The 57196-nt window shown below is 61.3% G+C and carries 55 protein-coding genes (2 of these 55 running past the window's edge); 26 read left to right on the plus strand and 29 right to left on the minus strand.

What is annotated here, in order from left to right:
* The 4 genes in view from leuS to V8J81_RS16035 are tightly spaced (each overlapping or abutting the next) and all read left to right on the plus strand, a layout consistent with a single transcriptional unit that may run on beyond the window.
* On the plus strand, window positions 1–1840 hold the 3' portion of the coding sequence (gene leuS / locus V8J81_RS16020) for a leucine--tRNA ligase (protein ID WP_368476749.1). 734 nt of this gene lie to the left of the window's left edge; only the last 1840 of its 2574 coding nucleotides appear in the window; its start codon lies beyond the left edge, outside the window; the stop codon is at window positions 1838–1840.
* Entirely contained in the window at window positions 1827–2309 is a 483-nt protein-coding gene (gene lptE / locus V8J81_RS16025; RefSeq protein ID WP_368476750.1) for an LPS assembly lipoprotein LptE, read from the plus strand. The genes leuS and lptE overlap by 14 nt, the downstream gene beginning before the upstream one ends.
* The gene (holA, locus tag V8J81_RS16030) at window positions 2306–3340 is read left to right on the plus strand and encodes a DNA polymerase III subunit delta (RefSeq protein ID WP_368476751.1); all 1035 of its coding nucleotides are present in this window, start codon (window positions 2306–2308) and stop codon (window positions 3338–3340) included. Before lptE ends, holA begins: the two co-directional genes overlap by 4 nt.
* Window positions 3337–3936 (plus strand): glutathione S-transferase family protein, encoded by a 600-nt coding sequence (locus V8J81_RS16035; RefSeq protein ID WP_368476752.1) that lies wholly within the window; start codon window positions 3337–3339, stop codon window positions 3934–3936. The genes holA and V8J81_RS16035 overlap by 4 nt, the downstream gene beginning before the upstream one ends.
* 63 nt (window positions 3937–3999) lie before the next feature.
* Here V8J81_RS16035 and V8J81_RS16040 read toward each other — a convergent pair whose 3' ends face one another.
* Window positions 4000–5199 (minus strand): TIGR03862 family flavoprotein, encoded by a 1200-nt coding sequence (locus V8J81_RS16040; protein WP_368476753.1) that lies wholly within the window; start codon window positions 5197–5199, stop codon window positions 4000–4002.
* Between V8J81_RS16040 and V8J81_RS16045 the strand changes: the two genes are divergently transcribed.
* Window positions 5198–5503 (plus strand): HNH endonuclease, encoded by a 306-nt coding sequence (locus V8J81_RS16045; protein WP_368476754.1) that lies wholly within the window; start codon window positions 5198–5200, stop codon window positions 5501–5503. The genes V8J81_RS16040 and V8J81_RS16045 overlap by 2 nt on opposite strands.
* A 35-nt stretch (window positions 5504–5538) precedes the next feature.
* Here the strand turns inward: V8J81_RS16045 and V8J81_RS16050 are convergent, their stop codons facing one another.
* Window positions 5539–6147, minus strand: a complete 609-nt coding sequence (locus V8J81_RS16050) for an enoyl-CoA hydratase/isomerase family protein (RefSeq protein ID WP_368476755.1) — start codon at window positions 6145–6147, stop codon at window positions 5539–5541.
* Complete coding sequence (locus V8J81_RS16055; protein ID WP_368476756.1) at window positions 6144–6896, minus strand: SDR family oxidoreductase; 753 nt, start codon at window positions 6894–6896, stop codon at window positions 6144–6146. The genes V8J81_RS16050 and V8J81_RS16055 overlap by 4 nt, the downstream gene beginning before the upstream one ends.
* A 184-nt stretch (window positions 6897–7080) precedes the next feature.
* Here V8J81_RS16055 and V8J81_RS16060 point away from each other — a divergent pair, with 184 nt between their 5' ends.
* From V8J81_RS16060 to V8J81_RS16070, 3 genes are all read left to right on the plus strand, one after another.
* Complete coding sequence (locus tag V8J81_RS16060; RefSeq protein WP_368476757.1) at window positions 7081–8571, plus strand: DUF2125 domain-containing protein; 1491 nt, start codon at window positions 7081–7083, stop codon at window positions 8569–8571.
* Between the two features lie 112 nt (window positions 8572–8683).
* Window positions 8684–10033, plus strand: coding sequence for a TldD/PmbA family protein (locus V8J81_RS16065; RefSeq protein WP_368476758.1), 1350 nt, complete (start codon window positions 8684–8686; stop codon window positions 10031–10033).
* Window positions 10020–10796 carry an inositol monophosphatase family protein gene (locus tag V8J81_RS16070; RefSeq protein WP_368476759.1) on the plus strand — a complete coding sequence of 259 codons (777 nt, stop codon included), beginning with the start codon at window positions 10020–10022 and terminating at the stop codon, window positions 10794–10796. The genes V8J81_RS16065 and V8J81_RS16070 overlap by 14 nt, the downstream gene beginning before the upstream one ends.
* Here the strand turns inward: V8J81_RS16070 and V8J81_RS16075 are convergent.
* Window positions 10793–10975 carry a hypothetical protein gene (locus tag V8J81_RS16075; protein WP_368476760.1) on the minus strand — a complete coding sequence of 61 codons (183 nt, stop codon included), beginning with the start codon at window positions 10973–10975 and terminating at the stop codon, window positions 10793–10795. The two genes, V8J81_RS16070 and V8J81_RS16075, sit on opposite strands and share 4 nt — an antisense overlap.
* Before the next feature lie 474 nt (window positions 10976–11449).
* Between V8J81_RS16075 and V8J81_RS16080 the strand changes: the two genes are divergently transcribed.
* The 3 genes from V8J81_RS16080 to lpxK are packed head-to-tail and all read left to right on the plus strand — an operon-like array spanning window position 11450 to window position 14009.
* Window positions 11450–11695 (plus strand): DUF4170 domain-containing protein, encoded by a 246-nt coding sequence (locus V8J81_RS16080; protein ID WP_368476761.1) that lies wholly within the window; start codon window positions 11450–11452, stop codon window positions 11693–11695.
* A gap of 8 nt (window positions 11696–11703) precedes the next feature.
* A complete protein-coding gene (locus tag V8J81_RS16085) occupies window positions 11704–13017 on the plus strand; it encodes a 3-deoxy-D-manno-octulosonic acid transferase (protein ID WP_368476762.1) in 1314 nt (437 codons plus the stop codon).
* Window positions 13017–14009 (plus strand): tetraacyldisaccharide 4'-kinase, encoded by a 993-nt coding sequence (gene lpxK, locus V8J81_RS16090; RefSeq protein WP_368476763.1) that lies wholly within the window; start codon window positions 13017–13019, stop codon window positions 14007–14009. Before V8J81_RS16085 ends, lpxK begins: the two co-directional genes overlap by 1 nt.
* Window positions 14010–14012: 3 nt before the next feature.
* On the opposite strand, the gene V8J81_RS16095 is transcribed toward lpxK, so the two are convergent.
* Window positions 14013–14702 (minus strand): DsbA family protein, encoded by a 690-nt coding sequence (locus tag V8J81_RS16095; protein WP_368476764.1) that lies wholly within the window; start codon window positions 14700–14702, stop codon window positions 14013–14015.
* Between the two features lie 10 nt (window positions 14703–14712).
* A complete protein-coding gene (locus V8J81_RS16100; protein ID WP_368476765.1) occupies window positions 14713–15249 on the minus strand; it encodes a DUF721 domain-containing protein in 537 nt (178 codons plus the stop codon).
* An 82-nt stretch (window positions 15250–15331) separates the two neighbouring features.
* On the opposite strand from V8J81_RS16100, the gene mutY reads away from it, so the two are divergent.
* Entirely contained in the window at window positions 15332–16396 is a 1065-nt protein-coding gene (gene mutY / locus V8J81_RS16105) for an A/G-specific adenine glycosylase (protein ID WP_368476766.1), read from the plus strand.
* 29 nt (window positions 16397–16425) lie between these two features.
* A complete protein-coding gene (locus tag V8J81_RS16110) occupies window positions 16426–17559 on the plus strand; it encodes an alkane 1-monooxygenase (protein ID WP_368476767.1) in 1134 nt (377 codons plus the stop codon).
* A gap of 80 nt (window positions 17560–17639) precedes the next feature.
* Here the strand turns inward: V8J81_RS16110 and V8J81_RS16115 are convergent, their stop codons facing one another.
* The 6 genes from V8J81_RS16115 to V8J81_RS16140 form a co-directional block, all read right to left on the minus strand.
* Window positions 17640–18269, minus strand: coding sequence for an NAD(P)-dependent oxidoreductase (locus tag V8J81_RS16115; protein ID WP_368476768.1), 630 nt, complete (start codon window positions 18267–18269; stop codon window positions 17640–17642).
* A gap of 52 nt (window positions 18270–18321) precedes the next feature.
* Window positions 18322–18993 (minus strand): cupin domain-containing protein, encoded by a 672-nt coding sequence (locus tag V8J81_RS16120; protein WP_368476769.1) that lies wholly within the window; start codon window positions 18991–18993, stop codon window positions 18322–18324.
* A gap of 209 nt (window positions 18994–19202) precedes the next feature.
* Entirely contained in the window at window positions 19203–20306 is a 1104-nt protein-coding gene (locus tag V8J81_RS16125; RefSeq protein ID WP_368476770.1) for a site-specific DNA-methyltransferase, read from the minus strand.
* A 109-nt stretch (window positions 20307–20415) separates the two neighbouring features.
* Complete coding sequence (gene rnhB / locus V8J81_RS16130; protein WP_368476771.1) at window positions 20416–21015, minus strand: ribonuclease HII; 600 nt, start codon at window positions 21013–21015, stop codon at window positions 20416–20418.
* Window positions 21016–21144: 129 nt separating this feature from the next.
* Entirely contained in the window at window positions 21145–21597 is a 453-nt protein-coding gene (locus tag V8J81_RS16135; protein WP_368476772.1) for a hypothetical protein, read from the minus strand.
* A 144-nt stretch (window positions 21598–21741) separates the two neighbouring features.
* Entirely contained in the window at window positions 21742–22260 is a 519-nt protein-coding gene (locus V8J81_RS16140; protein ID WP_368476773.1) for a hypothetical protein, read from the minus strand.
* A 243-nt stretch (window positions 22261–22503) separates the two neighbouring features.
* On the opposite strand from V8J81_RS16140, the gene V8J81_RS16145 reads away from it, so the two are divergent.
* Genes V8J81_RS16145 through V8J81_RS16155 form a run of 3 tightly spaced genes read left to right on the plus strand, consistent with a single transcriptional unit; the run spans window position 22504 to window position 24406 of the window.
* Window positions 22504–22797 (plus strand): hypothetical protein, encoded by a 294-nt coding sequence (locus V8J81_RS16145; RefSeq protein WP_368476774.1) that lies wholly within the window; start codon window positions 22504–22506, stop codon window positions 22795–22797.
* Window positions 22769–23491, plus strand: coding sequence for a winged helix-turn-helix domain-containing protein (locus V8J81_RS16150; protein ID WP_368476775.1), 723 nt, complete (start codon window positions 22769–22771; stop codon window positions 23489–23491). Before V8J81_RS16145 ends, V8J81_RS16150 begins: the two co-directional genes overlap by 29 nt.
* 3 nt (window positions 23492–23494) lie before the next feature.
* Window positions 23495–24406, plus strand: coding sequence for an alpha/beta hydrolase (locus V8J81_RS16155; RefSeq protein ID WP_368476776.1), 912 nt, complete (start codon window positions 23495–23497; stop codon window positions 24404–24406).
* Window positions 24407–24496: 90 nt separating this feature from the next.
* On the opposite strand, the gene V8J81_RS16160 is transcribed toward V8J81_RS16155, so the two are convergent.
* Complete coding sequence (locus V8J81_RS16160; protein ID WP_368476777.1) at window positions 24497–24781, minus strand: hypothetical protein; 285 nt, start codon at window positions 24779–24781, stop codon at window positions 24497–24499.
* Between the two features lie 172 nt (window positions 24782–24953).
* On the opposite strand from V8J81_RS16160, the gene V8J81_RS16165 reads away from it, so the two are divergent.
* Window positions 24954–26132 (plus strand): cupin domain-containing protein, encoded by a 1179-nt coding sequence (locus V8J81_RS16165; protein ID WP_368476778.1) that lies wholly within the window; start codon window positions 24954–24956, stop codon window positions 26130–26132.
* Window positions 26133–26156: 24 nt separating this feature from the next.
* On the opposite strand, the gene V8J81_RS16170 is transcribed toward V8J81_RS16165, so the two are convergent.
* Genes V8J81_RS16170 through gpmI form a run of 6 tightly spaced genes read right to left on the minus strand, consistent with a single transcriptional unit; the run spans window position 26157 to window position 31619 of the window.
* Window positions 26157–26648 (minus strand): hypothetical protein, encoded by a 492-nt coding sequence (locus V8J81_RS16170; RefSeq protein ID WP_368476779.1) that lies wholly within the window; start codon window positions 26646–26648, stop codon window positions 26157–26159.
* Between the two features lie 33 nt (window positions 26649–26681).
* The gene (locus V8J81_RS16175; protein ID WP_368476780.1) at window positions 26682–27137 is read right to left on the minus strand and encodes a hypothetical protein; all 456 of its coding nucleotides are present in this window, start codon (window positions 27135–27137) and stop codon (window positions 26682–26684) included.
* Window positions 27134–27610: an RNA pyrophosphohydrolase gene (locus V8J81_RS16180; protein WP_368476781.1), complete on the minus strand. Its 477-nt coding sequence runs from the start codon at window positions 27608–27610 to the stop codon at window positions 27134–27136. Before V8J81_RS16180 ends, V8J81_RS16175 begins: the two co-directional genes overlap by 4 nt.
* Entirely contained in the window at window positions 27607–28929 is a 1323-nt protein-coding gene (locus V8J81_RS16185; protein WP_368476782.1) for a S41 family peptidase, read from the minus strand. The genes V8J81_RS16180 and V8J81_RS16185 overlap by 4 nt, the downstream gene beginning before the upstream one ends.
* Window positions 28930–28968: 39 nt before the next feature.
* Window positions 28969–30096, minus strand: a complete 1128-nt coding sequence (locus V8J81_RS16190) for a murein hydrolase activator EnvC family protein (RefSeq protein WP_368477664.1) — start codon at window positions 30094–30096, stop codon at window positions 28969–28971.
* A gap of 2 nt (window positions 30097–30098) precedes the next feature.
* A complete protein-coding gene (gene gpmI / locus V8J81_RS16195; protein WP_368476783.1) occupies window positions 30099–31619 on the minus strand; it encodes a 2,3-bisphosphoglycerate-independent phosphoglycerate mutase in 1521 nt (506 codons plus the stop codon).
* Between the two features lie 156 nt (window positions 31620–31775).
* Here gpmI and V8J81_RS16200 point away from each other — a divergent pair, with 156 nt between their 5' ends.
* From V8J81_RS16200 to V8J81_RS16215, 4 genes are all read left to right on the plus strand, one after another.
* Window positions 31776–34883 (plus strand): M10 family metallopeptidase C-terminal domain-containing protein, encoded by a 3108-nt coding sequence (locus V8J81_RS16200; protein WP_368476784.1) that lies wholly within the window; start codon window positions 31776–31778, stop codon window positions 34881–34883.
* 83 nt (window positions 34884–34966) lie between these two features.
* Window positions 34967–36976 carry a glycosyltransferase family protein gene (locus tag V8J81_RS16205; RefSeq protein WP_368476785.1) on the plus strand — a complete coding sequence of 670 codons (2010 nt, stop codon included), beginning with the start codon at window positions 34967–34969 and terminating at the stop codon, window positions 36974–36976.
* The gene (locus V8J81_RS16210; protein WP_368476786.1) at window positions 36973–38076 is read left to right on the plus strand and encodes a hypothetical protein; all 1104 of its coding nucleotides are present in this window, start codon (window positions 36973–36975) and stop codon (window positions 38074–38076) included. Before V8J81_RS16205 ends, V8J81_RS16210 begins: the two co-directional genes overlap by 4 nt.
* A complete protein-coding gene (locus V8J81_RS16215; RefSeq protein ID WP_368476787.1) occupies window positions 38073–38954 on the plus strand; it encodes a hypothetical protein in 882 nt (293 codons plus the stop codon). The genes V8J81_RS16210 and V8J81_RS16215 overlap by 4 nt, the downstream gene beginning before the upstream one ends.
* Before the next feature lie 9 nt (window positions 38955–38963).
* Here the strand turns inward: V8J81_RS16215 and V8J81_RS16220 are convergent, their stop codons facing one another.
* From V8J81_RS16220 to V8J81_RS16230, 3 genes are all read right to left on the minus strand, one after another.
* The gene (locus V8J81_RS16220) at window positions 38964–41801 is read right to left on the minus strand and encodes a calcium-binding protein (RefSeq protein WP_368476788.1); all 2838 of its coding nucleotides are present in this window, start codon (window positions 41799–41801) and stop codon (window positions 38964–38966) included.
* Between the two features lie 219 nt (window positions 41802–42020).
* Window positions 42021–42692 (minus strand): ABC transporter ATP-binding protein, encoded by a 672-nt coding sequence (locus V8J81_RS16225; RefSeq protein ID WP_368476789.1) that lies wholly within the window; start codon window positions 42690–42692, stop codon window positions 42021–42023.
* A 13-nt stretch (window positions 42693–42705) separates the two neighbouring features.
* Complete coding sequence (locus V8J81_RS16230; protein ID WP_368476790.1) at window positions 42706–43944, minus strand: KpsE/RkpR family capsule polysaccharide export protein; 1239 nt, start codon at window positions 43942–43944, stop codon at window positions 42706–42708.
* A 95-nt stretch (window positions 43945–44039) separates the two neighbouring features.
* On the opposite strand from V8J81_RS16230, the gene V8J81_RS16235 reads away from it, so the two are divergent.
* Window positions 44040–44849, plus strand: a complete 810-nt coding sequence (locus V8J81_RS16235) for an ABC transporter permease (protein ID WP_368476791.1) — start codon at window positions 44040–44042, stop codon at window positions 44847–44849.
* A gap of 3 nt (window positions 44850–44852) precedes the next feature.
* On the opposite strand, the gene rlmH is transcribed toward V8J81_RS16235, so the two are convergent.
* From rlmH to V8J81_RS16250, 3 genes are all read right to left on the minus strand, one after another.
* On the minus strand, window positions 44853–45320 hold the full coding sequence (rlmH, locus tag V8J81_RS16240) for a 23S rRNA (pseudouridine(1915)-N(3))-methyltransferase RlmH (RefSeq protein ID WP_368476792.1): 468 nt from the start codon (window positions 45318–45320) through the stop codon (window positions 44853–44855).
* 7 nt (window positions 45321–45327) lie between these two features.
* Window positions 45328–45744, minus strand: coding sequence for a ribosome silencing factor (rsfS, locus tag V8J81_RS16245; RefSeq protein ID WP_368476793.1), 417 nt, complete (start codon window positions 45742–45744; stop codon window positions 45328–45330).
* 149 nt (window positions 45745–45893) lie between these two features.
* Window positions 45894–46364, minus strand: a complete 471-nt coding sequence (locus V8J81_RS16250) for a hypothetical protein (RefSeq protein WP_368476794.1) — start codon at window positions 46362–46364, stop codon at window positions 45894–45896.
* 118 nt (window positions 46365–46482) lie between these two features.
* On the opposite strand from V8J81_RS16250, the gene V8J81_RS16255 reads away from it, so the two are divergent.
* The 4 genes from V8J81_RS16255 (at window position 46483) to V8J81_RS16270 (ending at window position 52783) form a co-directional block, all read left to right on the plus strand.
* Entirely contained in the window at window positions 46483–47022 is a 540-nt protein-coding gene (locus tag V8J81_RS16255; protein WP_368476795.1) for a hypothetical protein, read from the plus strand.
* Window positions 47022–47285 (plus strand): helix-turn-helix domain-containing protein, encoded by a 264-nt coding sequence (locus V8J81_RS16260; RefSeq protein WP_368476796.1) that lies wholly within the window; start codon window positions 47022–47024, stop codon window positions 47283–47285. The genes V8J81_RS16255 and V8J81_RS16260 overlap by 1 nt, the downstream gene beginning before the upstream one ends.
* Window positions 47286–47507: 222 nt before the next feature.
* Window positions 47508–50963: a chromosome segregation protein SMC gene (gene smc, locus V8J81_RS16265; protein ID WP_368476797.1), complete on the plus strand. Its 3456-nt coding sequence runs from the start codon at window positions 47508–47510 to the stop codon at window positions 50961–50963.
* A 209-nt stretch (window positions 50964–51172) separates the two neighbouring features.
* A complete protein-coding gene (locus tag V8J81_RS16270; RefSeq protein ID WP_368476798.1) occupies window positions 51173–52783 on the plus strand; it encodes a hypothetical protein in 1611 nt (536 codons plus the stop codon).
* A gap of 289 nt (window positions 52784–53072) precedes the next feature.
* On the opposite strand, the gene V8J81_RS16275 is transcribed toward V8J81_RS16270, so the two are convergent.
* From V8J81_RS16275 to cbiB, 4 genes are all read right to left on the minus strand, one after another.
* Complete coding sequence (locus tag V8J81_RS16275; RefSeq protein WP_368476799.1) at window positions 53073–53915, minus strand: ParB/RepB/Spo0J family partition protein; 843 nt, start codon at window positions 53913–53915, stop codon at window positions 53073–53075.
* 119 nt (window positions 53916–54034) lie between these two features.
* Window positions 54035–55213 carry a lytic murein transglycosylase gene (locus V8J81_RS16280; RefSeq protein WP_368476800.1) on the minus strand — a complete coding sequence of 393 codons (1179 nt, stop codon included), beginning with the start codon at window positions 55211–55213 and terminating at the stop codon, window positions 54035–54037.
* Between the two features lie 206 nt (window positions 55214–55419).
* Window positions 55420–57057, minus strand: coding sequence for a tetratricopeptide repeat protein (locus V8J81_RS16285; RefSeq protein WP_368476801.1), 1638 nt, complete (start codon window positions 57055–57057; stop codon window positions 55420–55422).
* 108 nt (window positions 57058–57165) lie between these two features.
* On the minus strand, window positions 57166–57196 hold the 3' end of the coding sequence (cbiB, locus tag V8J81_RS16290) for an adenosylcobinamide-phosphate synthase CbiB (protein WP_368476802.1). Its footprint extends 878 nt past the window's final position; 31 of the gene's 909 nt are visible here — the last part of the coding sequence; its start codon lies off the right edge, out of view; it ends in the stop codon at window positions 57166–57168.

Below are 57196 nucleotides of genomic sequence, written 5' to 3' on the forward strand. Positions count from 1 at the left end.
CGAAGTCTACACGACCCGCCCCGACACGCTGTTGGGCGCAAGTTTCGTGGGCATCTCGCCTGACCATCCCATCGCCAAGGAGTTGGAAGCCAAGGACGATGCCGTCGCGGCTTTCTGTGCCGACTGCCGCAAGGGTGGCACCACGGCGGAAGCCATCGAGAAGGCCGAGAAGATGGGCTACGACACCGGCCTGAAGGTGCGCCACCCGTTCGACACGGCGGCAGAGCTGCCCGTCTACATCGCCAACTTCATCCTGATGGACTACGGCACCGGCGCCATCTTCGGCTGCCCGGCCCATGATGAACGCGACCTCGAATTCGCGCGCAAGTACGACCTGCCCGTGGTGTCTACCTACGTGCCGGAAGCAGGTGAAGACGACTTCACGCGCCCCGAGGACGGCGGCGAAGCCTATGTGCCGCCAAAAACCGAGCCCGTCCGCTACGTGGCTGGTTTCGCAGGTGACGAAGTACAATCCGGCAACGCTGCCATCGACGCAGCTATCGCCTTTTGCGAAAGCGAAGGTGTGGGCCAGGGAGTCACCAAATTCCGCCTGCGCGATTGGGGTCTCAGCCGGCAGCGCTACTGGGGCGCGCCGATCCCCGTTGTCCACTGCAAAGCCTGCGGTGTCGTGCCCGAGAAGAAAGAGAACCTCCCCATTGAGCTGCCCAAGGACGTCAGCTTCGACATCCCCGGCAACCCGCTGGACCGTCACCCAACCTGGCGCGACGTGCCCTGCCCCTCTTGCGGTGCGCCCGCTCAGCGCGAGACGGACACGATGGACACGTTCGTCGACTCAAGCTGGTACTTCGCCCGCTTCACCTCCCCCCATGCCGACACACCCACGGCGCGCGAGGAAGCGGAATACTGGATGAATGTCGATCAATATATCGGCGGCATCGAACACGCGATTCTGCACCTGCTCTACAGCCGATTCTTCGCCCGCGCGATGCACCTGACCGGCCACCTGCCCCGCAAATCGCTGGAACCGTTCAACGCGCTCTTCACGCAAGGCATGGTCACCCACGCGATCTTCAAGACGACCGGCGATGATGGTCGCCCCGTCTACCACTACCCCGAGGCCGTGGACCTGCGGGACGGCAAAGGCTTCCTCGAGGATGGCACCGAGGTAGACATCGTCCCCTCCGCAAAGATGTCCAAGTCCAAGAACAACGTCGTCGACCCGGTCGCGATCATCGAGCAATACGGCGCCGATACCGCGCGCTGGTTCGTCCTGTCCGACTCACCACCCGAGCGTGACGTCGAATGGACCGCCGCCGGGGCCGAGGCCGCCTACAAGCACTTGGGCCGGGTTTGGTCCCTGTGCGACCGCATCGGCAACATGGACCGCAATGCGCCCGGCGACGGAGACGACGACCTGCTGCGCGCCATGCACAAGGCGATCCATGATGTGACAATGGGCGTGGAAAGCTTCGGCTTCAACGCCGCCATCGCCAAGCTTTACGGCTTCACCAATACGCTGCAGAAGTCGAAAGCCTCGTACGCCGCGCAACGCGAAGCGATGCTGACGCTGGCCCAACTGATGTCGCCCTTCACACCGCATCTGGCAGAAGACATCTGGGCCTATCAAGGCGGCAAGGGTCTGATCGCCAACGCCGATTGGCCCGAGGCGGACGAGGCGATGCTGGTCGAAGACACCGTCACCATGCCGATCCAGATCAACGGCAAACGCAAGTCCGAGATCAAGGTCGCCAAGGATGCCAGCAAGGAAGAGGTTGAAAAGATCGCGCTGGCGGACGACGCTGTGGTCAAAGCTTTGGATGGCAACCCGCCCAAGAAGCTGATCGTTGTGCCCGGACGGATCGTGAATGTCGTCGTTTAATCGCCGCCTTGCCCTGACCATGTTGCTGGCCCCACTGGCGGCCTGCAACTTCCAGCCGGTTTACGGACCGGGAGGATCAGGTACGGCTCTTCGCAATCAGATTCGCCTCACGAACCCCGATACACGGATCGAATTTGAAGTGCTGTCGCGCTTTGAAGATCGATTGGGCACCGGCTCTACCTACGACCTCGACTTCGCCATCGAAACGGGCCAGCGAGACCTTGCAATTGACGGGGCCGAAAATATTGGTCGGATCAACGTGGTCGGGTCGCTGGCCTTCACTTTGCGAGAGGCGGCAACCGGGCGGATCCTCCAACAAGGCGAAGTTGCGACCTTCACCGCCTATGCCACCACCGACTCCCCGGTTGCCACGGCGTCCGCCCGGCGCGACGCGGAAAATCGGCTCGCCGTGGCGCTTGCGGATCAGCTCGTCACCCGCTTGCTGGCTGGTGCACCCACCTGGTCATGAAGCTCAGCACCCGCGACGCAAATACCTATTTCAAGCGCCCCGACCAATCAGCGGCCGGCTGTCTGATCTTCGGCGAAGACGCCATGCGCGTTTCGCTCAAACGGCAGGATCTTCTTGCCGCCCTTCTCGGTCAGAATGCCGAAGAGGAAATGCGCCTTACCCGGCTGACAGGGGCCGACCTCCGCTCCGATGGCGCGGCCCTGCTCGATGCCGTTAAGGCCGTAGGATTCTTCCCCGGTCGGCGCGCGGTGCTTGTAGAGGGGGCAACTGATGGCCTCTCCAAGGTCTTTGCCGCCGCGATGGAGGATTGGGCCGAAGGCGACGCGCAGATCATCGCCACCGCCGGGCGGCTCACACCGAAATCGGCCCTGCGGAAGGTCTTCGAAGGTTCGAAAATGGCCTATGCCGCCGCGATTTACGATGATCCGCCTGACCGCGCCCAGATCGAGGACTGGGTGAAAGAAGCGGGCCTTTCCGCTCCCGACCGCGATGCCATGGCTGACCTGGAAGGGCTCGCCCGCACTGTCCCGCCCGGCGACTTCCGGCAAATGATCGACAAGCTTGGACTCTACAAGCGCGGCGACGCCACGCCCATCTCGTCCGCCGACATCGAAGCCGTCGCCCCCCTGACGCGCGAAGCCGAACTCGACGACATCCTGCACGCCACAGCGGAGGCTGAGACCGGCGCCATCGGCCCGATCCTCAACCGCCTTAAGCAGCAAGGCACCACGCCCGTCTCGCTGTGCATCGCGGCGCTTCGCCACTTCCGCGCATTGCATATGGCCGCCAGCCACCCAAATGGCCCCGCCGCCGGTTTGCAGGCCATGCGCCCGCCCATCTTCGGCCCGCGCCGTGATCGCATGGTCCGACAAGCCAGCCGCTGGGGCCGCGACGCGCTGGAATCCGCATTATCCATGTTGGTCGAAACCGACCTGACCCTGCGCTCGGCCAGCACTGCGCCGCAGATGGCTATCATGGAACGCACGTTAATCCGGCTGGCCATGCTGCCGGGTCGAGGAGGAAGACGATGAATATTCAAGTCTATGGACATGTCCGCAGCCGCGCGATCCGGGTCCTCTGGACACTCGAAGAACTGGGCGCGGAGTACGAATTTATCGAAGCCGCCCCCCGCTCGCCCGAAGCCAAGGCCGTAAACCCGTCCGGCAAGGTGCCCTACATGGTGGCGGACGGTCAGATGATCCCCGACTCGGTCGCTATCATGACGTTCCTCGCCGACAAACACGGCGCACTGACCGCGCCCACCGGAACCCTCGCCCGCGCCCAGCAGGACTCGTTCATCCAACTGGTGAACGATGAGATCGACTCGCTCTTGTGGACGGCCGCACGCCACAGCTTCATCCTCCCGGAAGACCACCGTGTGCCCGCGGTGAAGGAGTCGTTGAAGTGGGAATTTGCCACCACCCAAAACACTGTCGCAGATCGGATGAGCGCTGATGGCCCCTTCGTCGCCGGGGAAGAAATGTCGATCGCGGATATTCTTCTCAGCCACTGCGTGGGATGGGCGGGAAATGCGAAATTCGACGTGACGAATGACCGCCTGATCGAGCACAACGCCATGATGCGCGCGCGGCCTGCATTCAAGCGCGCACTGTCTCAGGGCGGTTAATGCCATCGGGCGAGTGTAGTTACAGAAAAACTACAAAAAAACTACAGGTTCACTACACCGGTTTCAGGGCCAATATCGGGCGGCATGCTCCCCAGCCCAGCGGCCCGTCGCAAGGCAGGCGCTGATCAGATAACCCCCCGTCGGCGCTTCCCAATCCAGCATCTCACCGGCCACGAAAACACCAGGCATCTCCCGAAGCATAAGGCCAGATGTAAGGGCCGATTGCATGACCCCGCCAGCGGTCGAAATCGCCTCATCTATCGGGAGCGGACCGTTGTGTTTAACTGGCAGCGACTTGATGAGAGCCGCCAAGTCAGCGGCGCTGTCCGGTAACGGTCGCGCGAATTCTTGTAGAAGAGCGCGCTTCGCATCATCCAACCCAAGTTTCGTGAGTGCCTTGGTCAAAGTCTGCTTCTTCGGGCGCCTCGACAAGCGCCGCGCAAGCTCCGCCACGTCCCGCCCAGGCAGCAAATCAATCGCCAACCCGGCCCCATCCCGGACGGCGGCGGCCACAGTGTAGATGCCGCCACCCTCCAACCCGCGTGCAGAAATTACAGCCTCGCCCTTCACGCTTTTTCCATTCACAATCAATGCGATGTTCTTGAGCGGTGCTCCAAAAAACGGCTCCATATGCGCAGACCACGAGACGACGAACCCCATATTGGCAGGCTTGAACGGGGCGATATCAACGCCTTTGTCCGCCAGCCAAGGGGCCCAGCTACCGTCACTACCCAACCGCGCCCAAGAGGCGCCGCCAAGCGCCAGAACCATGGTTTCGGGATACAAGGTTTGCACCCCATCCGGCGTTTCAAACCGCAATCTATCCCCGTCAAATCCGGTCCACTGCCACCGCAGCCGCAACTCCGCATCGATCCGCCGAAGCCACGCGCGCAACAAGGGCGAGGCCTTCATTGCACGCGGAAAGACCCGACCGGTCGAGCCCGTGAAGACGGGCTGTCCAAGGTCCTCGGCAAAGGCCATAACCTCCACCGGGTCAAGCTTTGCGATCATCGGATAGAGCCAATCCGCAGCCTCCCCATAGGCCCTAACGAACCGCCCTAAATCCTCATCCTTCGTTAGGTTCAGCCCCGACTTCCCCGCCATCAGGAACTTCCGCCCCGCCGAGGGTTTGCCTTCACAGATCAGCACCTTACGCCCGTTCCGCGCAAGCGTCTCCGCCGCCATCAACCCCGCCGGGCCCGCGCCCACAACCAGCGCGTCTACCTTGCCATCTGCGCTCAGCACACCATTCTCATCCGCCATGGACGACACCCCGATCTGCCCGCTCTGCGACCGCCCCATTCCGCCAGACGCTCCACAAAGTCTGCACTACCTCGTGCCCAAACTGCGGGGCGGCAAAGGCGGGCCAACGGTGCTGATCCATCAGATCTGCCATAACGAAATTCACGCCACGCTGTCCGAAGCCGAATTGGCCCGTGCTTTCAACACCCCCGAGGCCCTGCGCGCCCATCCGCGCCTCTCTAAATTCTTCAAATGGGTCGCCAAACGCTCGCCCGATTTCCATTCCAAGACTTCTGGCGGGCGCCGCGCCTGGAAAAACCGATAAGCTGTGAGGACGGCCCCAAGCCGGAGGAGAGAAACTCACCCAACCATCGCCTTGATCGTACGCACATTTGCAGTGTCGCCCGTCAAGGCAGGCGCACATAGAGCCTCGGCGTAAGCCATCAAATCAGCCCGCGCGACGACTCGGTCTACCAGCCCGAAGGCCAGCGCCTCCTCCGTGGTCAGCTTCGCGCCTGCCATCAGCAGCAATTTCGCCCGCGACGGCCCAACCAACGCCGCGAGCCTCCCGGGATCAGACGGCTGTGGTAGAAATCCCAGCTTTGCAACAGGGTAGAAGAAGGACGCGCCCGGCACGCACAGCCGTATGTCGCAGGCCAAAGCCATACCAAAGGCGCCACCCGCCAGCGTGCCGTTCAAGGCTGCAATCGTGGGGCACGTCAGCGCGGCCAAAGCGCCTGAGACACGCTCCCACAATGGTGACGTTGCCAACCCTGCACGCGCTTCCTCCAGATCCGCCCCGGCGGAGAACACCTTCTCCCCCGCACCGGTCAGGACCAGAGCCAACGGGTCAGCATTTTCAAACAGGTCTGCGAGCTCCGAAAGCATATCGCCGGTCAACGAATTTGCCTTGTCGGGTCGGTTCAGAGTGACGGTGAGCAATCCGTCCTTTTCGTACGCTTCGATCAAATCAAGCCCACCGCCTTGCGAATGCCCTCATCCCGCAGCGAGATGTCGCCGCCAAGGTATGCATCGGCGGCCTCCGTGCACATCCAGGCCAAGGTCTTTGCGGGCCATTCCGGAGGGATATGGTCTTCCCAATTCAACGCGCTGACGGGGTTCACGCCGGAGGCTTTGATCTCTTTCTGCATCTGGGTCGCAACGGTGCCAGGGCTCAAACCCAAAGCGCGAACACCTTTCTCGCCCATCTCCTTGTGAAGACACCGGGTCAACATCAGGGCAGCCGCTTTGGACGAGCAATAATGCGACCAGCCCTCAAGTGCATTGGTCGCCGCGCCGGAAGATATGCCAATGATCGTGCCGCCCTTCCCTGCCATGTGTGGCAGGGCCGCGCGCGCGCCGTTGAATGTGCCTTTCAGGTTGATGTCGATGACCTGCCCCCAAGCCTCTGGATCAACGTCTTCGATCCGCGCCACGGGTTCGATCACGCCTGCATTGTTGATCACGATGTCCAGCGACCCGAAGGTGTCAACCGCCGCGTTGTAGGCCGCCTCAACCTCCCAATACCGGGCCACGTCACACGGTACGGCAAGAGCGGCGTCCCCGATCTCGCCCGCAAGATCGACGATGGCATCCCGACTGCGCGCCATCAGCACGACCTTCGCACCGAGAGATGCGAATTCCCGCGCGGTGGCGGCCCCGATCCCACGGCTGGCCCCCGAAATTGCGACGACTTTTCCAGAAACAGCATGTGCCATCCGCCCGACCTTTCGCGTTTGAGTTTCCCTTGGTTCAGCCCTAGCGCCCCAGCCCTTCTTGGACCAGCCCTCACGCCTCAGGACACCGACAACCAGCAAGCTAGGGTGATCCCTACTTGACCGAATGCGCGCGGCGGCAGACCCTACATGTATACGCTTTCCCGCAGATGGAGCCGAAGATTTGATGACACGTTTCTGTATTTCCCTTTCAACTCTGGCACTTGTCGCCGCCAGCCCCGCATTTTCAGACACATTGGCCACCGAAGTATGGGCCGAGTGGCAGGCGCAAGCCACCATTTCGGGTCAAACTATCACTGCTACCGAGACGCCGACTGACAGCGGTTTGACCCTGACGAACTTCATCTCGTCCTTCGAGGATGATGACATCATGACCCGTGGCGTCATTGATGAAATCCAGATGACCGAGAACCCGGATGGGACGCTCTCAATCACGTTCTCGGAGCTTTACTCGCTCACCTTCACCTTTGAGGTCGACGAGGGCGATCCGCCCGGCAACATCGAATTGCAGTTGCGCTATGAAGGGCTTGATGTGCGTGTTTCGGGTGATGCGGGCAACCGGATCTATACCTATACCGCTGACCGCATCTTGATCACCGACGGTGCCATCTGGGGCGGCGGAAGTGAACCACCGACCATCGACCTCGATATGTTGATGACAGATGTCGCCAGCACCTATTCCGTGACCGGCGACAGCCCCGAGACGATGCGCTTTTCCAGCACTGGGTCTGCCGGTGGCATGCAAATGGCGTTGGAGGTTCTGCCCCCGCCCGACGAGACCGGTCGCCTGAAGGCCGGCATGGTCGTGGGGGCAATCGAAGGGTCGAGCAGTGGCACATTTTCATCCATCGCGGCGCTCAACCAGGTCAGCACCGAATTGCCCGAGGGCGTAGAGCTGAGCGGCACAACGGCCTACGAGTCCTTCGCCCTGGAATTCGAATTCGAGGATGTGGGTGAGCAGTTTGCCATCGCCTATTCCAACGAGGGTGGCAGCCTTGGCGTCGCCTTCAGTGAAGAGGAAGTGTCTTACGACATCAGTGGAACAGGCATGCAGACCCGCATCACTGCAATCGACTTGCCAGTTCCAGTCGATGTCTCGGTCGCATCGTCCGAGATTGCCTTTGCCGTGCCGCTATCTGCAGGCGACGACCCGCAGGATGTATCGGTTCGACTGGCTTACGAAGACCTCACCATGGGCGATGGGATTTGGGCGATGATGGACCCAACCAACTCCATCCCGCGTGATCCGGCCAACCTGATCCTTGATGCAACGGGTCAGATTCAGCTGTTCGTCGATCTCATGACCATTGACCCCGAAGAGATGACAGGCCCACCGGGTGAGTTGCGCGCGTTGAACGTCAGCGAATTGCGCATTGGTGCGGGTGGTGCGGAGCTTTCGGGCACCGCTGATGTGACCTTCGCGCCGGGCCAGTTGATGCCGATGCCTGTGGGCGCGGCAGAGCTGCAACTCTCTGGCGGCAACGCGCTTCTGGATGCGTTGATGGCGGGCGGACTTGTGCCGTCCGATCAGGGCGCATTCGTGCGCGGCATGGCCAATGTCTTCGCCCGGCCCGGTGCCGCGCCGGATACGCTAGAGACAACGGTGCAGTTCGGAGCCGATGGGTCGATCACGGCAAACGGAATTCCGCTGCAATAAACAATACCAAGAACGATTGTGGCGGCCCGGTCCCAATAGGATCGGGCCGTTTCGCTTGCATGGCTCGGGCCCGCGCCCTACGTCGAAGACAACACGAGCCGAAGGGGTATCCATGAGCCATTCCGAGATTGCACCGCTGACCGACGCCCTCCTGACGGCAGCCAAAACGGCCGGAGCCGATGCCGCCGATGCGATAGCGGTCGACGGCACCTCGATCCGCATCGAAGTGCTGAATGGCGCGTTGGAACTGGCGGAACGCTCGGAAGGGGTGGAGCTTGGGCTTCGGGTTTTGGTGGGTCAACGGCAGGCCTGCGTATCGGCCTCTGACGTCGAACCCAGTACGTTGACCGAGATGGCCGAACGCGCCGTCGCCATGGCGCGCCTTGCACCCGAGGATCCCAATATCGGTCTCGCCGATCCCGATGCCTTGTCCGATGTCCGGGATGGTGACGCGCTGGACCTGAATGATCCGGGCGAAAACCCCGACCCTGCCGGGCTGGAAGCGCGCGCGCTCGAGGCAGAGGCCGCAGCGCTTGGTGTTCAGGGGGTCAGCCAGGTCTCAACTGCTGGCGCCGCTTACAGCCGACGCCGCATCCACCTTGCGGCGTCCAACGGCTTTTCCGGCGGCTATGCCCGCAGCGATCACGGCGTTTTCTGCGTTGCCATCACTGGTGAAGGCACGGGGATGGAGCGTGATTATTTCGGCGACAGTCGCAATCATCTGGGCGATGTGATGTCCGCCGCCGAAATTGGCCGGATCGCCGGGGAACGCACGGTTGAGCGGGCCGGTGCGAAGAAGCCGCCGACTGGAGCTTATCCGGTGATCTACGATGAGCGCATCTCCTCCGGGCTGATCGGGCATCTTCTATCGGCCACCAACGGCACCTCGATCGCTCGCGGATCGTCCTGGGCACGCGACCTTTTGGGCGAACAGGTTCTGCCCGCGCATCTGTCGCTGATCGAGGAACCCCACCGTCCGCGCACCTCGGGCAGTCGCCCATTTGATGCGGAAGGGCTGCCGACACGCAACCGCGCCATCGTCGAAAATGGCGTGCTGACCGGTTGGACGCTGGACCTTGCCACGGGCCGGAAACTCGGGATGCCCTCCACCGGCAATGCCAGCCGCGGCACCGGCGGCCCGCCTTCACCGAGCGTCGGCAATGCGCGCCTGACTGCCGGTGATTTTAGCCGCGAGGACCTGCTAGCACAGATGGGAACAGGCCTTTTGATTACTTCGATGATCGGGTCGTCGATCAACGCCACCACCGGCGACTATTCACGCGGGGCCTCGGGCTTCTGGGTCGAGAATGGTGAGATTGCCTATCCCGTGAATGAATGCACCGTAGCAGGCAACCTCAAGGACATGCTGCGCAGCATCGTGCCTGCCAACGATGCGCGCCCACATCTGAGCCGCGTTGTCCCATCGCTCCTCGTTGAAGGATTGACGATTGCAGGGGCCTGATGACGACCTTGCCCTGCTGATCCAAGCCGCTGAAAGGGCGGGTGAGATTGCCGGGCAATTCTTCCAGCGTGATCCACAGATCTGGGACAAGGGCTCCGAGGGCCCCGTGACCGAGGCTGATCTGGCCATCGACACCATGCTGCGCGAAACGCTGCTTGGGGCGCGGCCCGACTATGGCTGGCTGTCGGAGGAAACCGAAGACGACGCAGCGCGACTTTCCACTGATACTGTCTTTATCTGTGACCCGATCGACGGAACGCGGGCGTTTATCGAAGGCGGGCGCAGCTTTGCACACTCTCTATCGGTGGTGCATCGCGGGCAGGTGACGGCGGGCGTCGTGTTTCTTCCGATGCGGGACAAGCTTTATGCTGCGGCAAAAGGCCAAGGCACCACGCTAAACGGGCAACCCGTTCGCGTGACCGGCGCCAAGGACCCGGCCCAATCCATATTTCTGACCACCAAGGCCAACCTTAAGCCCGAACATTGGCCGAATGGCATTCCTGCGGTGGAGCGCGCCTATCGGCCTTCTCTCGCCTATCGCATGTCATTGGTTGGGGAGGGTCGCTTCGACGGCATGATGACCTTCCGCCCGACATGGGAATGGGACATCGCCGCTGGGGCGCTGATCATCGAAGAAGCCGGCGGCCGGGCCACGACAAGCCGAGGTGCGCCATTGGTGTTCAATGGGCAAAGCGCGCAGGTCGACGGGATATTGGCGGGGGCGCCAGACGTGCATCAGGCATTGGTCGCGCAGCGCGCTTAACGCCCCGAAATCTCGAAAATGATAACGTTCAACGGGCCGGTGGACATCATCTGCGCCGACGACAACGTGCCTTCGGCCTCAGGGGCAATGGCATAAGCGTCGGCGGGCAGGGAAAGCGTTGCAAGCACGGTGACAAACAGAAGCGAGGCCAGGAGAACAAGGGATATGCGAAGGGTCATGGCAGCAATCTGTGGCTCAAAATGGGAGGGCGGCGAAATCTTCCGTTCGTCTACCGTGCTTACCCTTTGAACATACGCCTGCGCTTTGATTTGCACGAGTAAGGCTCTCCTTACCTCATTCAACAGAAGAAAAGCCCCCGGCGCGGAAGGGAGGACGCGCCAGGGGCCGGGGAGGGAGACGGACAAGTGTTTGGCGGAGCGGCCCCAGAGAGAGAGGGGAGAGGGACATGGGCCGCTCCGCAACGGCTGGTCAAAGGGACAAGTGACCGGGCCAGATTGGGCAAAGAAGGGTTTCGTTCTCAAAAGTCTTTGTCGTTTCAATAGGGTTGATATGCCTTTTGTCGTCGCATCCTGCGAGGCAGGGAAACCCGACCCTCACAATGCCGTCAGCGGCCTGAAACAGGCCCTTTGCTTGACGCCCCGGCTGAGCCGCTTAAGGGTTCACGCGCAATCCAGAACGACCGGAGACCTCCCATGCCCCAACGCCTGCACCTTGTTTTCGGCGGTGAACTCGTCGATCCGCAACGCACCGAATTTGAAAACGTCGATGACATCCATATCGTCGGTATGTTCAGCGACTATGACAGCGCCTATGACGCTTGGAAGTCGGAGGCGCAGCGCACCGTGGACAATGCCCATATGCGCTACTTTATCGCCCATATTCACCGTCTGCGGGATGAAGAGGCCGAAGCCTCCTCGACCGAAGAGCTGGGAAGCTAAAACGACCGATGGCGCGCTCAATCTTCCTTGGCCTCTACCTTGCGTGGTCCGCCCGTGGGGGGCGCGCTTTCGCCGAGCGCAAGCTCCGCGAGCGTGTGGCCGAAGGGAAGGAGGACGCCGCGCGCCTCAATGAACGGCGCGGGATTGCCAGCCAACCGCGCCCCGATGGCCCGCTGATCTGGTTTCATGCCGCGTCGGTGGGGGAGTCTGTTGCGATACTCGAACTGGTCCGCCGGGTCCTTGAGGAACGCGATGATGCCCATGTCCTTGTGACCACGGGCACCGTGACATCCGCCGAGGTTATGGCCGACCGTCTGCCCGCGCGGGCGATCCATCACTATGCCCCGCTTGATGCGAAAGCCTTTGTGACCGCATTCCTCGACCACTGGCGCCCCGATCTGGCGATTTGGACGGAGAGTGAGCTTTGGCCCACGTTGGTTGTGGAAACCGACGCCCGTGGCATTCCAATGCTGTTGCTCAACGCCCGCATGTCCAAGGCCAGCCATGACAAATGGCGCTTTGCGAAGGGCGTTGTGCGCAATTTGCTTGAGCGGTTTCACATGGCGCTCGTGCAAGATGAATTGACCCAAAGCTATCTGCGCCGTCTTGGAATGCCATCGGACCGGATGAAGGTGCTTGGCACACTGAAGGAAGGGGCCGCCGCCCTGCCCTGCGACGAAGATGAGCGTGCGGAACTGGCCAAGGTCCTCGCGGGCCGCCCCGTCTGGCTGGCGGCCTCAACCCATGACGGGGAAGAGAAGCTGGTTCTGAAGGCGCACCGCATGGCGATGCGGGCCTCCCCCCGTCTGCTCCTCATCCTGGTACCCCGCCACCCCGAACGCGGCGATGAGGTGGCGACGCTGCTGCAAAGCGACGGCTGGCGCTTTACGCGGCGCGCGGCGGACGAAGGGCTATCGGACGACGCTCAGGTCTACCTGGCCGACACGATGGGCGAGATGGGCCTGTGGTATAGGCTCGCCCCGATCAGTTTCGTGGGTGGATCGCTGGTCGCGATTGGCGGGCATAACCCGTTCGAGCCTGCGGCCCTTGGCTCTGCCATTCTGCACGGCCCCTATGTGACGAACTTCGTCGACATCTACCAGCGGCTGTCGGAGGCCAACGCGGCGCGACTTGCTCCGTCCCCCGAAAAGCTCGCTGACCATGTGGTCACGCTGCTGAGCCCGGAAGAGGCGGCGGGTATGGCGGCGTCAGCCTGGGGTGTAATCTCCGACGGGGCGGATGTGACGGACCGGGCGCTGGCACTGATCATGGATACGCTGGACGAGGCTGAGATGCGCACCCTGCGGGAAGGCGCGGCCTGATGCGGGCGCCCCTGTTCTGGCATCAACCGGCCGGGCTGACCTCGACCCTGCTGTCACCCCTTGGGGCGCTTTACGCAAAGGGCACGGAACGGCGGCTTGCGAAGGGCCCGCGCGAGAAGGTCGGCGTGCCAGTGATCTGCATCGGCAACATCAACGCAGGCGGCACAGGCAAAACGCCAACAGTTATCGCACTGGCTGAAAAACTCCGCGACCGAGGGATCAAGCCCCATGTCGTCAGCCGGGGCTATGGCGGATCAGTCGACGGTCCCAAGCAAGTTGATGAGCGCACCCATAGCGCCGATCAGGTGGGCGATGAGCCCCTGCTGCTGGCCGCGTTCCTGCCCACTTGGGTCGCCAAAGACCGCGCCGCCGGCGCGCGCGCGGCCGTGGCAGCCGGGGCGGAGGTGATCCTTCTTGACGACGGGTTCCAGAACCCCGCGCTCCACCACGATCTGTCGCTTGTCGTGGTCGATGCCTGGCGGGGCTTTGGCAATGGCAAGGTCATGCCAGCGGGCCCACTGCGGGAACCCGTAGCCTTGGGCATGGCCCGCGCAGATTTGCTGCTTTCCATCGGGTCTGAATCTGCGCAGCAACGCTTCGCCGACCATTGGGGGGCGTCCGTCACAAAGCCGCATCTCACTGGCGAGTTGGTACCGCTGCCCACTGGCCTGCCGCTGGACGGGATGCCCGTTCTGGCGTTTGCAGGCATCGGCCATCCGGAGAAATTCTTCGAAACGCTCCGTGGCCTCGGGGCAGACCTGCACGCAGCACACGCCTTGGCCGATCACCAACCGCTCAGCGACACGCTGATGACCCGGCTGATCCGCGAGGCGGATTTGCGGGGCGCTCAGGTGGTAACGACCGAGAAGGACGCGGTGCGCCTGAAGCCCGAATTCCGCGCGCGTGTGATGACCGTGCCCGTTCGGTTACGCCTGAACGAAGAAGGGCCGCTTGATGCGGCCCTTGATCGTATTCTTGATTTCGGCAGCTAAGCGTCAGCCCGCAGCCTCAAGCTCTGCGTCAATCAGATCACTCAAAGCATCGAAGTTCATGTTGCCGTGCAACTCATCGTTCAGCACGAACGCGGGCGTGCCGGGAATATCATGGACTTCGATATTCGCCTCGTAGTTCGCAATCATCGCTTCTGCCATGGCGGCATCCGTCATGCAGGCATCCAGTTCTTCATTCGTCAGGCCCGCTGTGCGCCCGATCCGGCGCAAATTCTCGGCGACTTCCGCGGGGGAGCCTTGGGTCCATTCCGCCTGGTTTTCGTAGATCAGATCAACGATCCCGAAATAACGCAGCGGCCCGCCACAACGCGCCATCATGCCGGCCCACAGACCATAGCGGTCAAAATAGACCTCGCGGTAGATGAAGTTTATCAGCCCGGGCTCGATATAATTGGCCTCAAGCTGTGGATAGACGTTCTGGTGGAAGCTGCGGCAATGCGGGCAGGTGAAGCTGGCATATTCGATCAGCGTCACCGCGGCATCCGGATTGCCCTTCGACATTTCGATGACTTCAGGCAGGTCGCCGGAAGCTGTTTCCTGCGCATTGGCAGGCTGGAACGGCAGAAGGTCCGATGCGGTTTCGACCGCCGGGCTGCCCTGGCCTTGCCACCACAAGTAGCCGCCTGCGCCCAAAACGCCGGTGGCGCCGCCCAACAACATGGCTCTGCGATGCATCGTGATCTCCTTAGGTGTTCGAATTCGTTTGATTGCTAACTATGTTCCCCGCCAGCTTGCGCAAGGCATCACGCAATGTGGGGTCGGTTATCGTGTCCAACCCTTCGGTCGCCTTGGACAGACGCTCTGGGTCGGGCTTGCGCTTCGCGCGCGGCTTTTGGCCTTCAAACGCAACCTTGCCCTCGGCAAAGCCCGTGGGTGCGGTTTGCGTGATCTGCACATCCTTGATCGCGGAATAGCCGTAGCAGGCATTCACGCGAATGATGATTACCTCTTTCTGCATGGCCAGCATCGGGGCGTGGGCCCCGGTGGTCAGCACCTGCAACGTGCCACCCATGCCACGCCCGAACTTGATCTTCAGCGGCAGCGCTACATCGGCGATATCCGGCCCAACAATCTCGGCCCAATGGGTCAGCAGCTTCGTCTCGGCAAACCCGCGCTTTTCCGCCGGGCTGCGCAGCTCTGGCCCCACAAGCGACACAGCACGCTCAAAGCCGCGCATACGGCGGCGCGGCGGAGCTTTGGTCGGGGACGGGCTTTTCGCCATGCCGGGTTGATCCTTTCGTCAGGCGCACTCTATGCGTTCAAGGAATGCTAACCAATAACAAGCGACACAGGTTGGATAACGCATGCGTGAAGAGGCCATCGGGAACGAGCTTTTGGCGTGGTATGACGCGAATGCGCGCATTTTGCCATGGCGCGTGGCGCCTGGATCGTCTGAACGTGCCGATCCCTACCGTGTCTGGATGTCCGAGATCATGCTGCAACAGACGACTGTGGCAGCGGTCAAAGCGTATTTTGAGCGGTTCACGGCGCTCTGGCCGACGGTAGGCGACCTCGCGGCAGCGGAGGATTCGGCCGTGATGGGCGAATGGGCGGGCCTTGGCTACTACGCCCGAGCCCGGAACTTACTGAAATGCGCGCGGGCGGTCGTGGCCGACCATGGCGGCGCATTCCCCGACACCGAAGAGGGGCTACTGACTTTGCCCGGCATCGGCCCCTACACAGCCGCCGCGATCGCCTCGATTGCGTTCAACCGCCCCGCGCCGGTCATGGACGGCAATATCGAACGTGTGATGTCGCGGCTGTTCCGCGTGGAAGAACCTTTGCCTACGTCCAAGCCGGTGCTGAAAGACCATGCCACACGGCTGACACCAACCCATCGCCCCGGCGACCATGCACAGGCGCTGATGGATCTGGGCGCGACCATCTGCACTCCGAAATCACCGGCCTGCGGTATCTGCCCGTTGATGAGCGCCTGCGCCGCGCGCAAGGCCGGGATCGCAGCCGAATTGCCCCGCAAACTGCCAAAGAAAGCGAAGCCAACGCGGCTCGGCTATGTCTATGTTGCCCGTCGCGCAGACGGTGCGCTGTTGCTAGAGACCCGGCCTGATAAAGGCCTGTTGGGCGGCATGTTGGCCTTCCCGACCTCCGAATGGTCGGACGCCCCAACGGATACACCACCGCTCGACACGCAATGGCACGACCCGTCGCTGGAAGTGCGTCACACCTTCACCCACTTCCATCTGCGCCTTGCCTTGCGCATCGCAGACGCCCCGCAAGATGTGACACCCCACCGCGGCACCTTCGTGCCTTTCGCCCAATTTTCGCCAAGCACTTTGCCTACAGTCTTTCGCAAAGCCTTCGACCTTGGCCGTGGCGTCACCGTTGACGCGGCGTCCGCGAAAGGTTGATTTTGCAAGGGAACCGCAAGGACGACCCGATGATCGCACCAAACGCTATGGCAAAACTGCACCGCGCGCTGCCGTTCTGGCTGAGCCTTTTGCTGATCCCGCTGATCGCCTTTGTGGCTTCGCAGGGCGGCTGGTGGCTGCTGCTGATGCCGCTCAGCACCTGGTGGCTGTTCTCGATCCTCGACCATTTCGCGGGGTTGGAGCTTGAGAATGCGGATTTGGAAACCTCTGACGACCAGCTGTTCTGGTATCGCCTGATCACCCTGATCTGGCCGCCCCTTCAGATCATCACGATCTTCGCGGTCATCGCATATGCGGTGCGGGCGGATCACCTTGGCTGGGTCGAGCTTTGGGCGCTGTCCTTCGGGATTGGCGTGCTGAGCGGCACCATCGGCATCAACTACAGCCATGAGCTGATGCACCAAAAGCCCAAGCATGAACGCTGGCTTGGTGATATTCTGCTGGGGTCAGTGCTCTATTCCCACTTCCGCTCTGAACACCTGTTGGTCCATCACCGCTATGTCGGCACCCGCCGCGATCCGGTGACCGCGCGCTACAATGAGGGCTTCCACCGCTTTTTCCCACGTGTGTTGCGGGAGTCGTTCCTGTCCGCGTGGAATGCCGAGAAGGCGATGCTTTCCCGAAAGGGCCTGCCGGTCTGGGACGGCTCGAATCCCTTCTGGCGCTATCTCGCGCTACAGGCTGGATTTCTGGCGCTTGCGATGATCGTCGGCGGTTGGATCGGCCTGTTGATGTTCCTCAACCAAGCCTTTGTCGCGATCTGGCAGTTGGAGCTGACCAACTACATCGAGCATTACGGCCTGACGCGAAAGCACCTCGGCAACGGAAAGTACGAACATGTCCAACCGCGCCATTCGTGGAACGCGGCACACAAAGCGTCGAACTGGCTGCTAATCAATTTGCAGCGGCATTCAGACCACCACTACAAGCCCGACCGCCGTTTTCCGCTGCTGCAGAATTACACCGAAGCGGACGCCCCGCAGCTGCCCTATGGCTACCCGGTGATGACGGCGGCGGCGATGGTGCCGCCGCTGTGGAAGCGGATCATGAACAAGCGCGTGAAGCGGTGGCGGGCGATGTATTATCCCGAGATCACCGAATGGCAGGCCTATAATAAGGGCCAGCACCCCCTTCCGAGATAGGGATCGCGCCGACTGCGTCGTCGCCCGCGCTGGGGCTCTGCCCCAGACCCCGGGGTTTTTGGGCAAGATGAAAGGGCGGTCTAGCGCTGGAGCGCCGGGGTTTTCCCAACCATCTCGGAGCCTTCAGCGGCGGTCACAAGGAAATCGGCCACGTCAGCACGTGAGATGAGACCGTTTCGCCATTCGGCCTTCTCGGTCAGCACCTTATAGGCGCCGCTCTTGCGATTGTCGCTTAGGATACCGGGGCGCGCGATGGTCCAGTCGAGGTCGCTGTCGCGGATCAATTGCTCCTGCACATCCTTGTCGGCATAGGCGCGGCCGAGGAAGGCCTTTTGCGTCAGGCGCTCGGGCGTGGAGAGCTTCTCAGCCGAGTCGCCCGCGCCGAAACCCGTCACGGTCAGCAGGCGCTTGATGCCGGCCTTTTCCATCTGTTCGATCAGCACGCGGGTGGCGTCCGAGAACAGGGTCGTTTTCTTCAGCACGCGCGCATCGCGTGGCACGCCAAGGGTCAGGATCACTGCATCGCAGCCGTCGATGGCGTTGAAAACATCCACGCCGTTCGTGGCATCGCCTTCCATCCATTCGAACCCGTCCGCCTCCAGATCCATCTGGCTGCGCGACATGGCGCGGACCTGATGCCCGCGTTCCAGCGCTTCGTCGACGGCTTTGCGGCCAATGCCGCGGCTTGCTCCGATAATGGCGAGTTTCATGAGCGATACCTCCTGTATGGATAGATAGGAAGGGATCGCGCAAAGCCCAACTTCAGGCGGCGGCCTGGAACGGCAGGTGCCCGGTTTTCACGTAGATCAGGCAGCCCTCGTCGGACCATGGCGTGTGCCGCGACATGTGCGGGGAACGGGTCCAGCTGCCCGCCGGATAGTCGCCGTGTTCATCCTGAAAGGTGCCTTCGATCACGAAAATCTCTTCCCCGCCCCAATGGGTGTGCTGCGAGAATTTCGTGCCTGGCGCCCATCGCACGAGGGCAACGTTTTCGCCCTCCACCGAATGCAATGGTAACACCGACAACCCCGGCGCTGATCCGGGCAGAAACTCCGCCGCCTTTGTGTCGATGGCGAATTGCGCCGTATCGCCCTCATCAAACTGGCACAGCTTCACGAGGATCGTCGCGCCCTCTGGGCCGATATGGGGCGTGTGCGACGTGCCTATGGGGTTCCGCACATAGGTGCCCGCCGGGTAATCGGCGTGCTCGTCCGAGAACACGCCGTCAAGCACTAGAAACTCCTCCCCACCGCCATGGGCATGTGCGTCGAAACTGCTGTTCGGGGCAAAGCGCACGATGGTCGTGGCGCGCGCCACCTCATCCCCGATGCGGTCCAACATCATGCGATCCACACCGCTGGCGGGCGAGGAGACCCAGTTGTAATCCTCGGGCCGGATCACGACTCGTTCGTTGAAATCTGCATTCAGGCGCATGGTCCCGTCTCCGTAAATCAAGCTGGCCCCAATCTAGGCGGCCCCCTTCGACGATACCACCGGCTGCCCGAGCAATGCGCAGGATCCGGGCCGCCGAGACGAAAAGACCCGCCGGAGGACCGGCGGGTTAAGTTGGTCCGCGCCACACCTGATAAAAGCGCGCGGACGGCAAGGTTCGGGATCGGGGGTCTTGGGAGCCCCCGAAAACCTTATTGGGCCATTTCAGCCCGGATCTGTTGGCGAAGCACGTCGATGGAGACGGTCTTGCCGTCGCGCTTGAAGTGCCAGTAAGTCCAGCCGTTGCAGGACGGCGCGCCCTCAAGCTCGGCGCCCACCTTGTGGATGGACCCCTTCACGTCATCAGCGATAAGCGTGCCGTCCGCACGCACCTTGGCCTGCTGGCCACGGGCGTTGCGAAGCATTTCACCCGGGCGCAACATACCGCGTTCCACGAGTTGGCCGAATGGCACGCGAGGTTCCGCCCGCTTCCCTTGCGTGACTTCCAGCGCGGATTTGTCGAACTTGCGGACTTTCGACAAGCGTTTCTCAGCAACCTTGCGATAGGCTTCCTCACGCTCGATACCGATGAAATCGCGTCCAAGCATCTTGGCGACGGCTCCGGTTGTACCGGTCCCGAAGAACGGATCGAGCACCACATCGCCGGGCTTCGTCGCGCCCACCAACACACGGTGCAGAAGGGCCTCTGGCTTCTGAGTCGGATGCGCCTTGTCGCCGTTCTCATCTTTCAGCCGCTCGCCGCCATTGCAGATCGGAAGCACCCAGTCCGAGCGCATCTGGATGCCCTCGTTCAGCTCCTTCAGCGCCTCATAATTGAAAGTGTATTTCGCGCCTTCTTCCTTCGACGCCCAGATCATCGTCTCATGCGCATTGGTGAACCGCTTGCCACGGAAGTTTGGCATCGGGTTCGTCTTGCGCCAGACCACGTCGTTGAGGATCCAGAACCCCTGCGTCTGAAGCTCTGCCCCGACGCGGAAGATGTTGTGGTAACTGCCGATCACCCAAATCGCACCATTGGGTTTCAGCAGGCGGCGCGCGGCAGACAGCCACTCGCGGGTGAATTGGTCGTAGACCTTGAAGCTGTCGAACTGGTCCCACGCGTCATCGACGGCGTCGACCTTGGTGTTGTTCGGGCGATGCAAATCGCCCTTCAGCTGAAGGTTGTAAGGCGGATCGGCGAAGATCAGGTCAACCGATGCCTCGGGCAGCGAACGCATGATTTCAATGCAATCGCCCGCAAGAATGGTGTTGAGCGGCAGCTTTTTGGCTGCCTCCGGCTTTGTCTTTGTTGTCATTTTCTGCCTCTGGTGGGCGCCTCTATTGGGCGCTTTGATGTCCACTGAAGGCAGAATCACCCGAAAGCGAATCTGGGTCAATTTTGTTTCGAATCAGCCGCTTACGATTTTATCCACACAATATCTTGTGGATGGGGGCAAAGCTGCGCCGGTGATGTGGCGTCACCCCTAGATCGTGTAGACCGGCCGTGTGTTTTGCTGTGCCGTAGCCCATGTTCGTCTCCCAACCGTAACCCGGATGCATCACCGCAAGCTCCTTCATCAGGGCGTCGCGCCGCACTTTCGCCACAATCGACGCCGCCGCGATAGAAACGGACCGACCATCGCCCTTCACGACGCAAGTCGCCGGGCACGGCAGGTCCGGCGGCACAGCGTTCCCGTCGATCAGGGCGTGGGTGGGGGCGGTAGCCAAACCGTCCATAGCCCGTCGCATTGCCAGAAAAGTCGCTTGCCGGATGTTGAGTGCGTCGATCTCTTCCACGCTCGCCCAACCTAAGGACACGTCCGCAACAGCCTCGATCTGCACAGCCAAGGCATCGCGCCGCGCCTCAGTCAGTTTCTTGGAATCGTTCAGCCCCTCAGGGATACGCGCCGGATCAAGCACAACCGCGCAAGCCGTCACTGGTCCGGCCCAAGGCCCCCGGCCCACTTCATCAACACCGGCGACAAAGCCGCCAAGCTCGGTTTCCAAAGAAAAGTCAGGTCCCATGTCCTGCGATGTGCGCCAAAGAAAGAGGCGACGCAACCGCATGGTCACGTCGCCTCGCTGCTCGGGTCGGCTACTGCCGCGCAGCTTGCCCGGCGATCTCACGCCACCGGACTGCGCCTTTGAATGGGCTTACCCGTGCGACCAACCGTGGTTGGCCAGGCATCGCGCGCCATAGATCTGGCGCTGGCCGCGCTGGGTCTGCACGGTCCGCAGGCAATTGGATGGCAGCAGATGCGCCTGTTGCGCGTGGTTCTGCATGCAGCGGCGCAAGTAGCCGCTGTAGTTGCCGTAATAGCCATGGCCCTGGATGTGGCAGCGCGACGGTGCAACGCGGTGGTATTGCGGCTGGGGCTGAGGATGCGGCTGATGAATGACCGGCGGGTTATGACGGTTGCCATTGTTCCGGTTCGCCTGGCTAAGGCCATACAGAAGCAACAGACCGCCAAAGATCGCGGCGGCCTCTGCGCCTTGATTGCGGTGGTTGTTGGCCGCCGCTGGGGTTGCGGTTGCGGTGATACCGGTTGCCGCGAGAGTAAGGGCGAGAGCACCAGCCGTGAAGGTCTTGGAGAGATTACGAAACATGTCTTGGGTCCCTTGTTTCGGTTGCGCTTGAGGGGTTCAGGTCTTGGGTTGGGGCGCACTCATTCGGCGCTTGTGGATCAACCCTCCCCCCTCGGCTCTCCGCCATGCAATTACGGCGGCGCGCTATCCGATAACGGGAACGTTTCACTCAACGATCACAGGGCCGATCAACGTGGGACGCAGTTCAAACACGTAGCAATCACCAAAGGGATTCGCGTCATCGGCATATGTGTCGTCCCACCCAAGGCACCGGTTGGTAACGACCCAGCCATCCGGGATGATTTGCGGAATCAGGCCGACATAACCGGGGCCGGGTATGCTGACTTGATAAGATGCAGTTTCGTCTCCCCAGGTGTCTGGCCGTGTCGACGACCAACGCAGAAAATCGATGTAACGCTCTGGTGCATCGATTTGCGTGAACACCCAATCCGGCACGTCAGCCGTCTCTGGCTGCGCGGGAGATGGCACAGCGAGCAAGACACTATCGATATCGTGCCAGACCAATTCAGCCAGTGGTGCAGGCCCGCCGTGGTAATGTTCCGACACCCAATCCGTGCCGAAGCGTTCAACGTAGTGCTGATAGTCTTGAAGGATATCTGCCGAGGCCGTCGACCCCGACGTCACGAGAAGAATCGCCACAAGGGCGGAAAAGGATTTGGTCATCGAAATCGCCTATCTGTAATCGCCAGCGGGCGGAAATGCCCAAGCGTGTGAAAAGGTGTTGTACGCGGCTGAAATTGCCGTTGTGGCGACCTTCCCCAAATCCTGCCATGCAAGGCAAAAACGCCCCCCTGCTATCCGATAACAGGCCTGTGAACCGTCCCCCGTCATTGAATGACAGCCCGCATCTGCCCCATCTTCATCCGTGAAGCTGCCCCCTTTCAGCAAACGAAACGAGCCATCACGATGAAACGATTATTCAAATCCCTCCTCGCCGCCGCCGCCCTTACGGTCCTGGCCGGCCCCCTCCACGCCGCATGTTTTGCGGACTATCGCGCAAGGATGGATAACCCCTTGCGTCTGCATTACGGTGTGATCGAAGTGCCCCAAAGCGCATGTTCGGTCGGCGCCGCCTCATCCGTCGTTTCCGGCCGCCTTGCGTCACAAGGCTGGACGTTGGTGCAGGTGATTTCGGTTTTTGACGATTCCGGACTCGCCTCAAGGAGGGCGGATGCCGGACAATACTACCTCAGTTTCTGACCCGAAACTGTCGGTCGCTGACACGCGAATTGCATCCACGCGTGTCGTTCAATTGGGTGTCTTGGCGGTGGTCGCGGTCCTCGTGGTCTCCGCCATTCTGCTTTTTGTGAACCTTCCCGACGCCGAAGCTTTCAACAACGCCGTTGTCACGGTGTTTGAAGTCAACGACGTGCGTGACCCGGACGCGACCCGCGTTCTGGAAATCATGGCGCAGACCGGCACGACCTTCTCCAAGGTGCTCGCCAGCTATCGCGCAGTGATCTTCGTCCTGCTCGTCTTTGCAACCGCGCTTCTGGTCGCCTGCCTCGTCTTTCTTGTCACCATCGTCACCCTCAATCGCCGCATCGGTGAGATTGAACGTCAGGGCATCCAGGTCTCCTCCCTGATCTTGTCGCGGGAGGAGCGTGTGGTGCTCATCAACAATCTCGAATTCAAGCTGACCGACGCCGCGATGGAGACGCTGTCGGTGCTGGCCGAGGCACGTCTGGATGATGACGTGCTGTCAGGTGCGCAGATTGAGGCGATGGTGTCCGGCAAGTCTGAAACGGATGTGGATGAAGCCGCCGGGGCCACCCGCATCAAACGCCTGCGTGATACGCTCGGCAACCAGATGGTGTCCGAACTGCTTGTGAAAAATATCGCCCGGCGCGGCTACATCCTCGCCATCGACAAAGACGTCATCAAGATGGTCTAGGGCGTGAGCGACGCGCCCTATCCGGGCCTCGCGCCCGACCTTTGGGATTTGGTGGCCGACATGGCTGCCGATCCCAACCCCGTGCCGGAGCATGAGCGGCCTCTGGAAACCCTGCGCGCTGCGGTCGCCCGGATGGAGGCGACCTTGCCGCCCCTTCCCCAATCGATCAAAACCTGCGACTGGACCATATCCTGCAACGGGCGCGACGTGCCCCTGCGCAGCTATACCAGCCCCAAACGTGCCAAAGGCACGATGCTCTACTTCCACGGCGGCGGGTGGGTGCTCGGCTCACTCAAGGGCCACGATCTTGTCTGCGCCGACCTTGCACTGGAAACCGGCCTCACCATCGTCAGCATCGACTACGCCCTTTCCCCAGAACATCCCTATCCGGCTGCGTTGAAAGAAGGTCTCGCCGCCATTGCGCATCTGGCCGAACAAGGCCCGCTCTGGCTCGGCGGCGACAGCGCCGGGGCCAACCTCGCCCTCGGCTGCGCGCTGCACCTGCGTGATCACAACGCCCCTGTGCCGGACGGCCTGTTTCTGATCTACCCCGCAACGGACCGGACTTGTGCTTCCCCGTCCCACACCCACCACGCGAGGGCGCCCTATCTCTCCACCAAAGTCATGCACCGCTGCTGGCACGAATATCTCGGAGCCACGGCAGATGCGCCTTACGCCGACATTGCCCACAGCAACCTGCAAGGCCTCCCTCAGTCCGTGATCCTAACCGCTGAGCTCGATCCATTGGTGGATGAAGGCGATGCTCTCGCCAGAGCCATCGCCGGTCACGCCACCGTCTGGCACGAACAAGCAAAGGGTCTGATCCACGGCTTCCTGCGCTTCCGTGCCACATCACCAACCTCAGACGCCGCCTTCCGCCGCGCCGCGCGCGCGCTCGCCGACCGCCTCACCTGAAAACACGAAACGGGCCGACCCAAAGGACGACCCGCTCCATCTTTGTTCTTCAAATATGCTGGGGGGTTTGGGGGCTGGCCCCCCAATGCCTCAGCAGTAAGGTGCGCCGCGGCCCCAACCGGCTGCATCGGTGATCGAGCCGTTATCGGCGTCGGTCGCACCCGTAGCGACACCACCGCTGCCGCGCGGGCAGGAACCGGCGTCGGTCCAGGTGCCATTGTCGATGTCAGCGGCCGCTGCCGCCGTCGGGATCGTTGCAACTGCACCGGCTGCGCCACCGGCAGCCATCAGGCCAAGGAAGCCACGGCGGCCCTTCGGGCGATCCGTCGAGATTTCTGCGTCGGTCAGGGTCTTCTGTTTTTTATCGCTGGACATGAGCCGAAGCTCCTTTCGTGATGTCTTGCTAAATACTGGGCGGCACATTGTCCGAAGACGCGCTTTCGGTCAACGACAGGATTCCCCGCATAGAGTCGAAGATTGAACATGACAGCCGACCGTGGTCTGACTGTCACAAATCAAAATGCCAGCCATGAACGAGCCTGATTAAATGAGCCAGCCAATTTCCTTCGACTGGGCCATCGCGCCCGAGACGCCAGACACTTTCTTTTCCGAGTATTTTGAGAAGAAGCCCATGCTCATCAAGCGAGGCCAACCAGGCTACTTCGCTGATCTGCTCAGCTACGCCGAGATTGACCGCGTCGTGTCGACGATGGGCCTCAACCATCCAGAGATCAATGTCACCAAATCGGACGGAAACATCACGCCTGCCGACTTCGCTTACGAGACGGGCCAGATCGACCCGGTCCGCGTGAACCAACTCTTCGCAGATGGCGCAACGGTCATCCTGTCTGGCCTGCACGAACGCCTACCACAACTCGCCCGCTATTGCCGCGCGGTGGAGGCGGTGATGTCCGCCCGCGTGCAAACAAACATCTACATGACGCCTCCGGGCAATCAGGGGTTCAACCCGCACTATGACAGCCACGATGTGCTGGTGCTGCAAATCTCGGGGTCCAAGGAATGGCGCATCTACGGCACGCCCGTTGAATTGCCCCTGAACGATCAGGGATTTGAGCGGGGCATGGACGTGGGTGAAGAGGTTCAGCGCTTCGTGCTGGAACCCGGCGATACGCTTTACCTCCCCCGTGGCGTGGCCCATGACGCGGTCGCCACCGATGAAACCTCGCTTCACATCACCACCGGTCTGATGTTCCGCACCTGGGCCGATGTGCTGGCAGAGGCGGTGATTGCCAAAGCCCACCGCGAACCCGCAATGCGCCGTGCGCTTCCGCCCGGTTTTGCAAACCATGGCGCGGATCTCGGAGCCTATGACGACACATTCAAGGAACTCATGAACCTTCTCGCCGATGCGCCTGCAGGCAAGCTTCTGGCAGGCTTCCGCGAGGATTTCCTGACGGGCCGTGTTCCGCGGGTCGAAGGGCAGATGGCGCAGCTTGCAGCGCTCGATACGCTCACGATCGACAGCCGCGTGGGCGGTCGCCCGCATCTGGTCTATGCCCTCCACATGGAGACCGAGGAAGAGCAAGTGCGCCTATCTTGTCAGGGGGCGGAGATTGTCATGCCCGATTTCGCTTCCTCCGCGATGGAGTTCTGCCTGACCACGCCCGAATTCCGCCTCGGCGATATGGGTGGCGAACTGGACGATGCGGGCAAGCTGGTATTGGCGAAGCGACTGATCCGCGAAGGGCTCATGCAGGTTCTTTGAATTCAAGCATTGCCCGGGCGGCCTTTACCAGAAGCCCGGGCACGTCCCCTGATGGCAATCAATGACCTCTTGCAACATGCCGGGATGCACGTCGTGAAAGACGTTTGCGGGGCAGGCCCCTTCATCAAGGATGTAGGTGCCATTCACGACCCGAAAGAAGAGGAGCCCGTAATCCACGGGTGAGGCCGCACCGCACCAGGCCGCGATGCACGTGACATCCACCGTCACCGATAAGGTCTGCTGATTGTTGAAGTCCGCGCCGGTGAACAGGCCACCGTCGAACCGCGCGGGTTGGGTGTAGCCAACCATCTGGTTTGGGTCATCTCCTTGCATCGTCAGGCCATGCGGTGGGTTGCTTGGCCCGGTCAGCGTCAGGGAGCCTGCGCCGATCACGTAATCAGCCGGGCTGTCCGCAGCATTGGTATAAGCGCCTGCAACGGTTGGTTGAAGGCACGATAGCGCCATGGCCGGACCGGCAGCGAAAACGGATAAGAGCAGTGCAAAAAGTCGGATCATATGGATCCCTCCTTAAAACTCCGGCGCGCGATCCTAGTCGCATCCACCTCGCACGCACTGCAAAACGGCATCCATATCCGCGCGCGTTGGATTGGCATGGGCAAGACCACCGCACCCGCCAGTGACAAAAGCATAACCAGCGTCGGTTCGCTCCAAAAAGTAGAGCGTCTCAACATCAACCGAATGGCCCCCACACCCGCCCCCGTAGCACAGACCAGTGACTTCCACCTCTGCACTCCATCCCGGCGCAAAGCCATCCTGGATCAGGATTTCGCCCTCAAGACGAGTCATCTGGCGATAGCTACCCTGATCATCAATCGTCTCACGTGGGCCGACATTCTCCAATCGTCCTATCGCGATGACGTAATCGACTTCGGATTCTGCGGCGAAGGCGTAGTTGGCCTCAATGCTTGCTGCGCCAGAACAGCTCAGCGCTGCAGCGGGACCAGCCAGGGCCAAACCAATCAACGGGGCGCAGCATCGGATCACAGGCCAAACTCCTCGAACACCGCCGCGTATATATCACGTTTGAAGGCAACAATCGCGTTCAGGATGTCTGGCGCGCTCATCCAGCGCCATGCGCTGAACTCGACATCCTTGTAATTCAGGTCAATCACGTCGTCAGTCGCATCCAGACGGAACTGCGCCCACTTCTGCTTTTGCCCGCGAAAGCGCCCGTTCCAACGGTTCGGGATCACATCCAGCGGCAAATCGTAATACAGCCAATCCGCGGTCTCGCACACAAGGCTCACATGCCCGCGCCCAACGCCCGTTTCCTCTTCCAACTCGCGATAAGCCGCCTCCAACGGCGTCTCACCTTCATCCACGCCACCCTGTGGCATCTGCCAGGCTGGCGTCTCCATATCCGCCCGCTGCCCCGCAAAAATAAGCCCCTGCGCGTTGGTCAGAACGACCCCCACGCAAGGGCGATACGGTAGCTTTGCAGCCTCCTCTGGGGTCAATTCGGCCCCAGAGCGTTCAGGCCGGTCAGAATGTCGATGGCGTAGGCCAGCTGATAATCCTCATTCCGAAGGGTCGCCGTGGCCTCTGCCGCCGCACGCTCTTCTTCCAGAAGGTTCAACTCATCCTCCGTCAACGAGGAGTTCTCGATCGCTCCACGCAAACCGGCCTCGCTGCGGTCCGGACGATCTTCATCCTCCTCAACTTCAATCGGATCACGCTGTTCGACGATGATGTCCGGGGCCACGCCAAGCGCCTGAATCGAACGGCCCGATGGCGTGTAGTAGAGCGACGTGGTCAACCGCATCGCGCCATCACCGGCCAGCGGCATCACCGACTGGACGGAGCCTTTGCCAAAGCTCTGCGTACCGACGACAACCGCACGGCGATGGTCCTGCAAAGCACCCGCCACGATTTCCGAGGCAGAGGCGGAGCCACCGTTGATCAACACCACCATCGGAAGGCCGTTGATCATGTCACCGGGCGTGGCGTTGTAGCGCTCTCCATCCTGCGGCTCCCGCCCACGGGTAGAGACGATTTCACCCTGCTCAAGGAACGCATCCGACACACGGATCGCCTGGCTCAGCAAGCCGCCGGGATTGTTGCGAAGGTCAAGAACGACGCCGTTCATATTCTCCAGACCGCCGACCTCTTCGATCAGGCCCTCAAGCCCGTCACGCAGGTTGGGGAAGGTCTGGTCGCTGAAGGTCGACACGCGCAGCACAGCCGTATTGCCCTCAAGCCGCGCACGCACCGCTGTCAACTGGATCCGGTCGCGGGTGATGGTGATGTCGAACGGCTCATCCGCGCCTTCGCGGACCACGGTAATAACGATATCGCTACCCACCGGGCCGCGCATCAGGTCCACCGCCTCTTCCAGCGTCAGGCCCAACAGCGCCTCGCTGTCGACATGGGTGATGTAGTCGCCTGCCTCGACACCGGCTTCCATCGCGGGCGTGCCATCCATCGGCGTAATCACGCGCACAAAGCCATCTTCCTGCGTCACTTCGATGCCAAGCCCGCCGAACTCGCCGCGGGTCTGTACCTGCATGTCCTCGAAGTCGCTGGCCGAGATATAGCTGGAATGCGGGTCGAGCGAGATGAGCATCCCATTAATGGCCGCCTCAATCAGCTCTTCCTCATCAACCTCTTCCACGTAGTTCTCGCGGATGCGCTCAAAGATATCACCGAACAGGTCCAGCTGCTCGTAGACAGAGGTATTGTTGGCCGCTTCCTGCGCCAGCAGGGGTCCAGCGATCTGGGTGCTGACCAGCACACCACCCGCAATTCCGCCCACGGCGGCCATCATCAGCTTCTTCATCGCACGTCGTCCTTCCTCATCATCTGCCGTCACGGGGCCTCAGTTCGCGGTGAACCAGTCCAGCGGATTCACCGGGCTCCCGCCCTGTCTCAGTTCCATATAAAGCGTTTCCGTCAGCCCGGCGCCACCGCCTTGCGCCTCGGACACGATCAAATCCGTCTCATCCTCACCAGTTTGGCCCGGCATCAGGCCCAATGGCGCCCCACCGGGCACCAGTTCACCGGCGGACACAAACAAATCACCTGCACCCGCCAGGATAAGAAGATAGTCCGCGTCGGGCTCCAGGATAATGACATTTCCGTAATCCAGCAGTGGACCGGCATATCGGATCGACGCGGGCCAGGGCGCCGTCAACAGCGCGCGCGGCTCCACGGCGTAGAGAACTCCGGGACGGGCGATACCAGCAGCGTCTGCCTCATCAAAGCGGCGCAGAAGCGCACCAAGCACGGGAAGGGCCAGATCGCCTCGCGCGCTTTCGAAATCAGGCAGGTCCGCCGTTGTCTCTGCGGTGCTTTCGCCCAGCAGCGATGCGAAACTCGACAGGCTGTCGATGCTGCCCGCCAATTGCGCCATAGCGGCCCCATCCAGGTCAAACCGCTCGGGCAAGTCGACCCGGTCTGCAATCGCTTGGCTCAACTCCGTGCGCGCTTCCTGCACGCCTTGCACGGCGCGTTCAAGCTCAGCGATGGCGCCGTCCTGCAAAGCGCGTAAAACGGCGAGTTCCTCCAACTGCTCGCGCAAGGCCACCGCTTCCCGCGCCACGGCAGGGGTTACATCGGCCACGATCATGCCCAACCGCGCCGTGCCAAGCGGCCCTTCCGGATGCAGCAGCGTCGCAGGTGCAGGCGCTTCCTCGATCCGTTGCAAAACACCCAATAGCTGCGCCAAACGCTCCCGCTCCGCTTCAAACACCAAAACTATGGTCTGCTCGCGCAAAGCCGCCTCACGGATACCCGCGCGCAGGGCGTCCAGCCCATGCTCATAGGCGCGCACGGTCTCGGTCAGTGCCTCCACACGGTCCCGCGCGCCATCGGCCTCGCGCAAGGCGCTTGCCGCATCCTCCAGCATCCGCGTGGCTTCGCGCGCGGTCATCGACGGGTCAGTCTGAGCGCCAATCGGCACCGCTGTGAGAAGACCTGCAAGGCCGAGGAGGAGCGCGCGCACCATCATCATGCGATCAGGCTCTCCCCAGTCATCTCTTCCGGTTTCTCCAGCCCCATCAACTGCAACAGCGAAGGCGCAAGATCAGCCAGCCGCCCGTCGCGCAGGCTGGACCCGTCCGGCCCGCCGACCATCACCACCGGCACCAAATTCGTCGTATGCGCGGTGTGTGGCCCACCCGTCTCGGGATCCACCATAGTCTCGCAATTGCCGTGATCGGCACAGACGATCATCGCGCCGCCGACCTCCTCCAGCGCAGCAACCGCTTGCCCAAGGCCGTCGTCCACCGCCTCACAAGCCGCAATCGCAGCATCCAGATCTCCGGTATGCCCGACCATGTCCGGGTTCGCATAATTTACGACGATCAGCTCATAGCCGTCGCGGATCGCATCCACGAATTGCTCCGTCACCTGCCCCGCACTCATCTCGGGCTGCATATCGTATGTGGCCACGTCAGGCGATTTCGGCATGGAGCGATCCTCGCCCTCTTCCGGCACCTCAACACCGCCGTTCAGGAAGAACGTCACATGCGGATACTTCTCTGTCTCGGCCAGACGGAACTGCCGCAAGCCTTGCTTGGCCACCCATTCCCCCAGAGTGTTCACGATCTCCTGCTTCGGAAACACGGTCGTCATGAATTCGTCGTGTGCCTTTGAGTAGTCGACCATCCCCAGCTTTGCCGCCAGCTCAGGCCGCCCGAACACGTCGAACGCGTCAAAGTCAGGATCGCCAATCGCCGCAAGGATTTCCCGCGCCCGGTCCGCCCGGTAGTTCAGCATGAAGATACCGTCGCCGTCCTGCATGCCCGGATAATCCCCAATGACGCTCGGCGGGATGAATTCGTCAGTCTTGTCCGCGTCATAAGCCGCGCGCACAGCCTCTAGCGGATCGCCATAGGCATCGCCGCCGCCCAGAACCATCGCACCGTAAGCTTTCTGCACCCGGTCCCAGCGGTTGTCGCGGTCCATCGCGAAGTAACGGCCCAGAACGGTTCCGATCCGCGCACCATCCGGCAGCCGTGCCATCAGCCCCTCAACGAAAGCCTCCGCTGATTTCGGCGCCACATCGCGCCCATCCGTGATCGCATGGACCACAACCGGCACGCCCGCATTTGCGATCACCTCAACGGCGGCTTCCAAATGCGTCAGCTGCGAATGCACACCGCCATCGCTGACCAGCCCCATCAGATGCGCCGTCCCGCCTGAACCCTTCAGCGCCTCGATGAAATCCAACAGCGCAGGGCGCGTCGCAAACGTCCCCTCCGCGATGGCGTCGTTGATTTCAACCAAGTCCATCTTCACGACCCGGCCCGCGCCTATATTGGTGTGCCCAACCTCGGAATTGCCCATCTGTCCATCCGGCAGCCCAACATCGCGCCCATGGGTCAACAGCGTGGCATTCGGGCACTCGGCGATCAGACGATCCATCGTCGGCGTCTTCGCCAAAAGCGGCGCATTATCGGCCTCTGTCTGGCCAATCCCCCAGCCATCCAGAATGCACAAAACCACCGGTTTTGGAGCGTCTGCCATCGTGCCCATGCCCTTTCTTACCACCTCGTTACGTTGGCTATCAGCCTTTGAAGCAAGAGACAAAGTCTTGCCCCAAATTTCGCCGGGTTTCTGCCTGCCCGCACCCTTTCATGGGCCCTAACGCTTCAAACTGTCCTCGAAAAAGGCTGGCCCCCAATGTGTACGATCTGCGCCGCGTTTCGCCCGCAAGACAAGGAATGCACCTACGCCGCGCTCATGGCCGATGACATCGCCCTAGGGGTGGAGCCTTTGCCCTTCACGGCCATACCCAGCGGTTACAGCGGCCCTATCCTATTTTCGCAAAGCGATGGATCAGGCGTTGAAAAGGCCAATATCGACGCGGCCAACGGCCCGGCCACGGCCTATTTCATGGGCACCAATGACACGTTCGATGGCACGATTTCCTTTGCCGGTGATCGCGATTGGGTCGCCATCGACCTGACGGCGGGCCAGCACTATTCCTTTTCCGTCACCGGGCGCACGGGCGATCCACTCGATGACAGCTTCCTGCGCCTGCGTGACAGCGACGGGACAGTCATCGCGATCAACGATGATGGTGGAGCGGACTACAACGCGCTTCTCAATTTCCAGGCGCAGGAAACTGCCACCTTTTTCATTGATGTCGGTGCGTTCATCAGCTCCTCCAGCAACAGCGAATGGATGACAGGCGGTTATCGCTTGAGCACGGATGTGCTGAACCCCTCCAAATCCATCGTCAACCACGATGCGCTGGCCAACTACCTGACCGATGGCTTCTGGCAGGATCGCGGCGGCGTCGGCCATTCGTTCAACACCAGCTCCAGCAATGTCATCACCGTCGACATCGACGCACTGAACGCGTCCGGCCAGAAACTCGCACTCTGGGCTTTGCAAGGCTTCGAGATGGTGATCGACGTCACCTTCGATGTCGTCACCTCCGGCGCGAACATCACCTTCGATGATGAACAGAACGGCGCTTTCGCCACGTACAATTCCGCTTGGAACAACCCCAGCGTCACCACCTCGGCCTTCATCAACATCCACAAAAGCTGGATCGCGACCGGGCAGAACGACATCAACGATTACGGGTTTCAGACCTACATTCACGAAATCGGCCATGCCCTCGGCCTGGGCCATCAAGGCAACTACAACGGCTCCGCCAGCTACGGCCTGAACAATGTTGGCGCCAGCAACACCAACACGTTCCTAAACGATAGCTGGCTCGCCTCCGTCATGTCGTACTTCGACCAGAACGAAAATCCGTATACCGGCTCGACCAATTCCGCCGTCGTGTCCCCGATGCTGGTCGACCTCATAGCGCTCGAAAATCTCTACGGGGCCGCCGACGCCGCAAGCAGCCCGACCGCCGGGAATACGATCTTTGGCGCAGGTCACACCTTGGGCAATGCCTTCGCCGGGTCCGACCTCAACACCAATGGCAGCTACCTTGCTGCCATGTTCGACTATCTTGAGACCGGGACAAACCCCGGCGGCATGTTCGACAATTCCGCCATTGCCTTCACCATCAACGATGTTGGCGGCACCGACCTGATCGACTTTTCCTTCGACCCGTCCGACCAGTTCGTCTCACTTGAGGCTGAGACGCTTTCAACCGTCCTCAACCCCTACGGCGCGGGCCATAACGACAATATGTGGATCGCGCGCGGCACGGTGATTGAGAATTACACCGCCGGCACTGGCAACGACTCCGTCGACGGCAATGGCATGGCAAACCAGATCATCGGCAATGACGGGGCCGATACCCTGAACGGCGCGGCGGGCAATGACACGCTGATGGGTGGTGAAGGTGGTGATCTGCTTGATGGCGGATCGGACCGTGACCTGCTCAACGGCAACGCTGGCAATGACACTCTCACAGGCGGAGCCGGGGCTGATACCTTGGTCGGCGGCACTGGTGCAGATGTGCTTTTGGGCGGCCTCAGCACCGACATCCTGATCGGCGAAGACGGGGCAGACAGCATGGATGGCGGGGCCGAGGATGACACCTACTACGTCACCACCGGCGACGTCGTGACCGACAGCGGCAGCAACGGATATGACCTGGCCCAGATCGTTGTGGCGACCGGTCAAAACCTGCAAATGTCAGGCTGGTCCGGGGTGGAACGGGTCGAAGGCTTCACCGGCAATGACACGATCAATGCCACCGGTCAGCAGGATCAACTCCTGATCTGGGGCCACAACGGAAACGACGCCATCACTGGCGGCAATGGCAGCGATGTCCTGCTTGGCGGCATTGGCAACGATGTGATCTCGGGCGGCTCCGGGAACGACACCATTCTGGGCGAGGCCGGAAATGACACCATGTCCGGCGGCGCAGGTCTCGACGTTTTCTACATCGACGGCGGGGGCGACAGCATCTCGGATGGTGGCAGCGGCTATGACGTGGCCACGATCAACAACGCGTCCGGCGTATCGCTTGCCATCGGCGGTTGGGCTTCGGTCGAACGGGTAGAAGGCTTCGTCGGCAATGACACCATCGACGCGACCGGTGCCAATGACACACGGCTGATTTGGGGTAATGCCGGGAATGACCAGATCACGGGTGGCGCGGGTGATGACATTCTGCTTGGCGGCACCGGCAATGACATCCTGAACGGCGGGGCCGGCGCCGACACGATTCAGGGCGGAACCGGCAATGACACCTTCAACGGCGGCGATGGCCATGACCTGTTCTTCATCGGTGAAAGCGGCGATGCTGTCAGCGACGGTGGCGACGGCTACGACACCGCCATCCTCAACACCGCAAGCGGCTTGAACATCGCCATTGGCACCTGGTCCGGGGTCGAGCGGGTCGAAGGGTTCATTGGCAATGACACGATTGATGCCGCCGGGGGCACCATTGGATTTGTGATTACTGGCGGCACAGGCGATGACCGGATCATCGGCGGGGCGGGAAACGATACGGTTTACGCGGACGGCGATGACGATGACGTTTTCGGCGGCGCGGGTGACGATGCCCTGATCGGCGATGCGGGCAATGACACACTTCAAGGCGGACAGGGAAAGGACTTCCTGTTTGGCGGGGCTGGCGCGGATGAGTTCAGGTTCGATGATGGCTGGGGCGAAGATGTCATCGCCGATTTCACCCATGGCGCTGACGTGATGGACCTGTCGCAAGTCAATGGCCTCGCCCGCATCGAAGACCTTTCGATCACCTCCGACAGCAGCCACACCTACATCAACCTCGTGTCCGGCGGCGGGGACCTGATAACTTTGGCCAACTTTAACGGAGTTTTGACCGAATCCGATTTTAACTTCGTCTGAAGGTCGCGGGGGGAACCCGCGCAGCACGCATGGGTGCCGGGGCCATTGGGCACTCGCGCCCTCCAGACGAAGGACATTCGAGCATGCAGACGTTGGTCGCCCTCGGCCGCGGTTTCTTGGACCGTGTCATCCACCGATCCTCCAGACAGGCTGGCGAATTGGAACGGATGCGCCCCGATTTCGACCCTGACTTCTACCTTGCTCAATTCTCCGAGGATGATCTGCTGTCCGACCCTCTGGTGCACTACCTGCGCACCGGCTGGCAGGATGGCCTCGATCCCCATCCAGATTTCTCAACCAACGGCTATCTCAACATGCACCTCGATGTCGCAGACGCCGGGATGAACCCCCTTCTGCACTACGTCACCTTCGGCCGCGACGAAGGGCGCGAGGTGCCACCATCCCACGTCTCCCACCTCAGTCGGCAAGCCCGCGCAACCGCTGCTATCAACTCCGCCCAACAGCTTGACCGCGACGCGGTTGAAGTCGCGGACGAAATCGACCTCGCCTTTTACGAGGCGACCAGTGGGCGCACCTTTCCCGATGCTGTCGCCGCTGCGCGCCACTACCTCCAGATCGGTTGGGAACAAGGACTCGACCCCACTGCAACCTTCTCCACCCGCGCTTATCTCAGCCATTATCCAGACATCGCTGACGCCAATATCCCGCCTTTCCTTCACTACATCCGCGCCGGTCGTGCTGAGGGTCGGTTGGCGCAAGACCGCGCCGATGATGTCGCCCGCATTCTGGCGGCCTCCCCCACCTTGGAAAGTGTTGAGAACGATTGGCTCTTTGCCCATCCCGAACAGGTGCCAATGCAACGTGAGTTGGGCGCGCAGCAACTTCTCGCGGCGGTTGAGGCCACATCAGACCGCCTTATCTTAGCATTCACCCACGATGATTTCTTGAAGATCCGCGGCGGCATCCAGCTCTGCGTTGGCAAGGAAATGCGGCATGCCGAAGAACATGGCATCGGGTACATCGCCCTGCATCCCGCACGCCCCCGGCCCCGGCTTGCTCCGCTTGGCGAAAGCCCCGTGCTCTATGCCACCATCGCGGGAAACCGCATCGGGCCATTGCACATCGACTCAGTGCTCGACGTGGCGCGTCGGTTCCGCGATAGCCGTAAGATCGACATCGTCCTTCACGCCCTTCTGGGCCATTCCCCCGAAGACATCGCAGCCCTCAGCAAAAGCGCGGGAACGCAACGGCTGAATGCCTGGCTCCACGATCAGTTCTTCTTGTGCCCAAGCTACGCGCTGCAAAGCAATCTGGTGCGCCAATGCGGGGCACCGGAACCCAGTTCAACCGCGTGTCGCATGTGCCTGTTCGGGGAAGAACGGCACGAACATCTCAGCCGCCTGCGCGCCTTACTGCAGTTGATCCCAACCCTGGCCATTGCCCCGTCCAAAGCCGCCGCTGACATCGTTTTTTCCAAAGGCGACCTGCCGTTCGAACGCTTTGAAATCGTGCCCCATGCGCACCTGTCCGAAGGGCCAGCCAAAGCGGCCCCAAAGTTGAGGCAAACCACCATCGCCTTCATCGGCGCACCCAAGCGGCACAAGGGCTATGCCACCTTCCGCGACATTGCCCGCCGCAATCTGGGGCGCGATGATGTGCGCTTCCTCTACTTCGGCTCCGCCAAACATGTTGAGCCCGGCGTGCCAACAATTCCCGTGGACGTTACCGCTGAAACTCCCACTGCGATGATCGACGCGCTGGAACGCGAGACTGTCGATTTCGTCCTGCACTGGGCTCAGTTTGTTGAAACCTATTCCTTCGCCACCGTCGAAGCCATGCAAGCCGGCGCGCACGTCATCACACATGCCGAAAGCGGAAATGTCGCCGCTTTGGTACGTGAAACAGGGCGGGGTCATATCTTTGAAGACACGCATGCACTCGACGCGTTCCTCGACCGCAAGACCTTGGCCAAAGCGACCCGTCAACGCCGCAAGAAGCAGCGCGTACTTCTGACCGAACCCAGTACGCTCAGCTTCTCTGTGCTCGACAAACCGGTCAAACCAGCGGCGCAACCCAAACAGCATGTCAAAAAGACAACCGCGCAAAGCCGCAAAGTTCGGGCCGTTTCATGACCATCTACGCCTTTTCCTCATTCACCTATTCCTACCTCGACCGCGCTCGGGTTCTGGCGCAAAGCCTGCGGCAAAGGCATCCGGAATGGCACCTCTGCGCCGTCGTCACAGATCTCCCCCCGGATGGTTCATCACAAGATGATCTTCTGGTGGATTTCGACACCATCCTGACCGCCGAAGACCTTTTGGCCGATGAGATCGGGCCGCGCTTCTCAAGCTGGATGTTCTGCCACAATATTGTTGAGGCCTGCACAGCCGTTAAAGGCCGTGCCCTCGCACATCTTCTGGACAAGCCCGATGCCGAAAAAGTCTTCTTCTTCGACCCGGACATCGCGGTCTTTGATGATCTCTCTTCGCTCGTCACTGCCCTCGACGACGCCGACATCCTGCTGACTCCTCACCAACTCGATCCTGAGCCCCGCACCAATGCAGTGGCCATTGGCGACAACGAAATCGCATCGCTGAAATGGGGGGCCTACAACCTTGGCTTTGTCGGTGTGGCCAACACCCCCGACGGCGAAGGGCTGCGCTTTGCGAAATGGTGGGGCGACCGCCTGCTGGATTGGTGTCAGGACAATCTGCCAAAGGGCCTCTTCACCGACCAGAAATGGTGCGACCTCGTCCCCAGTTTCTTCGATGATGTCCACGTCCTGCGCGATCCGGGCTGCAACGTCGCCAGCTGGAACCTTTCGCAACGCCGCCTCGCCTTCACCGAGGCGGGCGATATCACCGTCAACAAAGCGCCCCTGCGCTTTTTCCACTTCACCAAACTCGGCCCCGTCGGCGATCAGATGACCCGCCGATATGCCCATGACAACCCCGAGGTGCTGGAGGTTTGGGCTTGGTACAAACGCGCCGTAGCCAAAGCGAATGCGCCCGAAATCCCGGCCCGCTACTGGCACTACGGCACGTTCAGCAATGGGCGGCGCATCCCCGACGAGGTCCGCCAACTCTACCGAGACCGAGCCGACCTGCGCGCCGCGTTCAGCGATCCGTTTGATGTGGAAAACGGCTTCCATGACTGGCTCGTCGCCGAAGGCCATTTGCCGGCCCTCACCCCAAGCGACCCCTCGACACTGACGCAGGGGGCCGCCCTGTGACCGAGATCTACGGCGTTGTCTTTCAGATGGGGAAGGTGGCCAGCACAGCCATCACCAAAGCGCTTGGATCCTTGCGGCAGGTCGAGGCCGCTCATTGCCACTTCTTGGGCGAAGACGCCCTGCGCAAAGTGCTGCGTGTGGCTTTGAACCCTGCCAATACCGATTACTTCTTCAATCATCAGATGGGCCAGATGGCCGAAAACGCCGCCATCACCCGCGCCATCAACCGCATTCGGGCCGGCACAGACCCGCGCCGCCTCGTGGTTCTGTCCCTTACGCGCGACCCCTTCACTTGGTTCCGTTCCAGCGTCCTGCAAGACATTAGCGGTTATGCCGATCTGCTATGCGATCTCGCACCCGAAAATGCCAGCGCCAACCGCGATGCACGCGTGCGCCTTGGCCTGACCCGCTTCCTCGGTCATTTGGAAGAGCATCTATCTGATTTCCCGACGGTCGAAGACTGTCTTGAAGCCAGCCGGTCGGGCGATCCGCACAAGATGGGCCGTGCCCGCGATTGGCCGCACCAGCAACGCCAATTGCTTCTATCCGCACTCCGCCCCGCCGACTGGTTCAACCAACACTATCGCATGGGCCTCGGCCTCGATCTTACCCAATTCCAGCGCAACACACCCCTGTGGCACACCACAGATGGGAACGCGCAGTTCGGTATCATCCGGTATGAAGAACTCGACACCGCCTTCCCGGTGTTCTGCGATTGGGCCCTGGGCCAAACGCCCCGCCTGCCGGTGGCAAACGAAAGCGGACGTAAGCCCTTTTCCAACGCCATCTCAGCCGCGTTCGCCACGCAAGAGGCCGCGCGCCTGCAAGCCGCGCTCAAACGATCAGATTATGCGCGTCATTTCGGCTATGCCGCGTGAGCGCCTCCATCAGAAGATGAAATCACTGGCCCCGAGCCCCGCCGTGTAATCCGCAAGCGTCACGAAATTCTGCGGGTCGCCATCCGCATGCACAAAGGTATGCCCCCCCGCGCTCCAGATCGTGAGATCGCCAAAGCCGGACACACCGATAAGACCGCTGACATCCAGCCTGTCTGAGCCATCCTCATACCCGGCAACCACATCCTCCCCAAAGCCATCGTCGAATACGAACACATCCGCCCCAGTACCCCCGGCGAGGTAATCCTTGCCCAAACCGCCTTCCAACGTGTCATTACCGCCAGAGCCGATCAACGCATCGTCGCCCGCACTGCCAAACAGGTAATCATCACCCGCATCGGCATAGATCGTGTCGTTGCCCAACCCGGCCGACATAACATCCGCGCCGTTCCCGCCGACCAGCACGATATCCTCGCCGTAGCCACTCGCGTTGAGCGTGTCGTTTCCGGTGAACCCCATCACCCATTCCACACCGCTCCATCCGCCAATGTTCAGATCAAGGCCGGATGCGTTGCGCACGACCACCTCGTCATAGCCAGCGCCGCCATGCACCACGTCCCCATCATCGAAGACATAGATCAGGTCATCCCCGGCTCCTGCATCAACACTGTCATTACCGGTCCAACCTAGAATCGTATCCTGCCCGGATCCGCCTGAGATGCTGTCGGCCCCGTCACCGCCCAGAAGCGTGTCGTTGCCTGCACCGCCCTGCACCGTGTCATTACCAGCATTGGCCCAAATGAAGATCGCTTCACTCAGCGCACTGGCGTCAATCACGTCATGGCCGACATTACCCTCGACCCGCTCAATTCCCGACCAACCAGTCAGCGAAATCGCATCGCCCGAGCCGTCAAGAATGATCGCCACGTCAAAGCCCTGCGTGCCGGTATCGGTCAGAAGATGCCCGGCACCCGCATAGTAGAGGTCGTCCCCCTCACCACCGTTCAGCGTATCCGCTCCGCCCAACCCAAGCAGAATATCAGGGTCATCGCCGCCAAAAATCAGGTCATCGCCATCGCCGCCCACCAGCGTGTCCACCCCGGCCATGCCATAAAGGGTGTCATTGCCCGAGCCGCCGTTGAGCGTGTCGTTGTTGATCCCGCCATCCATCTGGTCGGCGCCATCGCCGCCCAAAAGCGTGTCATTCCCGAAGCCGCCCGCAATGCTGTCCGCATCCGTGCCACCATCAACGAAATCATCGCCCAGCCCGGCCGTGATCGTGTCATTGCCGGCACCCGTCACAAACACATCGTCGAGCGAGGTGCCCTGAACATCCTGCGCGCCGGAATTGCCGAAGATCGCATCGAAGTCAGGGGCGCGGCTGGCCGTCGACAGAATCGCGGCCTGCACCTCGGCAGCGCTCAGCATCTGCGCGTTGCGGGTCACGATTTCCACCGTCTCGGACCGCCAGGTCAGAATGGCCCCCGTAGCCGTAGCCGTATATCCGATCTGTTCGGGGTCGTAGAACATCGGCCAATCGCTCAAGTCGAGGCGATCCTGCCCGGGCTGAAAATCCTCAATCCGGTCAGCCAATCCATCGGCGCGCAAGATATAGGTGTCAGCCCCGTCGCCCCCGATCAGCGTGTCCGAGCCGTGGCCATCCTCAATCAGGTCGTCCCCGGCAAAGCCCTGCAACACGTCCGCGCCCGCGCCACCGATCAGGATATCGTCCAGACCGCCGCCTGAAAGCGTAGTGCCATGATGGCCCGCCATTTGCGTCACACCCTGAACCGAAAGGTCCAGCGTAACCTCCGCGTAGCCGCCTTGTGCCTCGGTCGCTGCAAAGACACGCATCGTGTCGCCGTCCATCATCGTGGCCGTGGCGGCCACGTTGTCGAAGCCCGTGGTCTCGGCCGAGGTCATCACATCCAGCAACTGCAACCGCCCACTTGGCAACATCGCAAACAGGGTCAGCCCATCATCGCCACCCCCGGCCAACACGTAGACCTGACCGTTATGTTCCACCACATCAAGCGTCTGCACCTGCCCGAACCGCGTATCCGCAGTGTCGTTGAGATGTTCAACGTCCCGGATGGAGCCATCCTCTCCGATCTCCAACACCGTCAGCGCACCCGATTGGCCCTGCCCATCACTGGGGGCCGAGGCCACGATGATAAACACCTTATCCCCGATATTAACCAACGCACTGTCCGTCGGCGTCATGATACCGAGGCCTTCGTTCACACCCATGTTCGCGGTGTTGAACAGCTTGTTCGTGGGATCGATGTAGAACACCGACACGCCGCTATCGGCTTGGCTGACGCTGGCCATGAACTCGACGCCGTTAACCTCGAACGTGTTGATGCCAATCGCGTCGCTCACATAGGTTTGCGCGGTATCTTTCACGGTAATCTGCTGCGTCAGGGTTCCGTTCGCGGCAATCGCGTAGCCCTGAATCTCGCCAGAGGCCTCCGGCGCCATGAACAGCATGTCCGCGCCCCATTGCGACAGGTCGATCGACCGGTCATTTCCGGCATTCACGCCCGACATCAGGCTGCTTTGTCCAATATCGCCGTTGCCAGCCAATTCGAACAGGCGCACCTGCTGCGTGCCCGAAGCGGCAACCGCCAAAGAGACAGTGCCGTTATTGTCCAGCAAAGCCAGATCGCGCATCACGCCATCAGACCAGGCCGCGTCGAAATAGGCGAAATCAGCAAGGCTGGCAGAACCCGGCTGGCCAAGATCATAGGCCGTTAGTCCACCCAACTGGCCGGACGTGGCATAGAGCATCGGCCCCGTGACGCCCTCGACCACCATCAGGTCCGTGATCCCCACATCCAAACTGGTTTGACCGGCACTAAACCGGCTTTCGAATACCAACTGCGGCATCGTTTATTACCCCGTATCGCTCGACAACGAAGGTGGGGGTGGGGCGGGTTTTGGCTGTGGAATAATCGCGGCGGAATGGCGGACAATCTGGGCGGAAGGGCGAAAATCCCGCTCAATTTTCGGATCAGAGTTAAGGTATTTGGGCGGTACGAAATGGCAGAGCGTGCCCGCTCAAGTCACGGCAGGCCGCCTGAAAATCAGGGTCAAAATGCGCAGGCGTCATGCTTCGTCCGGACGACGAAGCAATGTTGTTTGGTGAATCTCAATCGCTTCATCGAGGTTCGAGAAGTAGCGCAATCGCCCGTCCTCAAGAACAAGCGCATGGTCACAATATTCCCGCAGCTCGGCGAGGTTATGGTTCACCATGATCGCCCCGGCCTTCTGCATCCGATCCCGAAACACCGCCTTGCTCTTTTGCCGGAACGAGGCATCGCCCGCCCCCGTCACCTCATCAACCAGATAGGTATCAAACGCGATGCCCATCGACAGGCCAAACGTCAGGCGAGAGCGCATGCCTTGGCTGTAGGTCCGCACCGGCATCCGAAAATGCGCGCCAAGTTCTGCGAAGTCCTGTACGAAATCGGCCAACTCATCCGTATCGACACCATAGATGCGCGCAATGAAGCGGGTGTTCTGCGCGCCGGTCAGCTGCGGATGAAAAGATCCGGCAAATCCCACCGGCCAAGAAATCGACCCATCACTGACTACGCGTCCCGCATCGGGCCGCATATTGCCCGCGATGATCTGCATCAGCGTCGACTTGCCCGCCCCATTCCGCCCCAGCAGGGCCAGCGACTGTCCCGACGGGATCGTCAGGTTCAGATTGTTGATCACGACACGCCGCGTGCCGTTGACCATGAAGCTTTTCGTGAGGTTTTCGAACCGGATCATCGGGCGAGCCGCCTTACTGCCGATCCCGGATCGAATAGACGATCAGCGCAATGATCGACCACGCAATCAGTAGGAACAGACCTGCCTGCGCCAAGATCATAGCATTGCGCGGATATTCGGGCCCGTCCGGCACGCTCGGCTCGATATAGACCGCCAGATAACGGCTTTGTCGCGCCGCATTGGTCCGCGCCAGATCGAGTGCTGCAACAGCCAACCCATGGGTCGTCTCCGCCAATTCGCGCGCCACGACCAGTCCCTCATACTCCGTCATCAGATCGGAATACGCTTCATCGCGGCCGGTCTCACCGACAACGTTGAACGTCCCGCGCTCCTCGGAAATCCTGGCCCGGATCGCCGCGATCCGTTGCCGCATCTGTTGCAGGCGCGTGTCGTTCGGGTTGGAGGTATTCGCGCTCAGCAGATCATATTCCACCAGCACTTCCGCAAGTTGCTGTTGCAGGTTCGTCAAAACCCCCAGCCGCCCTTCCAGATCAATCTCCGGGTCCACGATCTGAGTACGCGACCGGAACGCCGCCAAATCCTCCCGCGCTCGAACGAGCCGTTGCGTCGTCACTGCCAGATCATCCTCGGCATAGCGCACCGAATCCGTGCGCACCGCCGCGTTCAACTCATTCAAAAGCGCTTGGCTTTCCTCGATGATCGCCTGCGTGATCCCATGGGCAGTCTCCGGATCAAACGCCAGAACCTGCAACTCCATTAGCCCCGTCGCCTGATCGTAGCTCAGCCGCACAACCCGCTGCCAGTAACTCACGAAATCCTCAATCGTGGCATCGGGTGCCAGCGCAAAGATCGGATCCCGCTCATGGGTCTGCGCATAATGCGCCCGCAAATCCTGCCGTTCCAATAACCGCTCCACCAGTGTCTGGCTTTCGATGAACTCATGCAGAATATCGCCATCCACATTCGCAGGCCCCGCCGCAAGCTGCGTGATCCCACCCAACAGGTCGGTAGGCATCGTCATCTCGTTCGAGCGCACGGTGAACCCGACGGTGGAGGCATATTGCGGCGTCGCACGTTCGGTCAGGTAGAAGGCCGCCGCCGCGAACGGCAACAACACCAGCACCAGGAATGACGCAATCTGCCCCCAATGGCGAAACCGCATCTTCGCCGGGCCCACGGTGGCCCGGACCTGTATCACCTTTGCCGGTTCCGCTCCGGCCCGCGCCGCCGCCGCGATCCGCGCAGCCGCTTCGTCATCTTCGACCAGTTTTGGTTTCGGCAAGGCTGACATTCTGTCCCCGACATTCATCACTTGTTGACCAGAGCCATTGATACTGAGTCCCGTTAATTCCGGATGAATGCCCCGCTCGAAATGTGAGGATCCGCGTGACCAGCCACGCCCAACCGCAACGCGCGGCCCTGCCGACGGGCAAGCTGACCCGCGCCGCCCGCGCCACCCTGGCGCTGATGCTGCGCGAGATGTCGACGCGCTATGGCCGCTCCCCCGGCGGCTATGTTTGGGCCGTGCTGGAGCCTATCGGCGCGGTCATCGTGATCTCCATCGCGCTGCAATTCCTGATCCGCGTGCCGCCGCTCGGCTCATCCTTCCTGCTCTTCTACGCCTCAGGCTATCTGGTGTTTTACCTCTACAACACGCTGCAACAGCATATCAGCCTGGCGCTCACCTTCTCCAAACCGCTTCTGATGTACCCGGCCGTTTCATGGATCGACGCCGTGCTGGCACGCTTCCTACTCAACACGCTCACGGGCATCGGCGTCGTCGCCATCTCCATGACCGGGATCATCTGGTGGACGGAAACAAACACCACACTCGACCTTGCCCCGATCCTCGGCGCGCTCCTGATGATGGCGATGCTTGGTCTGGGTCACGGCACACTCAACTGTGCCCTCGTTGGCCTGTTCCCGGCTTGGGCGCAGGTATGGGGCATCCTCTCACGCCCGCTTCTCGTGGCAGCCGGCGTGTTTTTCATCGTCGAAGACCTGCCCCAAAACGCGCAGGACGTACTGTGGTGGACCCCATGGATTCACGCCACCACCTTGTTCCGGCAAGGTGTCTACCCGACCTACCAGCCCGACTACGTGTCGTTCACATTGGTCATGCTCTGGGCGCTGATCCCGCTGTTCTTCGGGCTGTTGCTGCTGCGCCGTCACCGCCAGGATATCCTGATGCAGTAGAGGTCAGACCCGGTGATAGGGCGAACCCGACAGGATCGACGCGGCCCGGTACAACTGCTCGGACAGCATCACGCGGGCCAGCATATGCGGCCACACCATCTTGCCGAACGAAATTGCTAGCCCCGCCTGCGCCCGAAAGCCCGGGTCCGTCCCATCCGCGCCACCAATCACAATCGCCAGATCCCCGGTCCCGCGATCCCGCTGCGCCCCCAACCGGCGCGCAAAATCAGGGGATGTCATCACATCACCCCGTTCATCCATCACCCAGAACGCCTCACACGGCAGGGCCTTGCGCAGAAGCTCCGCCTCGCCCGCCATGCCACCGCCCTTGCGGTCTTCGACCTCCACAACACGGCCAAGCGTCAGCCCAAGGCCGCGCCCCGTCTTGTCGAACCGATCCAGATATTCGTCAATCAGCGCCTTCTCCGGTCCACCCTTCAGGCGGCCGACGACGCAAAGATGAACCTTCATCCAGCTTTCAGGTGGCCGCCGGCGGCTGCCACATCTTCTCAAGCTGGTAGAAGTCACGCACCTCGGGCCGGAACACGTGAACAATCACGTCCGCCGTGTCGATCAGAACCCAATCGCCCGCATCCTTGCCTTCCATCTTCGCGAGAAGGCCAAACTCCGCCTTCAACCGCTCGACAAGCTTTTCCGAAATCGCCGCAACCTGCCGGGTCGACCGGCCAGAGGCCACGACCATGTAATCGGCGATCGACGACTTGCCGCGCAGATCGATCTGCACAACGTCTTCGGCCTTGTCTTCGTCAAGAGAGGTCAGGATCCGCTTCAACAGCTCCTCGCTGGAGTAAGTCGGTTCAGGGCGCGCATGTCTTGCGCTTGGTGCGGCGGTCGGTGCCGCCTGAGTAAGTCCGGTCAGGACCTTATCCTCCATGGCTCACGCGCCTGAAAAACCCCGGCGCCGGGCTGTGGACAGAATAACATTGCCCTTGTCGCATCTCAACTATGCGCTCGGGCAAGGCGATCCAAGTGTTGCGGCAAGCCCCTGAACGGGCCGCGCCGCAACGTCACAAGCGCTGCCGTTTAACGACAAGGCTGCAGGAGTCCAACCGTCTCCGCATCATAAATGCGTGTCAGCGGCACATTGTCGAACAGCGGCAAGAATGCGCCGCCCGGCTCCAACTGCAACGCCATCGTGAACCGCGCGTTGTCAGCCGGTCCGCCTCCCACGGCACATGGCGCGAATCCCGCGCTGAAGCTGCCGTTGGTCCCGTTCGGGTCCGCCGCCTCCCACCCGCGCACGCGGGCGATATCCGCCCGCATCCTGACCTGCGCGTCTTCCGCCACGCGCCACACGTCGCCCGTGTTGACCAGCGGATACTGCCCGTCCAACGCCTCGCCCGTTGCGGTCTCCGTCGTGATCCGCAGCTCTGCCGTGCCCGACACCACCGCGACCCCCTCCGGAAGCTCCAACTGAACCGCCATGACCGAGGGGTCAGTCTCAAGCGGATTCATCGTCGCCAATTGCAAAGCGGTCATCGGGTTGATCGACATGCATCCCCCTAAAACCACGCTCAAACCCAGGACAAAGACACCACGCATCATATTTCCTCTTTCGAATCATTTTTTATTGTTTTACAGAAAATTTATATTGCTGAAAAGAGAGGTCATTATGTCTGACGCCATTCTTCGCCTGCGCCGCATCGCACGGCCCATGTCCTATCTTGTGACCGCCGCCATGGTGCTTCTGCCACTTGCTTTAATCATCGCAGCGCTCAGCGGCGCGTATGATGAGGCCTATCTCCGCAGCACGTTCAGCGGCGTGACCCTGCCTGAGCAGATCGGCACCTTCGCCTGGATCGTAATTTATGGAATCGCCATCCTGTCCGTCGGCCTCATCCTTACCGCGCTCTGGCAAATGCGCACGCTCTTCTCGCTTTATGCGATGGGCGATGTATTCGGCCCCGACGCGGCCCGTGCGATCCGGCAAACCGGCCTGACCCTGCTTGTGCTGGCCGCCGTCGGCGTCATCGGCAACACGCTGATCATCCTCGCGCTGACGACCAACAATCCGGCGGGCCAACGCGCCCTGTCGATCGGGTTTTCCAGCGACGACATCTTCCTGTTCTTCACCTCCGGCCTGCTCGTCGCGATCGGGTGGGCCATGTCCGAGGCAACGCGCATCGCGGATGAGAACAAGGGATTCGTCTGATGGCCGCGGAAATCATCGTCCGCCTCGATGTCATGCTGGCCCTTCGCAAAATGAAAAGTCGGGAGCTTGCGGCGCAGATCGGTATCACCGAGGCGAATCTGAGCCTGCTGAAAAGCGGCAAGGTGAAGGGCATCCGGTTCGAGACACTGGCCAAGATCTGTGAGGTGCTCGATTGCCAGCCCGGCGACCTGTTGGAGGCTGTCCCGACACCACCACTGGGCGACCAAAGTCCTCCCGAACGGGAACAGTTCGACAGGCATTAACCATGAAACTCCTCCCGTTCGGGCACAACTCTTCCCGAACGGGAGGAGTATTTGCGCTCTTGGTCCGTCGTGCCAATGCACTCATAGATTTGCCTGATCAGCATATATCTTGGGGATAACCCGCCCATCGGTGCCATATAAAGCGTAGAGTTGTTGACTCAGCCCGGGCCAATCCGGACACTCTCGGAACTCAAGAATCGCGGCAATCAAGGCAGGCATCCCGTGCGGTTTACCAAGCTCAGGCTCAATGGATTCAAGTCCTTCGTCGACCCCACGGACCTCGTGATCGCCGATGGTCTGACCGGTGTTGTCGGCCCCAATGGCTGCGGAAAATCCAATCTTCTTGAGGCGTTACGCTGGGTGATGGGTGAAAACCGCCCTACCGCAATGCGCGGCTCGGGCATGGAGGATGTGATCTTTGGCGGTGCCGCCACGCGCCCCGCCCGCAACTTCGCGGAAGTGTCTCTTCAGATCGACAACGAAGAGCGCCTCGCCCCCGCCGGTTTCAACGAAGAAGACCAGATCGACATCGTCCGCCGCATCACCCGTGATGCCGGAAGTGCTTATAAACTCAACGGAAAAGACGTCCGCGCCCGTGACGTTTCCATGCTGTTCGCAGACGCCTCCACCGGCGCGCACAGCCCCGCCTTGGTCCGTCAGGGTCAGATTTCCGAGTTGATCAACGCCCGCCCCAAAGCCCGTCGTCGCGTCCTTGAAGAAGCCGCAGGCATCTCCGGCCTCTACCAGCGCCGGCACGAAGCTGAGCTGAAATTGAAAGCGGCTGAGACCAATCTGGCCCGTATCGACGACGTGCTCGAACAGCTGGCCAGTCAGCTTAACTCCCTGGCACGGCAGGCAAAACAGGCCGCGCGCTATCGTGAAATTGGGTCGGAGCTTCGCCTCGCAGAGGGTCTTTTCCTGTTCCTCCGATGGCGCGACGCTGACGCCGCCCGCCTCCGCACGGAAGAAGCTCTGCGCGACGGCACCACCACCGCCGCCCAAGCCGAAGCAGCCGCACGTGAGGCCGTCAAAGCCCGCGAAGCCGCCGAAGAGGCCCTACCCCCACTCCGCGAAGAAGACGCCGTCGCCGCCGCAATTCTCCAACGTTTGTTGGTCGAACGCGACTCGCTGCAGGCCGAAGCAGATCGCGCCGAAGCCGCCGTCGAAACCCTCACCGCGCGCATCGCTCAGATCGACAAGGACAGGGAGCGGGAAGAAACCCTGAACGCCGATGCCTCCGAGACCGTCGAGCGTCTGCGCACTGAACGCGTTGAACTTCAGGCCAAGCAGGATGGGCAGGATGAACGCCTCGCCCTCGCCCGCGATGAAGTGACCGACGCGCGCTCGGTGCTTGCGGGGCAAGAGGCCGAACTCTCTGATCTCACAGAACAATCTGCCGCGCTCGCCGCGCGCCATCAGGCCATTGAACGCCGGATCGGAGAGGCCGAGAAAGCCGTCGCCCGCAACGAAACTGACGCCGAAACCGCCAAATCCGCAGCGTCCGAGGCCGCAACACGCCTCGAAACCCTCAAGCAAGAGGCCACCGACGCCGCAGACGCCCTGACGCGCGCCACTGACCTCGTGGCCCGCGCCGAAGAGGCTCTGCTGTCTACCGAAGTCGCCCGTGCTGAGGCGCAGACGGCAGAAGCCGAAGCGCGCTCGGCCAGATCAGAGGCCGAGGGCCGCGCAGGCACACTAGACGCCGAAGTCACCGCCTTGGCTCGTGTGTTGGAGCGCGACCGGGGCGACGGCGGCCAAGTCCTTGACGAAGTAAGCGTTTCTCCGGGGTTTGAGGCTGCCATTGGTGCGGCCCTATCGGACGATCTGAAAGCCGCGCGCGCAGGCACACAGGGCGCCTCCGGTTGGTCTGACCTACCCGGCTACGACGCCACTGCACCGCTCCCGTCGGGCGCGCAACCCGCCAGCGAAGTGACGAAAGCGCCCACCGTCCTGGCCCGCCGCCTTTCCCAGATCGGCATCATCGACGCTGCCGACGGCGCGCGCCTCCAGCCCCTGCTTCAACCCGGCCAACGCCTCGTCAGCCGCGAGGGCGATCTATGGCGCTGGGACGGTTTCGCAGTTGCTGCAGCCGACGCCGTGTCCACCGCTGCGCGCCGTCTGGAACAGGCTAACCGTCTGACTGAACTGCAAAATGATCAAGCCAAAGCACGCGAGCTTGCCGATAAGGCCGCCGCTGCCCATGAAGCTGAATCAACGCGCCTTGCTGAGTTGACTGAGGCCGACAAAGCCGCACGCACGGCCCGCCGCGATGCCGAAACCCAGCTGAGCCAGGCCAGCCGTACTGCCGCGCGAGCAGAGGCCGACCAAAGCGTTCTCGATGGAAAGCTTGAGACACTCCGCCTGACCGCCGCCCGCCACGCTGAAGAGGCCGAGACCGCCCGTGCAGAACTTGTTCGTGCACAGGACTCGCTGGCTGAGTTGGATGATCTAGACGCCGTGCGCCAGAAACTCGCCGATGTGAAAACCACGGTTGAGGCCGCACGGATGACGATGCTGGCCAAGCGCGCCGCGTTTGATGAGGTGAAACGCGACGGTGAGGATCGCGTGTCCCGGATCACCAAGATCGGGCAGGAAATCACCTCCTGGCAGAGCCGTTTGACCAATGCCGCGACGCGGTTGGCCGAGCTGGAGAAGCGGCGCGGTGAGGCTGAAGTTTCGCTGGCCGATGCGAAGCAGAAACCCGGTGAGATTGCTGAGCGGCGCGAAACCTTGGCCGTTCAGATCACCGAGGCTGAGACGCGGAAGGCGGCGGCGGCGGATGCTTTGTCTGTTGGCGAGTCCAATCTGCGGGCGGCGACGGCTGCGGAGCGGGATGCGGAACGCGCCGCGTCTGAGGCGCGGGAAGGGCGCGCGGCGGCGGAAGCGCGGCGGGATGCGGCGGCGGAGGCTGTGCAGGCCGCGGCTGAGCGGATCATGGAAGATACCGAGATGGAGCCGGACGCCTTGCGCGAAAGCCTTGGCGATTTGCCGGAGCCTTTGCCGACGTTGGATCGCATAGAAGCCGATGTCATGCGGCTGCGGCGGCAGCGGGATGCTTTGGGCGCGGTGAACCTGCGCGCCGAAGAGGATGCGCGAGAGGTTCGGGAAGAGCATGATGGGCTCCTGACCGAGAAAGAGGATCTGGAAGCGGCGATTGCGAAGCTGCGGACGGGGATTGCCTCGCTGAATAAGGAAGGACGCGAGCGGCTGTTGAAGGCGTTCGACGAGGTGAACGCGAACTTCTCGAAGCTGTTCACGCACCTGTTTGGGGGCGGGGAAGCGCGGTTGGTGCTGGTGGAATCGGACGATCCGCTGGAGGCGGGGCTTGAGATCTTGTGCCAACCGCCGGGCAAGAAACTCTCGACGCTGTCGCTCCTATCGGGGGGGGAACAAACGCTGACGGCGCTGGCGCTGATCTTTGGGGTGTTCCTGGCGAACCCGGCGCCAATCTGTGTGCTGGACGAGGTCGACGCGCCGCTGGACGATGCGAACGTGAACCGGTTCTGCGACATGCTGGATGAGATGACGCGCCAGACGGATACACGGTTCCTGACGATCACCCACCACGCGGTCACGATGGCTCGGATGGACCGGCTGTTCGGGGTGACGATGGGCGAGCAGGGGGTGAGCCAGCTTGTGTCCGTCGACCTGAAAAAGGCCGAGGCCCTGGTGGCCTGAGGGGAGCTGCTCACGCGTGAGCAAGTGGGTTAAGTGATTGGTATTGTTTGATTATGTGGATTTTTCTAAGGTTTTGTTAACACAATTTTAGTGGCTTCACATAACGCATTCGAAGCATGGATTGCTCTATTTCGTAGCAGTCCGGGATTGTTAAAATATGCACGTCGCGTTAATTGAACTCCCCCACTTACTCAAATGGTTCTTTTCCAATGAACACAGTCTTTTCTGAGGCTCTTGCACCGCTATCCAAGAAAATGCCTCGCGCAGTGCGCGACATTGAGATTCTACGTGTATCTGCGCAACTCGACGGAGACGAATTTCTCGCTTCTTCAGACGCAGCCAGAAACGCCGCCTTAACTTGGACTAGAAAGAGGGCCGGGCGGAATTTGCCGAAAGCTGCCTGGGATTTCGGCGAATTTGAGCTCCTCGTGGGTGGTAGAAGCAGCACTGCCGTTCGAATTGAACACGACTCCTTGGATTTGTGGGCACTTCGCATGGAAGACCCGGATAAAACGGTAGCCGGGCGCGTTTGGTCTACCGAAATCGTTGTCGGCGGTCAGGTCGGAAGCAGGCCACACATCAGCTTGCGCTTAATCGTGAGCACGTCCGAGCCAGATTTTTTTGTTGAACATCATGTACCTGGACCGATCCTACAGATGGTCGACGCGCCTGGTCTGATCCGGGGAGCAAGACGGCTCACGTCAGAACCCATCTTGATAACAAATGAAAACGATGCTGAGGACCTTTGCGACCATCTTGAAGATGCTGAGCGCCGTTTGCCTGTTTTTGTTGCTTCTATTAAACCCGAGGAAAAGAGCCCGGCCATTGATGTCGCAGTGCTCGCGCGCGCAGTCGCCGGTTTGGCAAGAGTCGCAGTTATTCCTGCCGATCTTACTTGGGTTTTAACAAGACGTTTCGGTAAGTATCGAGCGGTATTCAACGGTGGTGTTAGGGCGTACTTGCGTGGATTTACTGCGGCAGATGACCCTTTCAGACATCGACTGTTTTTGGAAGCCGATTTAAGAAAGAAACAAGGGGCGGAATCCTGTCTACGCAATCTTCGTGCTCTGGCAGCGGAAATCAGCATTTCCGAGACGCGTTTGGGAAAGGATATACTTGATTTTGCTTCGGTTCGTACCGCGAGTCGCAGACTTATAAATACTGATCTTTCAGATCGCTCAGCGCCTGATGATGAACTCCTTAAAACAGCCGAGTCTTTGGTTGAAAGCTTGGAAAAGCAAGTTGAGGAGAAAGACAAGGAGATTGACGGATACATCGAAGAAGTTGAGGCCGTCGAAGATCGCGCGCATGCGGCGGAGCAAGAAAACCGATCTTTGTTGTATCGTGTGAGGCAGCTTCAGGATGCATTGGCTCTTGGAGGTATGACTCCAACACAAGAACCACCGTTACCCCAAAGCTGGTCGGAATTCATAGATTGGCTGGACCAAACATATCCTGACAAAGTGCTTTTGACCCCTTCCGCTCGTCGCATGGTTCGTGCGCCAGAGTTCGAGGATGCAGCGTTGGTTGCACGTACGATAGTATGGCTAGCAACAATCCAACACGAGCGGCGGATAAACGGAGGCGGAAGCCTACGAGATGTCGTCATTGAAAATGGCATACTGAACTCGCCGTGCGGTGGGGATACCTATTCTGCAGAATGGAAGGGTCGGCGCTATGATGTGGATTGGCACATAAAGACTGGCGGTAATGTGCGCGATCCAAAGAGATGCCTGCGCATTTACTACTTTTGGGAAACCGAAATCCAGCAAACCATTATTGATCATTTGCCTTCCCACAGGCGCACTGCAGCTAGCTAGCTCATCGACGGGCCGCGGTGCGGCGATCCGGCGGGCGTTCCGAGGCGCTTTCTGGTGGCCAAGCACGTCCCACAGAACGAACGAAGCACCAAGACCAGCCAAATCGCTGTACCGGGGGGCGGCCCGGCGATGCGGGGGCGCTGCGCGCCTGTTAACCCGCTTTGGTGCGTTGAATTGAGGTTAGATATCCCGGGCCAAGGCCCGGTTTACGGGCGGCGGGACAAGTCCCGCCCTACCAATCGGGCGTGGGGCCGGTGCACCATGAATGTGCACCCTACGGGGTGGGTCGTTAGCGTTGGCGGTGGCCGAAGGTGTCTTCGACGTAGTCCATAATATCCTCCATCAACGGCCCGCAAGCTGTTTTACCGGTGAACCGCAGGGTCCAGCCGTCTTTGGTGCGCTCTCGTCTCACGGTCAGGTCGTCTTGGACGCGGACGTGGTGTCTCGGGCGGCCCTTTTTGTATTGAAGGCGGGGGGCTTTGGCCTCGGCTTCGGCGTCGTCCATGATGGCCGTCAGCAGACTCCATTGGATTGCCGGGGATGTGTCGGAGGATTCTTGCAGGGCAATCAGCATGGTGTCTCCCATGCCGCCCCGCAGGTTCGTGGCGAGGCGGGTGAGTTGGCGTTGGGAAAGGCCGCGGGGGTCGGTGAGAGCGTGGTCGCCGAAGTGTTGCACGACTTCGGTGGTGGCGCGGAGGCGGGCGGTGCGGTTGCGGTCGTAGGTGGGGAAGAGGCGGGGGATGGCCTGGTCGAGGGTGTCGAAGAGGCCCGCGTCGATGGCGGTGAGGCAGATTTTGGCGCGCTCCCACGGGGTGATGTCGGCGCGGATCTCGTTCTCCTCGATCATGGACGCCATGGCGGCGGTGGCGTCAGCAGGGGTGCGGAGGAAGGCGGAGATTTCGGTGAGGCCAAGGTTGCGATGCGCGGTGAGGCGGCGGAAACCGGAGATGAGCGCGTAGGGCGGGCCGACGTTGTCTCTGGCGCGGCAGACCTCGACGGGCATGCGGAGGCCGTGGGCGGCGATGGAGAGTTCCAGATCGGCGAGCGCCGTGGGGTCGAGGGCGGTGCGGTCACGGGGGAGCGCGTTGGCGTCGATCTGGTCGAGGGGGATGTGGTGGATGTCGTGTGTCATGGCGCCGATCCTTCTGCGAGAGGGCAGGAAGGATCGGCTGGTTGGGTTAGCGAGAGGTTAATCAGCGCAATCCGAAAAGTGGGAACCGGTTTTCGGACAAATTGCGCGTTATTGAAAACCTACAGCGCGTTGAGCAGCGCGGCGGTGGGCCAGGCGTCTGCGGGGAGGCCGAGGCGGCGCTGTTCCTCGCGCACGGCGGCGCGGGTGCCGGCGCCGAGGATGCCGTCGATGCGGCCCACGTCATGGCCCCGGGCGGCGAGGAGTTCCTGCAGGCGGCGCATCTGGTCACCGTTCAGGCCCGCGTCGGGGTTGCGGGCGTCGAAGACCGGCGCGCCTTCGAGGCGGGTGGCGAAATAGGCGGCGGTGAGGACGTAGGTGAAGCTTTGGTTCCACTCGAACAGCACGTTGAAGTTCGGGTAGGCGATGAAGGCGGGGCCGTTGCGCCCCTGCGGGATGACGATGGAGGCCTGGGCGTTCGACATGGGCAGGTTGCCGCCGGCGCGGGCGCGGACGCCGTCGGCCTCCCACTCCGCCACGGAGCGGGTGGTGTGGACGCCGGTTTGATACCAGTCGAGATCGGCGGGAAGGGTGACTTCGACGAGCCAGGGCTCATTGGCGCGCCAGCCGAGGGAGGAGAGGATATTCGCGCCGGACATGAGGGCGTCGGGGGCGGAGGTTTGCAGGTAGACGTGGCCGTCGCCGTCGCCGTCGATGCCGAAATTGACGATGTCTTCGGGGAGCATCTGGACCATGCCGATCTCACCGGCCCAGGCGCCTTGGGTGTTCACGGGGTCGAAATCGCCCTGCTCGAAGAGTTCGAGAGCGCCGAACACCTCGGGGCGGAACAGCTCGGGGCGGCGGCAATCGTGGGCGAGGGTCACGAGGCTGTCGAGCGTGTTGTAGTCGCCTTGGAAGGCGCCGTAGTCGGTCTCGAACGCCCAGAAGGCCAGAAGGATACCGCGGGAGACGCCGAAGCGTTCCTGAATGGCGTTGAAGGTGGCGGCCTGACGCTCGGCATTGCGGCGGCCGGCATCCATGCGGTTCTGGGAGATCAGGCGGCGGGCGAAATCGGTGAAGGGGACGGTGAAGATGCCCTGGCGGCGGTCGGCATCCAGCGCGCGCTGGTAGAAGCTTGCGTGGCGGAAGAAGGCGTCGATATTTTCCTGGGAGTGGCCGCGTTCGGCGGCCTCGGCGCGGAGGCCCTGGACGAATTGGCCGAAATCGCCGCCGCATTGTTGGGCGGTGGCGGTCGTGCCGAGGGTGAGGGAAAGAAGCAGCGGGGCGAGGAAACGGCGCATGTGAAATGACCCTGTTGGAGAAGCGTTTTGCGAGAAGATACAGGGTGGGGGGTGTGAGGCAAGTAGGATGCGCGCGCGGGCTTCGCATTCCAGAAAAGCTTTGACGGAATTCCGTTACTCAAGTCGTCCATAAGCACAGCCCCGCGCGGGTTACCGGTACTGAATATTCAATGCCGGGACGGCAGACGGTCCGATGCCCAAACCCCCTATGCTGCCTTTGCCTTGCTCCGACAAAAGCACGATGCACGAACGGGTACGGTTGCGCGCGCAACGGCCTGATCCAACAAGAGTTTCAGGTGCCGCGCCTCGACATGCTCGCCGCGTCTAACCAGACATTCATGCAGGCCATGCAAGGACCAGACATTGCGTGGATGTTGGCAAGGGCGCGAGAGGGTGTCATCGAGGCCCAGATCGGCGCGGTAGACGGCCTCGGCCTCAGCAAACTGGTCGGCCTCCATCAGCAAAGCGCCCAAAGCGTGCCGCGCGGGCTGCATCCAGCCCCAAGGCTCGTCATAAAGGAGATTGTCTTCCAAAGTGACTGACCGGCGCAGGTGATCCAAGCCTTCGTCGATCCGACCCACCTTGAACGCAATCTCGCCGTTCATCATGGCTTCGCCGACCTTCAACACGTCTTCCGAGGTGTTGTTAAAGACCATCCAATCGTCCGGGAGCTTGGTAAGCGCCTCGACGGCCAATGCGCTTTCCTGAAGAGCTTGATCCGACATGCCAAGATTGGCGAAGGCAATGGCGCGGGCCTGATGCATGGCGACCGTGGTGTAGAGATATAGGTCACGGTCTTCTGGAAACGGCTCATCCAGAATGGCTTGCCACTGCCCAAAGCGTACCATGACGTGGATCTTCTTGCCGTAGAAGCTTTCAAAGAGTTCCGGCATGTAGCGGACCACGTCGTCGGGAAGCATCTCGATCAGCCGTTCGGAGGCGGCAAGGGCGACTTCGGGCTGGCCGAGGAACATCGCGCCATAGGCTTCGAAATGAACGTTGTGGATGCGGTAGACGGTGTAGAAGTTCTTGGCACCCGCTAATTTCTCATACTTCTTATCAACCTCGGCGGCGGCGTGGTTGCGCGCGACCACGTTCTGATAGTCGCCGCAGAGCACATCGATATGCGTCGCCATATGAACCAGATGGCCGCTGTCAGGCACTAGATCGGTCAGGCGGTCCCCGTGCCGTAAGGCCTTTTCCGGTGTTGGCGACATCTCCATGAGGTGGATGTACATGTGCAACAGGCCGGGATGATCCCAGGCGCCTGGCAATGCCGCAAAGGCGCGCTCGAGCGCTGTCTGCGCCTCGATGGTTGAGGCTCCTTCCGCGGGCTGGCCTGTTTTGAGGTCCCAAAGCAGCCATGGGGTTCGATTCATCAGCGCTTCGGCGAAGATCGTGACAACCTCCAGATCGCCCGGGTGTTTTTCGTATACGCGGCGCATGCTGTCGGAGAAGGCATCGTTCCAAGGACCGAAATCCTCGATGGTCGGATCGTCGGGATAGCGTTCTGCCAGAGCCGCGATCAGGTCGTTTTCGACCGGGCTGAGCCTGTCTCTTAGCGCGCGGGCCTCTGCTATGGCCTTGTGGGCGCGATCGAGAGTGGCCTGACGTTCATCGGCGTCAAAGAATTCCCACGGTTTGTTGTAATTCGGCCCAATGGCGTAAGCGATGCCCCAGAGGGCGGCTCCGCATCCGGGGTCCGCGTCATGCGCTTGCGCGAAGGCTTCGGCAGCGGCTTCGTGATTGTAGCCGTAAAGCCAGTTCAATCCGAGATCGAAGGCCGATTGCGCTTTCACCGATGACGTTGAGATGGGTCGTGAATATGCACCTAGATCAAACATTGCCCTTAAATCCCCCCGTTGTGTGTGGCCAGTCTTGCAAATCCGAATGGACGGACCGTCACCGAGTTTAGCACAACATGTCTAGGAACGCTTGGGTTGGACGCGTTCTCAAAACAGCGCCACGACGCAAACGACCGCG

The organism is Gymnodinialimonas sp. 202GB13-11, from assembly GCF_040932485.1.
Taxonomy (GTDB): Bacteria; Pseudomonadota; Alphaproteobacteria; order Rhodobacterales; family Rhodobacteraceae; genus Gymnodinialimonas; species Gymnodinialimonas hymeniacidonis.

Excerpts from the sequence above, each read along its gene's own strand:
- lptE (WP_368476750.1), top strand. The coding sequence starts at position 1,827 with ATGTCGTCGTTTAATCGCCGCCTTGCCCTGACCATGTTGCTGGCCCCA.
- holA (WP_368476751.1), top strand. The coding sequence starts at position 2,306 with ATGAAGCTCAGCACCCGCGACGCAAATACCTATTTCAAGCGCCCCGAC.
- V8J81_RS16035 (WP_368476752.1), top strand. The coding sequence starts at position 3,337 with ATGAATATTCAAGTCTATGGACATGTCCGCAGCCGCGCGATCCGGGTC.
- V8J81_RS16045 (WP_368476754.1), top strand. The coding sequence starts at position 5,198 with ATGGACGACACCCCGATCTGCCCGCTCTGCGACCGCCCCATTCCGCCA.
- V8J81_RS16040 (WP_368476753.1), bottom strand. The coding sequence starts at position 5,199 with ATGGCGGATGAGAATGGTGTGCTGAGCGCAGATGGCAAGGTAGACGCG.
- V8J81_RS16055 (WP_368476756.1), bottom strand. The coding sequence starts at position 6,896 with ATGGCACATGCTGTTTCTGGAAAAGTCGTCGCAATTTCGGGGGCCAGC.
- V8J81_RS16060 (WP_368476757.1), top strand. The coding sequence starts at position 7,081 with ATGACACGTTTCTGTATTTCCCTTTCAACTCTGGCACTTGTCGCCGCC.
- V8J81_RS16065 (WP_368476758.1), top strand. The coding sequence starts at position 8,684 with ATGAGCCATTCCGAGATTGCACCGCTGACCGACGCCCTCCTGACGGCA.
- V8J81_RS16075 (WP_368476760.1), bottom strand. The coding sequence starts at position 10,975 with ATGACCCTTCGCATATCCCTTGTTCTCCTGGCCTCGCTTCTGTTTGTC.
- V8J81_RS16080 (WP_368476761.1), top strand. The coding sequence starts at position 11,450 with ATGCCCCAACGCCTGCACCTTGTTTTCGGCGGTGAACTCGTCGATCCG.
- V8J81_RS16085 (WP_368476762.1), top strand. The coding sequence starts at position 11,704 with ATGGCGCGCTCAATCTTCCTTGGCCTCTACCTTGCGTGGTCCGCCCGT.
- lpxK (WP_368476763.1), top strand. The coding sequence starts at position 13,017 with ATGCGGGCGCCCCTGTTCTGGCATCAACCGGCCGGGCTGACCTCGACC.
- V8J81_RS16095 (WP_368476764.1), bottom strand. The coding sequence starts at position 14,702 with ATGCATCGCAGAGCCATGTTGTTGGGCGGCGCCACCGGCGTTTTGGGC.
- V8J81_RS16100 (WP_368476765.1), bottom strand. The coding sequence starts at position 15,249 with ATGGCGAAAAGCCCGTCCCCGACCAAAGCTCCGCCGCGCCGCCGTATG.
- mutY (WP_368476766.1), top strand. The coding sequence starts at position 15,332 with ATGCGTGAAGAGGCCATCGGGAACGAGCTTTTGGCGTGGTATGACGCG.
- V8J81_RS16110 (WP_368476767.1), top strand. The coding sequence starts at position 16,426 with ATGATCGCACCAAACGCTATGGCAAAACTGCACCGCGCGCTGCCGTTC.
- V8J81_RS16115 (WP_368476768.1), bottom strand. The coding sequence starts at position 18,269 with ATGAAACTCGCCATTATCGGAGCAAGCCGCGGCATTGGCCGCAAAGCC.
- V8J81_RS16120 (WP_368476769.1), bottom strand. The coding sequence starts at position 18,993 with ATGCGCCTGAATGCAGATTTCAACGAACGAGTCGTGATCCGGCCCGAG.
- V8J81_RS16125 (WP_368476770.1), bottom strand. The coding sequence starts at position 20,306 with ATGACAACAAAGACAAAGCCGGAGGCAGCCAAAAAGCTGCCGCTCAAC.
- rnhB (WP_368476771.1), bottom strand. The coding sequence starts at position 21,015 with ATGGGACCTGACTTTTCTTTGGAAACCGAGCTTGGCGGCTTTGTCGCC.
- V8J81_RS16135 (WP_368476772.1), bottom strand. The coding sequence starts at position 21,597 with ATGTTTCGTAATCTCTCCAAGACCTTCACGGCTGGTGCTCTCGCCCTT.
- V8J81_RS16140 (WP_368476773.1), bottom strand. The coding sequence starts at position 22,260 with ATGACCAAATCCTTTTCCGCCCTTGTGGCGATTCTTCTCGTGACGTCG.
- V8J81_RS16145 (WP_368476774.1), top strand. The coding sequence starts at position 22,504 with ATGAAACGATTATTCAAATCCCTCCTCGCCGCCGCCGCCCTTACGGTC.
- V8J81_RS16150 (WP_368476775.1), top strand. The coding sequence starts at position 22,769 with ATGCCGGACAATACTACCTCAGTTTCTGACCCGAAACTGTCGGTCGCT.
- V8J81_RS16160 (WP_368476777.1), bottom strand. The coding sequence starts at position 24,781 with ATGTCCAGCGATAAAAAACAGAAGACCCTGACCGACGCAGAAATCTCG.
- V8J81_RS16165 (WP_368476778.1), top strand. The coding sequence starts at position 24,954 with ATGAGCCAGCCAATTTCCTTCGACTGGGCCATCGCGCCCGAGACGCCA.
- V8J81_RS16170 (WP_368476779.1), bottom strand. The coding sequence starts at position 26,648 with ATGATCCGACTTTTTGCACTGCTCTTATCCGTTTTCGCTGCCGGTCCG.
- V8J81_RS16185 (WP_368476782.1), bottom strand. The coding sequence starts at position 28,929 with ATGAAGAAGCTGATGATGGCCGCCGTGGGCGGAATTGCGGGTGGTGTG.
- V8J81_RS16190 (WP_368477664.1), bottom strand. The coding sequence starts at position 30,096 with ATGGTGCGCGCGCTCCTCCTCGGCCTTGCAGGTCTTCTCACAGCGGTG.
- gpmI (WP_368476783.1), bottom strand. The coding sequence starts at position 31,619 with ATGGCAGACGCTCCAAAACCGGTGGTTTTGTGCATTCTGGATGGCTGG.
- V8J81_RS16200 (WP_368476784.1), top strand. The coding sequence starts at position 31,776 with ATGTGTACGATCTGCGCCGCGTTTCGCCCGCAAGACAAGGAATGCACC.
- V8J81_RS16205 (WP_368476785.1), top strand. The coding sequence starts at position 34,967 with ATGCAGACGTTGGTCGCCCTCGGCCGCGGTTTCTTGGACCGTGTCATC.
- V8J81_RS16210 (WP_368476786.1), top strand. The coding sequence starts at position 36,973 with ATGACCATCTACGCCTTTTCCTCATTCACCTATTCCTACCTCGACCGC.
- V8J81_RS16220 (WP_368476788.1), bottom strand. The coding sequence starts at position 41,801 with ATGCCGCAGTTGGTATTCGAAAGCCGGTTTAGTGCCGGTCAAACCAGT.
- V8J81_RS16225 (WP_368476789.1), bottom strand. The coding sequence starts at position 42,692 with ATGATCCGGTTCGAAAACCTCACGAAAAGCTTCATGGTCAACGGCACG.
- V8J81_RS16230 (WP_368476790.1), bottom strand. The coding sequence starts at position 43,944 with ATGTCAGCCTTGCCGAAACCAAAACTGGTCGAAGATGACGAAGCGGCT.
- rlmH (WP_368476792.1), bottom strand. The coding sequence starts at position 45,320 with ATGAAGGTTCATCTTTGCGTCGTCGGCCGCCTGAAGGGTGGACCGGAG.
- rsfS (WP_368476793.1), bottom strand. The coding sequence starts at position 45,744 with ATGGAGGATAAGGTCCTGACCGGACTTACTCAGGCGGCACCGACCGCC.
- V8J81_RS16250 (WP_368476794.1), bottom strand. The coding sequence starts at position 46,364 with ATGTCGATCAACCCGATGACCGCTTTGCAATTGGCGACGATGAATCCG.
- V8J81_RS16255 (WP_368476795.1), top strand. The coding sequence starts at position 46,483 with ATGTCTGACGCCATTCTTCGCCTGCGCCGCATCGCACGGCCCATGTCC.
- V8J81_RS16260 (WP_368476796.1), top strand. The coding sequence starts at position 47,022 with ATGGCCGCGGAAATCATCGTCCGCCTCGATGTCATGCTGGCCCTTCGC.
- V8J81_RS16270 (WP_368476798.1), top strand. The coding sequence starts at position 51,173 with ATGAACACAGTCTTTTCTGAGGCTCTTGCACCGCTATCCAAGAAAATG.
- V8J81_RS16275 (WP_368476799.1), bottom strand. The coding sequence starts at position 53,915 with ATGACACACGACATCCACCACATCCCCCTCGACCAGATCGACGCCAAC.
- V8J81_RS16280 (WP_368476800.1), bottom strand. The coding sequence starts at position 55,213 with ATGCGCCGTTTCCTCGCCCCGCTGCTTCTTTCCCTCACCCTCGGCACG.
- V8J81_RS16285 (WP_368476801.1), bottom strand. The coding sequence starts at position 57,057 with ATGTTTGATCTAGGTGCATATTCACGACCCATCTCAACGTCATCGGTG.